At 62.6% G+C, this 49,843-nt stretch carries 44 protein-coding genes; 27 read left to right on the forward strand and 17 right to left on the reverse strand.

Going from position 1 to position 49,843, the window contains the following annotated elements:
- The 6 genes from MRY75_RS07090 to MRY75_RS07115 all read right to left on the reverse strand — a co-directional run.
- Window positions 1-141, reverse strand: a 141-nt coding sequence (locus MRY75_RS07090) for an acetyl-coenzyme A synthetase N-terminal domain-containing protein (protein WP_292306504.1), incomplete at its 3' end; no start/stop codon positions are given.
- A gap of 86 nt (window positions 142-227) precedes the next feature.
- Window positions 228-983 (reverse strand): ABC transporter ATP-binding protein, encoded by a 756-nt coding sequence (locus MRY75_RS07095; RefSeq protein WP_292306437.1) that lies wholly within the window; start codon window positions 981-983, stop codon window positions 228-230.
- 48 nt (window positions 984-1,031) lie between these two features.
- Window positions 1,032-1,787, reverse strand: a complete 756-nt coding sequence (locus MRY75_RS07100; RefSeq protein WP_292306439.1) for an ABC transporter ATP-binding protein — start codon at window positions 1,785-1,787, stop codon at window positions 1,032-1,034.
- 12 nt (window positions 1,788-1,799) lie between these two features.
- Entirely contained in the window at window positions 1,800-2,999 is a 1,200-nt protein-coding gene (locus tag MRY75_RS07105; RefSeq protein ID WP_292306441.1) for a branched-chain amino acid ABC transporter permease, read from the reverse strand.
- A gap of 3 nt (window positions 3,000-3,002) precedes the next feature.
- Window positions 3,003-4,034: a branched-chain amino acid ABC transporter permease gene (locus MRY75_RS07110; RefSeq protein WP_292306443.1), complete on the reverse strand. Its 1,032-nt coding sequence runs from the start codon at window positions 4,032-4,034 to the stop codon at window positions 3,003-3,005.
- 108 nt (window positions 4,035-4,142) lie between these two features.
- Window positions 4,143-5,486 (reverse strand): substrate-binding protein, encoded by a 1,344-nt coding sequence (locus MRY75_RS07115; RefSeq protein ID WP_292306445.1) that lies wholly within the window; start codon window positions 5,484-5,486, stop codon window positions 4,143-4,145.
- A 219-nt stretch (window positions 5,487-5,705) separates the two neighbouring features.
- Between MRY75_RS07115 and MRY75_RS07120 the strand changes: the two genes are divergently transcribed.
- The 5 genes from MRY75_RS07120 (at window position 5,706) to MRY75_RS07140 (ending at window position 11,539) form a co-directional block, all read left to right on the forward strand.
- Window positions 5,706-7,022, forward strand: coding sequence for a helix-turn-helix domain-containing protein (locus tag MRY75_RS07120; protein WP_292306447.1), 1,317 nt, complete (start codon window positions 5,706-5,708; stop codon window positions 7,020-7,022).
- Window positions 7,023-7,114: 92 nt separating this feature from the next.
- Window positions 7,115-7,483: a response regulator gene (locus MRY75_RS07125; protein WP_292306448.1), complete on the forward strand. Its 369-nt coding sequence runs from the start codon at window positions 7,115-7,117 to the stop codon at window positions 7,481-7,483.
- Entirely contained in the window at window positions 7,480-7,761 is a 282-nt protein-coding gene (locus MRY75_RS07130; protein WP_292306450.1) for a hypothetical protein, read from the forward strand. The genes MRY75_RS07125 and MRY75_RS07130 overlap by 4 nt, the downstream gene beginning before the upstream one ends.
- Complete coding sequence (locus MRY75_RS07135) at window positions 7,758-10,445, forward strand: sensor histidine kinase (RefSeq protein ID WP_292306451.1); 2,688 nt, start codon at window positions 7,758-7,760, stop codon at window positions 10,443-10,445. The genes MRY75_RS07130 and MRY75_RS07135 overlap by 4 nt, the downstream gene beginning before the upstream one ends.
- Before the next feature lie 83 nt (window positions 10,446-10,528).
- Window positions 10,529-11,539, forward strand: a complete 1,011-nt coding sequence (locus MRY75_RS07140; RefSeq protein ID WP_292306452.1) for a FliM/FliN family flagellar motor switch protein — start codon at window positions 10,529-10,531, stop codon at window positions 11,537-11,539.
- Window positions 11,540-11,544: 5 nt separating this feature from the next.
- On the opposite strand, the gene MRY75_RS07145 is transcribed toward MRY75_RS07140, so the two are convergent.
- From MRY75_RS07145 to choX, 7 genes are all read right to left on the reverse strand, one after another.
- Window positions 11,545-11,976, reverse strand: a complete 432-nt coding sequence (locus MRY75_RS07145; RefSeq protein WP_292306453.1) for a TIGR01244 family sulfur transferase — start codon at window positions 11,974-11,976, stop codon at window positions 11,545-11,547.
- A 9-nt stretch (window positions 11,977-11,985) separates the two neighbouring features.
- Window positions 11,986-12,420, reverse strand: a complete 435-nt coding sequence (locus tag MRY75_RS07150; protein ID WP_292306454.1) for a DUF6691 family protein — start codon at window positions 12,418-12,420, stop codon at window positions 11,986-11,988.
- Window positions 12,420-12,845 carry a YeeE/YedE thiosulfate transporter family protein gene (locus MRY75_RS07155; RefSeq protein ID WP_292306456.1) on the reverse strand — a complete coding sequence of 142 codons (426 nt, stop codon included), beginning with the start codon at window positions 12,843-12,845 and terminating at the stop codon, window positions 12,420-12,422. The genes MRY75_RS07150 and MRY75_RS07155 overlap by 1 nt, the downstream gene beginning before the upstream one ends.
- 4 nt (window positions 12,846-12,849) lie before the next feature.
- Entirely contained in the window at window positions 12,850-13,713 is an 864-nt protein-coding gene (locus MRY75_RS07160) for an MBL fold metallo-hydrolase (RefSeq protein WP_292306458.1), read from the reverse strand.
- Window positions 13,714-13,817: 104 nt separating this feature from the next.
- Window positions 13,818-14,870, reverse strand: coding sequence for a choline ABC transporter ATP-binding protein (gene choV, locus MRY75_RS07165; protein WP_292306459.1), 1,053 nt, complete (start codon window positions 14,868-14,870; stop codon window positions 13,818-13,820).
- Window positions 14,867-15,703: a choline ABC transporter permease subunit gene (choW, locus tag MRY75_RS07170; protein WP_292306461.1), complete on the reverse strand. Its 837-nt coding sequence runs from the start codon at window positions 15,701-15,703 to the stop codon at window positions 14,867-14,869. Before choW ends, choV begins: the two co-directional genes overlap by 4 nt.
- Window positions 15,704-15,757: 54 nt before the next feature.
- On the reverse strand, window positions 15,758-16,672 hold the full coding sequence (choX, locus tag MRY75_RS07175) for a choline ABC transporter substrate-binding protein (protein WP_292306506.1): 915 nt from the start codon (window positions 16,670-16,672) through the stop codon (window positions 15,758-15,760).
- 122 nt (window positions 16,673-16,794) lie between these two features.
- Between choX and betI the strand changes: the two genes are divergently transcribed.
- The 8 genes from betI to mnmH all read left to right on the forward strand — a co-directional run bounded on the left by betI (window position 16,795) and on the right by mnmH (window position 26,112).
- Window positions 16,795-17,376, forward strand: a complete 582-nt coding sequence (betI, locus tag MRY75_RS07180; protein ID WP_292306462.1) for a transcriptional regulator BetI — start codon at window positions 16,795-16,797, stop codon at window positions 17,374-17,376.
- A complete protein-coding gene (betB, locus tag MRY75_RS07185; protein WP_292306465.1) occupies window positions 17,373-18,830 on the forward strand; it encodes a betaine-aldehyde dehydrogenase in 1,458 nt (485 codons plus the stop codon). The genes betI and betB overlap by 4 nt, the downstream gene beginning before the upstream one ends.
- A 9-nt stretch (window positions 18,831-18,839) precedes the next feature.
- Complete coding sequence (betA, locus tag MRY75_RS07190; protein WP_292306466.1) at window positions 18,840-20,498, forward strand: choline dehydrogenase; 1,659 nt, start codon at window positions 18,840-18,842, stop codon at window positions 20,496-20,498.
- A gap of 292 nt (window positions 20,499-20,790) precedes the next feature.
- A complete protein-coding gene (locus MRY75_RS07195; protein WP_292306468.1) occupies window positions 20,791-21,414 on the forward strand; it encodes a paraquat-inducible protein A in 624 nt (207 codons plus the stop codon).
- Window positions 21,381-22,013, forward strand: a complete 633-nt coding sequence (locus MRY75_RS07200; RefSeq protein ID WP_292306469.1) for a paraquat-inducible protein A — start codon at window positions 21,381-21,383, stop codon at window positions 22,011-22,013. Before MRY75_RS07195 ends, MRY75_RS07200 begins: the two co-directional genes overlap by 34 nt.
- Before the next feature lie 20 nt (window positions 22,014-22,033).
- Window positions 22,034-24,463 carry an MlaD family protein gene (locus MRY75_RS07205; RefSeq protein ID WP_292306471.1) on the forward strand — a complete coding sequence of 810 codons (2,430 nt, stop codon included), beginning with the start codon at window positions 22,034-22,036 and terminating at the stop codon, window positions 24,461-24,463.
- A gap of 15 nt (window positions 24,464-24,478) precedes the next feature.
- Complete coding sequence (locus MRY75_RS07210; protein WP_292306473.1) at window positions 24,479-25,051, forward strand: membrane integrity-associated transporter subunit PqiC; 573 nt, start codon at window positions 24,479-24,481, stop codon at window positions 25,049-25,051.
- 5 nt (window positions 25,052-25,056) lie between these two features.
- Window positions 25,057-26,112, forward strand: coding sequence for a tRNA 2-selenouridine(34) synthase MnmH (mnmH, locus tag MRY75_RS07215; RefSeq protein WP_292306474.1), 1,056 nt, complete (start codon window positions 25,057-25,059; stop codon window positions 26,110-26,112).
- Here the strand turns inward: mnmH and selD are convergent.
- Complete coding sequence (gene selD / locus MRY75_RS07220; RefSeq protein ID WP_292306476.1) at window positions 26,094-28,262, reverse strand: selenide, water dikinase SelD; 2,169 nt, start codon at window positions 28,260-28,262, stop codon at window positions 26,094-26,096. The two genes, mnmH and selD, sit on opposite strands and share 19 nt — an antisense overlap.
- Window positions 28,263-28,691: 429 nt before the next feature.
- Window positions 28,692-30,098, reverse strand: coding sequence for a short-chain fatty acyl-CoA regulator family protein (locus MRY75_RS07225; protein ID WP_292306478.1), 1,407 nt, complete (start codon window positions 30,096-30,098; stop codon window positions 28,692-28,694).
- 166 nt (window positions 30,099-30,264) lie between these two features.
- Between MRY75_RS07225 and MRY75_RS07230 the strand changes: the two genes are divergently transcribed.
- The 5 genes from MRY75_RS07230 to MRY75_RS07250 all read left to right on the forward strand — a co-directional run bounded on the left by MRY75_RS07230 (window position 30,265) and on the right by MRY75_RS07250 (window position 36,086).
- Entirely contained in the window at window positions 30,265-31,254 is a 990-nt protein-coding gene (locus MRY75_RS07230; RefSeq protein WP_292306480.1) for a tripartite tricarboxylate transporter substrate binding protein, read from the forward strand.
- Between the two features lie 120 nt (window positions 31,255-31,374).
- Complete coding sequence (locus MRY75_RS07235; RefSeq protein ID WP_292306482.1) at window positions 31,375-31,863, forward strand: tripartite tricarboxylate transporter TctB family protein; 489 nt, start codon at window positions 31,375-31,377, stop codon at window positions 31,861-31,863.
- A 15-nt stretch (window positions 31,864-31,878) separates the two neighbouring features.
- Window positions 31,879-33,396: a tripartite tricarboxylate transporter permease gene (locus tag MRY75_RS07240; RefSeq protein WP_292306484.1), complete on the forward strand. Its 1,518-nt coding sequence runs from the start codon at window positions 31,879-31,881 to the stop codon at window positions 33,394-33,396.
- A 34-nt stretch (window positions 33,397-33,430) separates the two neighbouring features.
- A complete protein-coding gene (locus tag MRY75_RS07245) occupies window positions 33,431-34,960 on the forward strand; it encodes an acyl--CoA ligase (RefSeq protein ID WP_292306486.1) in 1,530 nt (509 codons plus the stop codon).
- Window positions 34,961-35,105: 145 nt separating this feature from the next.
- Window positions 35,106-36,086: a 2-dehydropantoate 2-reductase gene (locus tag MRY75_RS07250; RefSeq protein WP_292306487.1), complete on the forward strand. Its 981-nt coding sequence runs from the start codon at window positions 35,106-35,108 to the stop codon at window positions 36,084-36,086.
- Here the strand turns inward: MRY75_RS07250 and MRY75_RS07255 are convergent.
- Entirely contained in the window at window positions 36,077-36,418 is a 342-nt protein-coding gene (locus MRY75_RS07255; protein WP_292306489.1) for a RidA family protein, read from the reverse strand. The genes MRY75_RS07250 and MRY75_RS07255 overlap by 10 nt on opposite strands.
- A gap of 90 nt (window positions 36,419-36,508) precedes the next feature.
- Here MRY75_RS07255 and MRY75_RS07260 point away from each other — a divergent pair, with 90 nt between their 5' ends.
- From MRY75_RS07260 to MRY75_RS07295, 8 genes are all read left to right on the forward strand, one after another.
- Entirely contained in the window at window positions 36,509-38,290 is a 1,782-nt protein-coding gene (locus MRY75_RS07260) for an IlvD/Edd family dehydratase (protein WP_292306490.1), read from the forward strand.
- Between the two features lie 82 nt (window positions 38,291-38,372).
- Complete coding sequence (locus MRY75_RS07265; RefSeq protein WP_292306493.1) at window positions 38,373-39,104, forward strand: SDR family oxidoreductase; 732 nt, start codon at window positions 38,373-38,375, stop codon at window positions 39,102-39,104.
- A gap of 65 nt (window positions 39,105-39,169) precedes the next feature.
- Entirely contained in the window at window positions 39,170-40,204 is a 1,035-nt protein-coding gene (locus tag MRY75_RS07270) for a TRAP transporter substrate-binding protein (protein WP_292306494.1), read from the forward strand.
- 63 nt (window positions 40,205-40,267) lie between these two features.
- On the forward strand, window positions 40,268-40,852 hold the full coding sequence (locus MRY75_RS07275; protein ID WP_292306495.1) for a TRAP transporter small permease: 585 nt from the start codon (window positions 40,268-40,270) through the stop codon (window positions 40,850-40,852).
- Window positions 40,849-42,345, forward strand: coding sequence for a TRAP transporter large permease (locus MRY75_RS07280; RefSeq protein WP_292306497.1), 1,497 nt, complete (start codon window positions 40,849-40,851; stop codon window positions 42,343-42,345). The genes MRY75_RS07275 and MRY75_RS07280 overlap by 4 nt, the downstream gene beginning before the upstream one ends.
- 161 nt (window positions 42,346-42,506) lie before the next feature.
- Window positions 42,507-43,538 carry an efflux RND transporter periplasmic adaptor subunit gene (locus MRY75_RS07285; RefSeq protein WP_292306498.1) on the forward strand — a complete coding sequence of 344 codons (1,032 nt, stop codon included), beginning with the start codon at window positions 42,507-42,509 and terminating at the stop codon, window positions 43,536-43,538.
- A 10-nt stretch (window positions 43,539-43,548) separates the two neighbouring features.
- Window positions 43,549-46,593 carry an efflux RND transporter permease subunit gene (locus MRY75_RS07290; protein WP_292306499.1) on the forward strand — a complete coding sequence of 1,015 codons (3,045 nt, stop codon included), beginning with the start codon at window positions 43,549-43,551 and terminating at the stop codon, window positions 46,591-46,593.
- Window positions 46,594-46,738: 145 nt separating this feature from the next.
- Window positions 46,739-47,452 carry an FCD domain-containing protein gene (locus MRY75_RS07295; RefSeq protein WP_292306508.1) on the forward strand — a complete coding sequence of 238 codons (714 nt, stop codon included), beginning with the start codon at window positions 46,739-46,741 and terminating at the stop codon, window positions 47,450-47,452.
- Here MRY75_RS07295 and MRY75_RS07300 read toward each other — a convergent pair.
- On the reverse strand, window positions 47,439-48,134 hold the full coding sequence (locus MRY75_RS07300) for a DUF1028 domain-containing protein (protein ID WP_292306500.1): 696 nt from the start codon (window positions 48,132-48,134) through the stop codon (window positions 47,439-47,441). The genes MRY75_RS07295 and MRY75_RS07300 overlap by 14 nt on opposite strands.
- Window positions 48,135-48,236: 102 nt before the next feature.
- Between MRY75_RS07300 and MRY75_RS07305 the strand changes: the two genes are divergently transcribed.
- Complete coding sequence (locus MRY75_RS07305) at window positions 48,237-49,814, forward strand: ABC transporter substrate-binding protein (RefSeq protein ID WP_292306502.1); 1,578 nt, start codon at window positions 48,237-48,239, stop codon at window positions 49,812-49,814.
- Window positions 49,815-49,843 lie beyond the last annotated feature (29 nt).

Raw genomic sequence — 49,843 nt, forward strand, 5'->3', positions numbered from 1 at the left:
CCAGTCCAGACGCTGCGCCTGCTCCGCCCAGAACCCCTCGGGATCCGACACCGACCGCGCATACATCTCCTCATACCGCCCTGCATCAACATGGGCGTTTTCGACCATCTCCTTGGACGGGGGATAGGTTGTCTCAGTCATGGGTGTCCTCCTCTTTGGTCAAACAAAACCGCCCCCGCCGGGAAATGGCAAGGGCGGCAAAAGTCGCAGAGCATGGGCAATGCCCGTCAGATTGCGAGGTATTCCGCGCGCAGCTGGCTGTTTTCCAGAACTTCGGCCGCCGACCCGTCGAACACGATAGACCCCGTGTCGAGGATGATGGCCCGGTCGGCCAGTTGCAGGGCGCGCACGGCATTCTGTTCCACAAGGATGGTCGTCATCCCCTGTTCCTTGATCACTCGCAGGGTCTTTTCGATCTCGTCCACGATCACCGGCGCCAGACCTTCGTAGGGTTCGTCCAGCAGAAGCACCTTGATGTCCCGCGCCAGCGCACGGGCAATCGACAGCATCTGCTGTTCGCCGCCCGACAGGGTCACGCCTTCCTGGTTGCGACGTTCGCCAAGACGGGGGAACAGGTCGTACAGGCGTTCGATCGACCAGCCGATGGGCGGGGCGATCTGAGCCAGTTGCAGGTTTTCCTCGACCGTGAGGCCGGGAATGATGCGGCGGTCTTCAGGGACAAGGCCCAAACCCACCGATGCCGCCTCATAAGAGGTCATCTTGTGCAGCGGCTGGTGGTCCAGCCAGATCTCGCCGTGGTTCACCTGCGGGCTGTCCATCCGCGCGATGGAGCGCAGCGTTGTCGTCTTGCCGGCCCCGTTCCGCCCGAGAAGGGCGAGAATCTCGCCTTCGTGCACGTTGAACGAGATCCCCTGCACGATGTAGCTCTCGCCGTAATAGGAATGCATGTCCCAGACCGACAGAAAGGCGGGTGCCGTTTCGGCCTGGTTGGCGTTCTTCGAAAAATCTGGTCTGACGTTCATGTCTGTGTCCTCGCTGTGGGAGGGGCGGGCAGCGCCCGCCAAATGGGGTTACGCGGCTTCGCCGAGATAGGCTTCCTTGACCTTCGGATGGCCCTTGATGTTCTCGGGCGTGTCCTCGACCAGGGGCGTGCCCTGCGCCAGAACGGTGATCCGTTCGGCCAGAGAGAACACCACATGCATGTCATGCTCGATGATCGCGATGGTGATGTTGCGCTTTTCCTTGATCTCTTTGAGCAGGTCGATGGTGTTGTTGGTGTCGGCCCGCGCCATGCCCGCTGTCGGCTCGTCCAGCAGCAGAAGCTTGGGGTTCTGAACAAGGCACATCGCCATCTCGAGGCGGCGTTTGTCCCCGCGCGACATGGAGGCGGAATGCATGTTCCGCTTGTCGAGCATGTTCACCTCGTCCAGCATGTGTTCGGCCTGATCGCGCAGCTCGGCTTCGCTCATCACAGACCGGATGCCGTGCAGGGCGAAGGACCCATCCCGCTTGGCAAAGCAGGGGATGAGCATGTTTTCCATCACCGTCAGATCGCCGAAGATCTCGGGGGTCTGGAACACGCGGGAAATGCCCATCTGGTTGATTTCGAACGGAGTCCGGCCCAACACGCTCTGCCCGTCGAACATGACCGATCCGGTGTCCGGGATCAGCTTGCCGACAAGGCAGTTGAGCAGAGTGGACTTGCCTGCGCCGTTCGGGCCGATGATGGCGTGGCAGGTGTTTTCCGCCACGCTGAGGTTGACCTTGCCCAGGGCCTGAAGGCCACCGAACCGCTTGTTGACGTCTTTGACTTCGAGAATACCCATCTGTCCGTCTCCTTATTCCGCAGGCTCGGTGGTTGCGTTCTTGGGCTGGGACGCCTTCTTGCGGCCGAACAGCCCGGCGAGTTTCTGGCCACCTTGAACGAGGCCACCCGGCAGGAAGATCACGACGAGCATGAACACGATGCCCAGCGTGAGGTGCCAGCCCTTGCCGATGAACGGATAAATCATCGTGACCACGAGGTCTTCAAGCCCATCGGGCAGGAAGGCGAACCAGGTGTGCAGGATGTCGGCGTTGATCTTGGAAATGATGTTTTCCATGTACTTGATCAGACCAGCCCCCAGGACCGGGCCAATGAGCGTGCCCACGCCCCCGAGGATGGTCATGAGAACCACTTCGCCCGACGCCGTCCAGAACATGCGTTCGGCACCGGCAAGCGGGTCCATCGAGGCCATCAGACCTCCGGCCAGACCGGCATACATGCCCGAGATCACGAAGGCCGCCAGCGTGTAGGGACGCGGGTTCAGGCCGGTGTAGTTCAGGCGCTGCTGGTTCGACTTGATGGCCCGCAGCATCATCCCGAAAGGCGAACGGAAGATGCGGATCGACAGGTAGAACGCTGCCAGCATGATGATGGCGGCGAAGTAGTAGCCGACATTGAAGGTGAACACCCAATTGCCCAGCACCAGCTCGGTGCTGTCGCGCATTTCCAGACCAAAGAAGCCCGGTACGGGAATGTTGCCTTCGGCCGTGGTGGAGCTGCCGAAGATGCGCGGGTCGTCCAGGGCCAGCTGAAGGCCCGTTTCGCCGCCGGTGATCGGCGTCAGAACCGAATAGGCCAGCGCAAAGGACATCTGCGCAAAGGCAAGTGTCAGGATCGAGAAGTAGATGCCCGACCGACGCAGGCTCACATAGCCGATGATCAGCGCGAAGATGCCTGCGGTGATGACCGCAAGGATGATCGCCGGAAGCACGTTCATGCTGAGCAGCTTGAACATCCAGACGGCGGCGTAGGACCCCACTCCGAGGAAGGCGGCGTGACCGAAGCTGAGATAGCCGGTCAGGCCGAAGAGGATGTTGAAGCCGATGGCGAAGATCCCGAAGATCACGAAGCGCTGCATCAGGTCCGGATAGCCTGCGTTGAACTGCGCCATCGCCGAGCCTTCGGGGAAGGGGTTGAGCAGGAAGGGCGCGAAGGCCACCAGCACTGCCACGATCAGCAGGAGGGATGCGTCTTTTTTGTCCAGTCCGAACATGGATCAGTCCTCCATCACGCCCTTGCGACCCATCAGGCCACGCGGACGCGTCAACAGAATAATGATGGCGACAAGGTAGATGACCACCTGGTTGATGCCGGGAATGATGTCGATCACTTCGCGCATCGACGCAAAGCTTTCGAGGATGCCCAGCAGGAACCCGGCCAGAACGGCGCCGGGCAGGGAGCCCATGCCGCCGACCACCACCACGACGAAGCTCAGGACAAGAAAGTCCATGCCCATGTGGTAGTTGGGCGAGTTGATCGGGGTATACATCACACCGGCCAGACCTGCGACCGCAGCAGCCAGACCGAACATGATGGTGAACCGTTTGTCGATGTTGATGCCCAGCAGGCCCACGGTTTCACGGTCTGCCATACCGGCACGGACGACCATCCCGAAGGTGGTGAACTGCAGGAAGGCGAAGACGGCACCGATGATGATGGCGGCGAAGGCAAAGTATACAAGGCGCCAGTATGGGTAGATGATCTGGCCGGCCTCGAACCCGATCAGCGCACCGAAATCGAACGATCCGACAAAGGCCTCGGGGGCCGGTGTCGGGATCGGGTTGGCCCCATAGTAGTACTTGATGATTTCCTGAAGCACGATCGCCAAGCCGAAGGTCACGAGGATCTGGTCGGCATGCGGGCGCTTGTAGAAGTGCTTGATCAGGCCACGTTCCATGATCACGCCGATCAGGATCATCACCGGGATGGCGAAGAAGATCGACAGCGGAACGGCCCAGTCGATGATCGCATCACCGGTTGTCTGACCGAACACGTCGTACACATACGGCACCTCGACCTTGAGCGGATTGCCCAGAAAGTCGGTGCGTGTCTCGTCGATGACGGTATGGCTGAGTGTCAGCAGCTTGCTGAGGGTCACGGCGCAGAAGGCACCGATCATGAACAGCGCGCCGTGCGCGAAGTTCACAACGCCCAGCGTGCCGAAGATGAGTGTCAGGCCCAGCGCGATCAGCGCATAGGCCGAGCCCTTGTCGAGCCCGTTGAGAATTTGCAGGATTATGGCGTCCATTGCCCCACCCTTTGCGGTCAGAAGTGTGGAAGTACAGACAGCCCGTCACGCAACGGGCTGGAGAAGGGATGAGGCGGGCCCTTGCGGCCCACCTCGAAGAACAAGGGCTTATGCGCCGTTGTTGCAGGTCCCCAGCGCACCACCGGCGAACTGCGGGTGATCCGGAGCATATGTGACCTGATCGACGGGGGTGACTTCCACGACTTCGAGAAGGTCGAACTCGGAGGTCGGGTTTTCTTTCCCGCGCACAACCAGAACGTCCTTGAAGCACTGGTGGTCTTCGGCACGGTAGAGGGTCGGACCGTTGCCCAAACCATCGAACTCGAACCCTTCGAGCGCTTCTGCCACGGCGCAGGGCGCGAACGAGCCAGCCCGTTCCACGGCATCTGCGTAGAGCATCATCTGGCAGTACACGGTGTGCGCCGCCTGCGACGGCGGGAACCCGTACTTGGTGCCGAAGGACTGGACGAACGCCTTGGAGCCGTCATCCTGCAGCGACCAGTGCCAGTTCGTGGAGCCGAAGATGCCCTTCACGTTTGCGCCGGCACCCTTGGCCATCAGGCGCGAGTAGAGCGGAACGACGATTTCGAAGTTCTTGCCGTTGACGACACGGTCACGCAGGCCGAACTGCACCGCGTTGGTCAGCGAGTTCACCATGTTGCCGCCGTAGTGGTTCAGAACCAGAACGTCTGCATCGGACTGCAGAACCGGCGTGATGTAGGACGAGAAGTCGGTCTGCGTCAGCGGTGTCAGAACGGTGCCGACGGTTTCCCAGCCCATCGCCTCGGTCGAGGTGCGGACGGCTTCTTCGGTGGTGTAACCCCAGTTGTAGTCTGCGGTCAGGTGATAGGCCTTGCGGTCTGTGCCGTAGTTGGCGGCCAGCACCGGAGCGAGGGCTGCACCGGACATGTACGAGTTGAAGAAGTGACGGAAGCCGTTGGCCCGCTTGTCCTTGCCCGTGGTGTCGTTGGAGTGGGTCAGACCCGCCATGAAGATGACGCCTGCTTCCTGGCAGAGTGCCTGCACGGCCACGGCCACGCCCGAGGACGAGCCGCCTGTGATCATGATGGCGCCGTCTTTTTCGATCATCGACTTGGCCGATGCGCGCGCGGCGTCGGATTTCGTCTGGGTGTCGCCGGTGACGTACTCGACCTTCTTGCCGAGGATGCCGTTGCCCTGAAGCGCCTTCGACGAGAAGGTGTTCATCATGCCGCCATCGCCTTCACCGTTCAGGTGTTCGACAGCAAGCTCGTAGGCGCGCAGCTGATCGGCGCCTTCGTCTGCGTAAGGGCCGGACTGGGGGACGTTGAACCCCAGAGTAACGGTTGAACCCGTCGGTGCGTTCGTAAAGCCGCTTTCCTGTGCGCGCAGATAGGTGGGCAGAACAAGACCTGCGCCTGCGACAGCACCTGTCTTGAGCACGCCGCGACGTGTCAGGTTGCCTTTGGACATATAATCCTCCCAATGTCTTTAAGGGTTCGGCGGGGTTCCTCCATCCGCCAAGACCGCACATATGTGCAAAACGATTATCGGCTATGCGTGGAAAACATGGCAATAAGCGCTTTGCGTTAAACGTTTTTTCTGTCAAAAAATGAACAGTGCATTGCAGAAATATGTAAATTTCTTTTTTCTGCGGTGCGGAAACGGATTGATTCAGCACGGGAAATTTGCATGCCCCGCGACACTCTGACAGGCAGCCGGATCCGGGAGCGCCGCGTGATGGCGGGGCTCAAGCAGTCCGAACTGGCCAAACGTGCGGATATTTCGCCTTCCTACCTCAATCTGATCGAGCACAATCGTCGAAGAATCGGCGGGAAGTTGCTGGTCGATATCGCCCATGCTCTCGGGGTGGAACCGGCGTTGCTGACCGAAGGGGCGGAGACTACGCTTCTTGCCACCCTGCGCGAAGCGGCGAGCGCTGCCGACATGCAGGAAGCGGAATTCGTGCGAGTCGAGGAATTTGCCGGCCGCTTTCCCGGCTGGGCTGCCCTTCTGGCCGAAACCCAGAACAAGGTCGAAACGCTCCAGCGCAGCGTCGAGGCCCTGACCGACCGCCTGACCCATGATCCGCATCTTGCGGCATCCCTGCACGAGATGCTGTCCACCGTGACAGCAATCCGCTCGGCTGCGTCGATCCTCGCCGAACCGGGCGATATCGAACCGGAATGGCAGCGGCGCTTCAATCGCAACATCTATGAGGACAGCGCACGCCTCGCCGACACCAGCCGCAGTCTTGCACAATATCTTGAAGAGGCGGACTCGGAAGCCTCCGAGACCAATGCGCCGCAGGACGAATTGGATGGCGTGTTTCAGAAGTCGGGCTTTCACCTCCCGGCCCTTGAGATCGCGTCGGCCCGTGTCGAAGACGTTGCCGACGAGTTGGGGCAGGGACTGTCTCATGCGGCGCGCTGGCTTCTTCTTCGTGTTCTGGCGCGCTATCGCACCGATGCCGAGCGGATGCCTCTGGCCGGCTGCGCAGATGTTGTTGCCGCCTCGGGCAGCGATCCGTTTGCCCTGTCCGCACGCTTCGGCACCGACCTTGCGAGCGCGATGCGACGGCTTGCGCATCTGCCCGAAGAGATCCTGCCCGATCCCGTGGGCCTCGCCATCTGCGATGGGTCCGGTGTGACGACCTTTCGCAAGCCGCTTCCCGAATTTCCGCTGCCGCGTCTTGGGGCGGGATGTGCGTTCTGGCCGCTCTACCGCGCGCTGGCGCGGCCGATGATGGTGCATGTCGAGGTGATGGAACAATCCGCACGCGCTGCGGCGCGTCATCGCGCCTATGCCATCTCTCAGCCCACAGGGCCTGCCCGCCCGGGCGAAGACGTGCTCTTCGAAAGCCACATGCTGATCGTTCCCGAACCCAAACGGGACGGGTCCGAAAAGGTCCGCGAGGTGGGCCTCACCTGCCGGATTTGCCCGCACCCGTCCTGCGAGGCGCGACGTGAACCATCGATCATGGTGGCCTCGGCCCCGCGGAAGCTTTGACACATTGCACGCAACTCGTAATAGTTTATCCAAGCTGGCCTAAAATAACGGCAAAAGCCGATCGGCCAGATGCGGCACGGGGGAGGGCACGCATGTCCGGACAGGTTCTGTTGATTGAAGACGAACCCAATATCATCGAAGCGATCAGCTTCATCCTGTCTCGGGACGGATGGACGGTCAAAACACACTCGAACGGCGCCGATGCGGTCGAGATGGTCAAGGCCCGCAAGCCGGATGTCCTGATCCTCGACGTGATGCTGCCGGGCAAAAGCGGGTATGACATCCTGCGCGAGTTGCGCGAAGACCCCGAGATCAACGGTCTGCCCGTCCTGATGCTCACCGCGCGCGGCCAAAGCAAGGACCGCGAGATTGCAGAGCGTGCGGGCTGTGATGCCTTCATGACCAAACCTTTCTCGAATGCGGACGTGCTCGAAACCGTGAGAGCGCTTGCCGCAAAATGAGCGACCGTGCCGACAGGCCCGGTGCGCCAACCGTCTTTCATGAACGGCGTACCTATCGTCGCCGCCGTGTCATGGACGCGGCGCGGGTTGCCCCGATCCTTGCGCTGATCCTGTGGACGATCCCGCTGATCTGGCCGCAATCGGGTGAAGGCACCGTCAGCAGCGCCACCGCCCTCATCTACATCTTTCTTGTCTGGGCGGGGATCATCTTGCTGACAGGGGCCCTGTCCCATCTTCTGGCCGACGAGGTGGACGAGCCGCCGGATCCGGAGCCATGAGCACGCTCAATCTGCTGGTCGCGGTTTGTACGGCCTATGTGTGCTTTCTGTTCCTTGTGGCCTTCGTCGCTGATCGCCTTGCCATGCAGGGCAAGAAAGCCTGGCTGAGATCGCCGCTTATCTACACATTGTCCCTGTCAATCTATTGCACCGCTTGGACATTCTACGGGGCAGTCGGTTCGGCTGCTCGCAACGGGTTTGAATACCTGACCATCTATCTGGGTCCGACCATTGTGATGGTCAGCTGGTGGTGGCTTCTGCGCAAGCTGATCCGCATCGGGCGGACCCAGAAGATCACCTCAATCGCCGACCTGATCTCGTCGCGCTATGGCAAGTCCAGCCTGTTGGCCGCCGGTGTCACGATCCTCGCGGTGATCGGCACAACACCCTATATCGCGCTGCAGCTTCAGTCCGTAACCCTGTCCTTCTCGGTCTTCGCGGCGCAATCGGACGGACTGGCCGGTCAGGATCAGGCCCGCGTGGCCTTGTGGCTTTCGCTGGGACTGGCCCTTTTTACCGTCCTATTCGGCACCCGCAATCTCGACGCCAAAGAGCGGCATGACGGGGTCGTGATGGCCATCGCCGTCGAGGCAGTGGTCAAGCTGGTCGCCCTTCTGTCGGTGGGCATCTTCGTGGTCTGGGGTGTCTCGGGTGGCCTGACGGATGCACTGAACCAGATCGACGCATCCGAATTCGGCGAATGGCACACGGATCGAAGCCGCTGGGCCGGGTTGATCTTCCTGTCTGCGGCCGCCTTTCTCTGCCTGCCGCGCACATTCCAGGTGCTCGTGGTGGAAAATGACGACGAGAGCCATCTGCGCACCGCAAGCTGGGCTTTCCCGCTGTATCTCTGTCTCATCAGCCTTTTTGTCGTTCCCATCGCTGTTGTCGGGCTCGACATCATGCCGGAAGGATCGAACCCGGATCTCTTTGTTCTGACAGTCCCTCTGGCGCTGGGGGAAGACGGATTGGCGATGCTCTCCTTTCTCGGCGGGTTCAGCTCGGCCACGTCGATGGTGATCGTGGCTGCGATTGCCTTGTCCACGATGGTGTCCAACCACATCGTCATGCCGATCTGGCTGCAACTGCGTCCCAGCGGCGCCAGTGTCTCGGGCGATGTGCGGGCTGCTGTTCTGACGGCGCGGCGCATTTCGATCGTCGGGGTCGTGATGCTGGGCTATCTCTATTTCCGTCTCTCCAGCGGTGGCGAAGCGCTGGCGTCGATTGGCCTTGTGGCCTTCTGCGGTCTGGCGCAGGTCTTGCCGGCGATGCTGGGGGGCATGTTCTGGCGCGGCGCAACGCGCATGGGGGCCTTTGCCGGGCTGACCGCCGGATTCGCCATCTGGCTTTACACGCTGTATCTGCCGAGCTTTGGCGTGGGCACGATCCTGCCGGTGTCTATCGTCGAAAATGGCCTCTTCGGCATGGCGTGGCTCAAACCCGATGCGCTTTTCGGGATCTCCGGGATGGACCAGCTCATGCATGCCCTGCTCTGGAGCATGCTTCTGAACGTTGTCGCTTTTGTGGGGGTGTCGCTTGTGACGTTCCCGTCCCCGCTCGAACGGCTGCAGGCGGCGCAGTTCGTCAACATCTTCGAACACTCCACCAATGCACGCAGCTGGTCGGGCGGTACGGCGCAAACCGAGGATCTGATGGTCATGGCGCAACGCATTCTGGGAGCGGGCGAAGCGCAGGCGCTGTTCCTGCGCCATGCCCGTCGGCAGGGGGCACGCGGCAATCTGCCCGCACCGACGCCGGATTTCCTCGAAGCGCTTGAACGCGAACTGGGCAGTTCGGTGGGTGCCGCAACCGCGCATGCCATGGTGGGCCAGATCACCGGCGGTATGGCGATCTCTGTCGAGGACCTGATGGCTGTGGCGGACGAAACCGCGCAGATGCTTGAATATTCCGCGCGGCTCAAGGAACAGTCCGAGGAACTCAGCCGCACCGCGCTTGAATTGCGCAACGCGAACCAGAAGCTCACACGGCTGTCGATCCAGAAAGACGCCTTCCTCAGCCAGATCAGCCACGAATTGCGCACGCCGATGACGTCGATCCGCGCCTTTTCGGAAATCCTGCGTGACACGGACCAGATGAGTCCGGACGAACAGTCGCGTTATGCGTCCATCATCCATGACGAGGCGCAGCGGCTGACGCGGCTGCTGGACGACCTTCTGGATCTGAGCGTTGTCGAGAACGGGCAGGTCAACCTCAACCTGCGCGACGGCACTCTTCGGGACGCGCTGGACCGTGCGGTCTCAGCTGCCGCGATCGGGGATGACGGGGTACAGCTCATGATCGAGCGGGACACGTCGCGGGAAGACATCGTTCTGCACACCGATCTGGACCGCCTGAGCCAAGTGTTCATCAACCTGATCGCCAATGCACGCAAGTATTGCGATTCCAAGACCCCGCGTCTCGTGATCCGCGTCATGAAGGAAACCGACCGCGTGGTCATTGATTTTCAGGACAACGGGTCTGGCATCGCGCCCGACGCGGTCGACATGATCTTCGAGAAATTCGCGCGGGTCAGTGATCAGAAGGCAGGTGGCGCCGGGTTGGGCCTTGCCATCTGTCGCCAGGTGATGACGCGCCTGGGAGGCTCGGTCGACTACATCCCGGCCTTGCGCGGGGCGAATTTCCGTGTGGTTCTGCCCTATCGCACCGCGATGGCGGCGCAATGATCGCCGGGACACGGTTCTGGTAAACCCTTGGTAACGAATTCAGGCGATAACCGTGCACAAGAGCACGGGGGCGCTGCGTGAACATGGCCGAGGACAACATTGAAACGGTATTGCTGCGCAAGGCCCAGGCGCAGCGCCGGGCGCAGGGCGATGGCGCGTGGTCCTTGCCCAGGGCTTTGGGACGGGCGCTTTCCATCGCCGCCGACGCGCTTTGGGGGCTGACATTGGTGGCACGCACCTCCGGCGACGAAACCCTGTCCGTCCATCGCGCTAGTGCACGCCTCGACGCCGACGCTCTGCTTGTCGTGCTGGAGCATGACAGCGGTCCCTGCGCGCTTGTGGCGCTGGACCGCGAAATCGTGACCGGCTTGATCGACATGCAGACGCTGGGCCGCGTCACGCGTTTTCCCTCCGACGCGCGCGCCTATACGCCGACAGATGCGGCGATGGTCGCGCCGCTGTTGGACGCTGCCCTGCCGCGCTTTGCGTCGATTCTGGCCGCACAGCCTGACATGGCACACTTGCAGACCTATCGCTTCGGCGCGCTGGTCGAGGATGAGGCCGCTGCAGTCCTTGCGCTCGACGCGGAAACCTATCACCTCACCGAGTTCGAAGTCAGTCTGGCACAGGACATGCGCGCGGGTCACATCCTGTTCCTGTTTCCCGAACCGCTGCGCGCGACGGGTCAGGACAGGCCAAGCCAACCCGGCAAACACGAACACGTGCTCAAGCTGGCGCCGGTGCGCATGCAGGCGGTCCTGACTCGGATCCATCTTTCGCTGGATCGGGCTCGGGCGCTGCGTCCCGGTGACGTGCTCACGATTGCGCCACGCGCTGCCACCTCAGCGACGCTTGTCCTGTCCGGAGGGCATGTGGTGGCGCGCGGCAGATTGGGGCAGATGAACGGATTTCGCGCAATCCGCATCGGCGCGGCCGAGAGCACCTTGCACAAACCCGATCCAGGTCCTGCGCCCGAGGCGTCAACGGTGCTGGTGCCTGTTACGGCACCGGCTGCAGTGTCAATGACTTCCGAAGAGTGGGAGGTCGCGCTGACCGATCTGGCCACCGATGCTCCGCCCGCCAGCGATCCGTGACGTGATCAGCGCTGTGCTTCTGCAATCGCCTCAAGGGTGGGGCGAAGACCCGACAGGTCATATCCCGCCCGCGCCACCGTATGAAGAATCTTATCGGCGCTCTGTTCGCCAGCCTGGCTCAGCGCCCAAAGGATCGAACACCGCGTGCCCGAGGCGCAATAGGCCAGAACCGGACCGTCGGAGGATGCAACCAGATCAGCCTGCTGCGCAACGCGGTCCGGGGTCATCGTCTGATGCGTGATCGGCAACACTTCAAAGCGCAGACCGGCTGCCTCCATCGCGATCCGCATCGTATCTGATTGATGCGATGGCGGAACTTCGGCATCCGGGCGGTTGCAGATCACGGTCGTGATGCCCGCCGCCTTGATGGCGGCGGCGTCTTCTGGGTCGATCTGCGGGGACACGTTGTAACGGTCCGTGATGGGGCGAATATCCATGACCGAGATTTACTGCGCCGTCGCGGGCCTGTCCAGCCAAGACCGCAGGCTGGGCATCGCGCTCATCCCGGCAACCATGGCACCCAGGAACACCAGCCCTTCGATCCCGCCATAGCTCAGCGAAGCGATTGCCGGACCGGGGCAGAGACCGACCAGCCCCCAGCCCATGCCGAACAGGACCGATCCCATCACAAGGTTGCGGCCCAGCTTGGGGTCGGGGCGCGGCGGCATGGCATCGCCGGTCAACGCAAAGCGCCGCTTTTCGGCCACGCGCCATGCGATCGCCATCGGGATAATCGCGCCCCCCATGACAAAGGCCAGCGTCGGATCCCAATTGCCGAAGATATCGAGCCAGCCCTGCACCTTGCGGGTGTCGGTCATCCCCGAAACGAAAAGGCCGGCACCGAACAGGCTTCCGGCGAGAAAGGCAAAGAGGTTGCGCATCAGATGACCCCCAACAGATGGCGGAAAAGGACGACGGTCAGACCGCCGGCAAGAATGTAGAACACGGTGGCCACGATCCCGCGCAGCGACAGCCGGGAGATGCCACAGACCCCGTGTCCCGAGGTGCAGCCATTGGCAAGACGCGTTCCGACGCCCACCAGAAGGCCTGCCGCGATCAAGAGGGCGAAGTTGCTTGTGGCGTGGGTGTCCTTCGGCCCTATCGCCATCAAGAGCAGGAAGGGCACAAGTGCCAACCCCGCGAGGAAGCTGACACGCTCCCACAGGGTGCTGCGTCCGCTGCCATCGACAAGCCCGCCGATGATGCCGCTCGCACCCATGATGCGCCCATTGGCGAGCAGATAGACCGCGCCGCCTGTGCCGATCAGCATGCCGCCGACCAGCCCGTAAATCCAATCCGGGTTCATTTCTTTACAATCCGTTCACAGGAACCTTGAGGAAGACCTTGCCGTCCTTGTCCGCAGGCGGCATTTGCCCGGCGCGCATGTTCACCTGCAGCGACGGGATGATCAGTTTCGGCATGGCCAGTGTCGCGTCCCGCGCATCGCGCATCTCGACAAAGCGTTCTTTGGTGGCATCGCCACCGACATGCACGTTCTTGGCCCTCTGTTCGCCCACCGTGGTTTCCCACGCGTAGGTGTCGCGGCCCGGGGCCTTGTAGTCGTGGCCCACGAAAATGCGGGTTTCGTCCGGCAGGGCGAGGATTTTCTGCACCGAGTCGTAAAGCTGTTCGGAAGAGCCGCCCGGAAAGTCGCAGCGCGCTGTGCCGAAATCCGGCATGAAAAGCGTATCACCAACAAAGGCCGCGTCCCCGACCACATATGTCAGGCAGGCGGGTGTATGGCCCGGCGTATGCAGCACGTCGGCGCGCATCTGCCCGATGTGAAAGCTGTCACCCTCGACGAACAACTTGTCGAACTGGCTGCCGTCGCGCTGGAACTCGGTGCCTTCGTTGAACACCTTGCCGAACGTGTCCTGCACGACCTGAATGCGGTCCCCGATCCCGATCTTGCCGCCAAGCGCCTGCTGCAGATAGGGCGCGGCACTCAGGTGATCGGCATGCACATGGGTTTCCAGAAGCCATTGCACGTCAAGGTCGTTTTCCTTGACGAAGGCGATGACGGCATCGGCAGATTTGGTGTCCGTGCGACCCGAGGAATAATCGAAGTCAAGTACACTGTCGACAATCGCGCAGGCGCTGCCCTGCGGGTCCTGCACCACGTAGGAAATGGTGTTGGTGGCGTCGTCGAAAAAACCTGTGACTTTGGGTGTCATGTCTGATCCCTCCTTGCGTGAACAACATATAAAGAAAATTGAATACGTTGCAAGAGGGCTGTCGAAAAAAGTGCATGGCGCGCGCAGCTTTTGCCGGTGTCGGCCTATTTTGCGCTCGAGGCTCCCGCTCCGGTCGGATCCGACAGATAAGCAAGCACATCATTCTTTCCGATTACGCCGATCGGCGTCATGCCTTCCGTCACCGTCAGGTCCGTTTCGCAGCTGACGAGCGTCGTCATCACCTCTTGCACCCGCGCATCGGCATCAACCGTCGGGGCCTGTGGTTCCGGCGTGCCCACGCGCATCACATCGCAGGCGCGCAGCACGCCCAACGGGTTCATATGTTTGACGAAATCGGCCACATATTCATTCGACGGGTTTCGGAAGATCTCTTGAGGCGTCCCGCATTGCACAATGCGCCCACCTTCCATGATGGCGATCCGGTTTCCGATCTTGAACGCTTCGTCCAGATCGTGGCTGACAAAGATGATCGTGCGTTTCAGCCGTTGCTGCAACTCCAGCAACTCGTCCTGCAACTTGGTGCGGATCAGCGGATCAAGTGCCGAGAACGGTTCGTCCATCAGCAGGATCGGCGCGTCCGTTGCAAAGGCGCGGGCCAGACCGACGCGCTGCTGCATCCCGCCGGACAGTTCCGCCACCTTGCGGTCCGCCCAGTCGGTCAGACCCACCAGCGCCAGCTGCTTGTCCACCTGCGCATTGCGTTCGGCCTTCGCTTGGCCGCCCAGTTCGAGTCCAAGCCCCACGTTTTCACGCACACTGCGCCAGGGAAGAAGCCCGAACTGCTGAAACACCATGGCCACATGTCGGAGCCGGATCGTCCGCAGCGTCTCGGCACTGGCATGTGTCACATCGACAAGCCTTTCGCCGTCATGCACCCGAACGCATCCGCGCACGACCGGGTTGAGCCCGTTGACCGCCCGCAACAAGGTGGATTTGCCCGATCCCGAGAGCCCCATCAGTACGAGGATCTCGCCCTCTGCCACGCTGAGCGAACAATCATGCACGCCCAGAACCTGGCCGGTTTCGCGCTGGATCTGCCCGCGATCCTGCCCGGCATCCATCAGCGGAAGGGCAGCCTGTGGTTTGTCCCCGAACACGATGGACACATTGTCGAATTCTACGCGCGATCTGTTCATTTCCTGCGCTCCATCCGCAGCATCCGATCGAGGATGATTGCCACCACGACAATCACGAAGCCACTTTCGAACCCGCGCGCGGTATTGACCTGGTTCAGGGCGCGCACGACCGGAACCCCCAAACCATCCGCACCGACCAGTGCCGCGATCACCACCATCGACAGCGACAGCATGATGGTCTGGTTCAAGCCGGCCATGATCTGTGGCAAGGCCGATGGCAGTTCGACCTTCCACAAGAGCTGGGATTTCGTCGCGCCAAATGCCTCGGCCGCCTCGATCAGGGGCAGGGGGGTGGAGCTTACCCCCAGATGGGTCAGCCGGATCGGTGCGGGCAGCACGAATATCACCGTCGCGATCAGGCCAGGCACCATGCCGATGCCGAAAAACACAATGGCCGGAATAAGATAGACGAATGTGGGAAGCGTCTGCATGAGGTCCAGAACAGGGCGCATCCAGGCATAAAGCCGGGGGCGGTGGGCCACTGCGATGCCGATGGGCACACCCACACCCATGCACACAACACACGCCGAAAGGACAAGCGTCAGGCTTTCGGTCGTTTCCTCCCAATAGCCCTGGTTGATGATGAACAGGAACCCAAGCGCCACGAACAGCGCCACCTTCCAGCTGCGCTGCAGATACCATGTGAGCGCCACGAAGAGCGCGACGATCACCAGCGGATGCGGCGACTGCAGCAACCACAGAAAGCCGTCGATCATCGCTTCGAGCGCATCTGACAGCGCGTCGAAGAAGAATGCGCCATTGCGTTCCAGCCAGTCGAAGGCCGTCCCGGCGACTTGCCCCACCGGGATCTTGTTCTCGGTCAACCAGTCCATCGCAGGTCCCTATCGGTCATGAAAGAAGGGCGGCCCGAAGCCGCCCCGCCGTGTTTACTGAAGCGCGGCCTTCACCGCAGCAACGGCATCGCCACCATCCTTGGTCGTCACGCCATCGAGCCACCCGAGATAGGCGTCGGGATTTGCCTGCAGCCAGGCGGTCGCCGCGTCGCGCGCCTCGGCCCCGTCATTCAGGATCGCGCCCATGATCTCGTTTTCCATGGCCAGCGTGAACTCGAGATTGGTCAGCAGCTTGCCGACATTCGGGCACGCCTCGACATAGCCTGCGGTCGTGTTTGTATACACGGTCGCACCACCAAGGTTCGGGCCGAACCAGTCATCGCCGCCTTCGAGATATGTCATCTCGAAATTCGCGTTCATCGGGTGCGGTTCCCAGCCGAGGAACACAACCGGTTCACCGCGGTCATCGGCACGGGCCACCTGTGCCAGCATCCCCTGTTCCGAGCTTTCGACAACCTCGAACCCTTCAAGGTCAAAGGCATTGGCCGCGATCATGTCCATGATCAGGCGGTTGCCGTCATTGCCCGGCTCGATCCCGTAGATTTCCCCGTCCAGTGCATCGCGCTGTGCGGCGATGGCCGCAAAACTGGTGATCCCCAGATCGGCACCGGCCTTGTTCGTGGCCAGCGTATATTTCGCGCCTTCAAGGTTGGCGCGCACGGTGTCGACCGTGCCTGCGTCGCGGTAGGGCGCGATGTCCGCTTCCATCGTGGGCATCCAGTTGCCAAGGAAAACATCTACATCGCCTTCGGCCAGCGCCGTATAGGTCACGGGGACGGACAGGACCTTGATGTCGGTCTCGTATCCCAGCGCGTCCAGCACAACCGTGGTCGCAGCGGTCGTCGCGGTGATGTCGGTCCAGCCCACATCCGAAAAGGTGACGGTGTCGCAATCGGCAGACACGGCACCGGCGGCACAGATTGCCAGCACGGAAAGTGAAGATTTCATCATGATCAAAGTCTCCCTGACAGAGGTTGGTTTTTTGTTGATTGACGAGTCAATTAAAAACGCCATACGCTCCCGGACGTCAAACCCTAATTGTTTCGAGGTCGAACGTGCCGAAGCTCGGGATGGAGCCTATACGCCGCGAGGCGCTGGTAAAAGCGACGATTGCCGAGATCGGGCAGGCGGGGTCTCTTGACGTGACGGTTGCGCAGATTGCGCGGCGCGCCGGGATGTCATCGGCCCTGGCGCATCATTATTTCGGTGGCAAGGACCAGATCTTTCTTGCTGCCATGCGCCATACGCTCAGTCTCTACGCCGCAGAGGTGCGCGGCGCGTTGGCGATGGCCGATGGTCCCCGCGCGCGGACCGAGGCCATCATTCGCGCGGGCTTCACCCGATCGAACTTCCGGCGCGAAGTTGTTGCCGCCTGGCTCAATTTCTATGTTCTGGCGCAGTCTGACGATCAGGCGCGCCGCCTTCTGGCCGTTTACCAGAAACGTCTCCATTCAAACCTTGTCTACAACCTGCGCCCCCTCATCGGCGCCACATCGGACGGCGTCGCGTTGCGGCTCGCAGGCCTGATCGACGGTTTGTACCTGCGTGAAGCGCTGGGCAGGGGCGTGCCATCTGGTGAAGACGCCACACGACAGGTTTTGACGTTGCTCGATCACGAAATCTCACACGCGCAGGAAACGCCGACATCATGAGTTACGACACCCAGCCCAAAGCCAGCCATTTCATTGATGGTGAATATGTCGAAGACACGAGCGGCACGCCAATTCCGGTGATCTACCCGGCGACCGGCGCGCAGATTGCCACCGTCTATGCAGCCACGTCCGCGATTGTCGACCGCGCCCTTGCCGCCGCGCACCGCGCGCAAAAGACCTGGGCGGCGCTGTCCGGAACCGAGAGAGGACGCATCCTGCGCCGGGCTGCCGATCTGATGCGCGCGCGCAACCACGATCTTTCTGTTCTCGAGACCTTCGATACCGGGAAACCCTATCAGGAAACCATTGCGGTGGACGCCACCAGCGGTGCTGACGCGCTGGAATATTTCGGTGGCCTGGCGGGCAGCCTGACAGGTGAGCACATCCAGTTGGGCGAAAACTGGGTGTATACCCGTCGTGAACCATTGGGTGTTTGCGTCGGCATCGGTGCGTGGAACTACCCCACGCAGATCGCATGCTGGAAAGGCGCGCCTGCATTGGCTTGCGGGAACGCGATGGTGTTCAAACCATCTGAAACGACACCGCTTTGTGCGTTGAAAGTGGCCGAGATCCTGCACGAGGTAGGGCTGCCGGCGGGCGCCTACAACGTGATTCAAGGGCTTGGTGACGTCGGTGCATCCCTTGTCACTGACCCGCGTGTCGCAAAGGTTTCCCTCACCGGGTCGGTGCCCACGGGCAAGAAGGTCTACGCCGCTGCTGCCGCTCAGATGAAGCATGTGACCATGGAACTGGGGGGCAAATCACCGCTTCTGATCTTCGACGATGCCGATGTCGAAAACGCGGTCGGCGGGGCGATCCTGGGCAATTTCTATTCCTCCGGTCAGGTCTGTTCGAACGGGACACGGGTATTTGTGCAGAAAGGCATTAAGGAAGCGTTTCTGACTCGCCTTTCGGAACGACTGTCGACCGCCGTGATCGGAGATCCGCTCGACGAGGCGACGAACTTCGGGCCGATGGTGTCCGAAAAGCAAATGAACATTGTCCTCGACTACATTGAAAAGGGGCAGAAAGAAGGGGCTCGGCTTGTCACGGGCGGCGCGCGGCTCGATCGCGAGGGTTTCTACCTGCAACCGACTGTTTTTGCGGACGTTACCGACGGGATGACCATCGCGCGCGAGGAGATTTTTGGCCCGGTGATGGCCGTGCTTGATTTCGAGACGGAAGAAGAGGCAATAACCCGCGCGAATGCCACGGAGTTCGGCCTGTCGGCAGGTGTCTTCACCAAAGACCTGTCGCGCGGGCATCGAGTGATCGCGCAGCTCGAAGCCGGCAGTTGTTTCATCAATTCCTATAACGATGCGCCTGTCGAAGCGCCCTTTGGCGGCACGAAGATGTCCGGCGTTGGCCGCGAGAACTCCAAGGCCGCGATCAACCACTATAGCGAGCTCAAGTCCGTTTTCGTCCGCATGGGTGATGTCGAGGCTCCTTACTAAGGCACTGAAATGAAATCCGAATATGTGATCGTCGGCGCAGGCTCAGCAGGCTGTGCCCTGGCTTACCGCTTGTCCGAAGCTGGGAAGTCCGTGACCGTCATCGAACATGGTGGTACGGATGCGGGGCCGTTCATCCAGATGCCCGGCGCACTCAGCTATCCGATGAACATGAAGCGCTATGACTGGGGCTTTCGGACAGAGCCGGAACCCCATCTTGGCGGGCGGCGATTGGCCTGCCCGCGTGGCAAGGTCATCGGCGGATCATCTTCGATCAACGGAATGATCTATGTGCGCGGGCACGCACGGGACTATGATCACTGGCGCGATCAGGGTGCGGCCGGTTGGGGATACTCAGATGTTTTGCCGTATTTTCATCGGCTTGAGAGCTGGAATTCGGGTGGACACGGTGGTGATCCCGAATGGCGCGGCAAGAATGGTCCTTTGCATGTCACCCGTGGCGCCCGTACCAATCCCCTGACGCGGGCCTTTGTCGAGGCCGGTGCACAGGCCGGGTATGGGGTGACGGGCGACTACAATGGTCACCGGCAAGAGGGCGTTGGCCCGTTTGACATGACCGTCTGGCAGGGCGAACGCTGGTCGGCTGCGAAGGCCTATCTTCGGCCTGCCTTGAAGCGCGAGAATTGCAACCTTGTCAGAGGGTTCGCGCGGAAAGTTGTCATCCGCGACGAGCGCGCCAGAGGCGTGGAAATCGAACAGGGTGGCAGGGTCCGCGTGATCGAGGCCGAGGCCGAGGTTATTGTCGCAGCGTCGGCCATCAACTCCCCGAAATTATTGATGCTTTCCGGGATTGGCCCCGCTGATCACCTTAAAAGCATGGGTATCGAAATCGTGGCGGACAGGCCCGGTGTCGGGAAGAACCTGCAGGACCATCTTGAGGTCTATGTTCAGGCGGCGGCGAAGCAGAAGGTCAGCCTTTACACATATTGGAACCTTCTCGGCAAAGCCTATGTGGGCGCGCGTTGGCTTCTTACGAAATCCGGTCCCGGGGCGTCCAACCAGTTTGAAAGTGCAGGATTTATTCGGTCGCGCGCCGGGGTGGACTATCCGGATTTGCAGATCCATTTCCTGCCCATTGCGGTGCGCTACGACGGGCAGGCGTCGGCCGAAGGTCACGGCTTCCAGGCGCATGTGGGGCCGATGCGCTCTCCGTCGCGCGGCGAGATTACGTTGCGGTCCGCCGATCCGAAAGAGGATCCCAGGATTTTCTTCAATTATATGAGCCATGTAGAGGATTGGGTCGATTTCCGTCAGGGGATCCGGCTGGTTCGTGACATCTTTGGGCAGGACGCGTTCAAGCCCTATCTCAAACACGAGATCCAGCCGGGGGATGCCGCGCAGAGCGATGAGGCTCTTGATGATTTCATCAGAGAGCACGCCGAAAGCGCATATCATCCCTGCGGCACCTGCAAGATGGGGTCGCGTGACGATCCAATGGCTGTGGTCGACCCGGAAACGCGGGTAATTGGCGTTCAAAATCTGAGGGTTGCGGACAGTTCCATCTTTCCGCGCATCACCAATGGGAACCTCAATGCGCCGTCGATTCTCGTTGGCGAAAAGGCGTCCGACCACATTCTCGGGAAGGCGCCTTTGCCTGCGGACAACAGGGAGCCGTGGATCCATCCGGAGTGGCGCACGAAACAGCGCTGAACCGTACAGATCACCGCGTCGAACCGTCCGGTTGCATACAGGGTTGGAACGATGGCTTTCGTTCGATAAATAAGATCGATTGTGATGATTGGTTCTGATTTCTGTATGCATCCAAGTCTCTGTCTTAACGTTTTCCCGACATTCGACGCGCCGCAGCATCCCAACCTCGGCCCCGTGCTAAAACTGATCGCACGCTCATTAACTGATCACGGAGGTGGGAACCAAAGCCGTGATGCGGCGTTGAAGGGGCATCCTTCTGTTACCTTTCCTTGGGATGGCGTATCACAGCCGCATGACCGACTCGCTTTCAGACCTGATCGCCTGCCCGAAATGCGATGCCCTGCACCGCGTGCCGCAGGTGGAAACGGGTGCACAGGCGCGATGCGTGCGGTGTGGCACGGTTCTGATGGCGCCGCGCGAAGGGGCGATGACGCGCATCGTGATGCTGTCGCTGACCGCGCTGATCCTGATGATCGCTGCGGTGTTCTTTCCGTTCCTGGAACTCAGTACCCATGGGTTGGGAAGAAAAAGTTCGGTTTTCGACGCGGTGCTGGCCTTTTCGGACGGGCTCATGCTGCCCTTGTCCTTTGCGGTCGCCGCTCTGATCGTGGTGCTGCCGATCGCGCGGTTCCTCGCGCTGATTTATGTCTTCGCGCCCATGGCGCTGGGCTGGGCCCCGGCGCGCCATGCGCGGGCGGTATTCAAGATTGCCGAGCATATCCGTCCCTGGGCGATGGCGGAGGTGTTCATCATCGGTGTGGCCGTGGCTCTGGTGAAAGTGGCAGGGCTGGCGCAAGTGACGCTGGGTCCGGCCTTCTGGGCCTTCGTGGGCCTCGTGATCATCACGGTTCTTAAAGATAACTTCATGTGTCGGGTGACGGTATGGCAAACGCTGAACGCGCGCAGCCCGTCCTGACGGCGCGCGCCGCCGGGCTGGTGGGCTGTGCGGAATGCGGGCATGTGCATCCGCTGGGCACGGAAACCTGCGATGTCTGCGGCTCGCAGCTGGTCAGCCGCGACATGGCGAGCCTGCAGCGGGTCTGGGCGTGGCTGTTTGCCGGAATGGTCGTCTATATCCCGGCCAATGTGTACCCGATGTTGCGCACCACCACCTTTGGCAACACGCAGGAAAGCACCATCGTGGGCGGCGTCTTCGAGTTGATGGACCACGGGTCCTACGGCGTGGCGATGATCGTGTTCTTTGCATCGGTCATCATTCCGGTGAGCAAATTCATCGCCATCGCCTATCTCGCGCTTCGGGTGCAGCGTGGACAACCGGGCACGGCGAGCCATTTTCACCTTTACGAAGTGGTCGAATTCATCGGCCGCTGGTCGATGATCGACGTGTTTGTCGTGGCCATCCTGTCGGCGCTGGTGCAGCTGAATTTCGTGGCTTCGATCCATCCCGGAATCGCCGCGGTCAGTTTTGCGCTTTCGGTTGCATTCACCATGATTTCGGCCAATAGCTTCGACCCCAGACTGATCTGGGACGCGCCAGAAGGAAAACAGGTTTGAGCGATCCGACCCCCGCAGACATGACCGTCTCCCCGCCTCGCAAGTCATTGTGGCGGAACCTGTCTTTTGTCTGGCTGGTGCCGCTTCTGGCGCTGGGCGTGTCACTGGGCATCGCGTGGCAGAGCTTTGCCGATCGCGGCACGCTGATCGAGATCGCATTCGGCAATGCCTCGGGCGTTGTGGCCGGCGAAACCACGCTGCGCTATCGCGATGTGGTCGTGGGCACGGTCGAGGACGTCCGTTTCACCACCGATCTGGGTCAGGTGCTTGTCTACGTGCGCGTGGACAACGAGGTGGCGCCGTTCATCGACGACGAGGCAGCGTTCTGGGTGGTGCGGCCCGAGGTGTCGGCGCGGGGGATCAGCGGACTGTCGACAGTGCTGTCGGGCGTTTATATCGAGGGCGCGTGGGACACGACACTGGGTCCGGTCACGCAGCAGTTCCGGGGATCGGATACGCCGCCATTGAACCAGCCGGGGCGTCCGGGGCGGCGCATCACACTGGCGACGGATGATGGCACGACGATCTCGAACGGGTCGCCCGTGCTGTATCGCGGGGTCGAAGTCGGACGGTTGGAAACGCCGCGCCTGTCGGCGGACGGGCGCACGGTGCTGGTGGATGCGTTCATCGACGCGCCCCATGACGCGCGGCTGACCCAGGCGACACGGTTCTGGGACACTTCCGGGTTTGAGCTGTCCTTCGGCACATCGGGCTTTTCGGTGGATTTCGACAGTCTTGCTTCGCTTGTGACAGGCGGTGTGGCTTTCGACGATGTGTACGAAAATGGCGAGCCGCTGCCGCCGGGATATGTTTTCACGCTGTACGAGGCCGAAGAGGACGCGCGGCGCAACACGCTGGTGCGGGGCCCCGCGCGTGGCGTTCCCTTTGCGATCCAGTTTGCGGAATCGGTAAACGGGCTCGAAGCGGGGGACGATGTCACCTACCAGGGGCTCGAGGTCGGGGTGGTGACGGAGCTGCGTTCGCGGGTGATCGAAACGGCGTTCGGGCCGGAGCTGTCTCTGCTGGTCAACATCTCGATCGACCCGCAGCGTATGGGCTTGCCCGCGGGAACCAGCGATGAGGAAACCGTCGATTTCTTCCGCTTTGCGGTGGAGACGGGCATGCGGGCACGGCTTGCGACGGAGAGCCTTCTGTCGAGTGATCTGCGGATCGAGCTAGTGGTGCTGGATGACGCGCCGGCGGCGCGTCTGCGCGAGGTGGACGGAGAGCCGCCACGCCTTCCCAGCATCGAGTCGAACCTGTCGGATTTCACCGCAACCGCCGAAGGCGTGCTGGAGCGGATCAACGCGCTGCCCATCGAGGAGGTGATGCAGCAGGCCATCCGGACGATGGAGTCGTTCGAGCAGCTGGCGCGGAACGAGGATTTGCAGCGCGTGCCGGGATCGGCGGTGGCGCTGCTTGACGATACGCGGGCGCTTGTGGGCAATGAAGCGATCCAGGCGATCCCGGCCCAGATCGAGGCGGCGGTGAACGACCTGACGGCGCTTGTGGCCGAAGTGCGTGAGGGGGGCGCGGTGGCGTCGCTCAACAGTGCGCTGGCGAGCCTGGACGAGGCGATGGTCGGCATCAACGCGGCTTCGCAATCGGCACCGGCGCTTGCGGAAAACCTGGCGCGACTGACCGAAAAGGACATTCCCGCCGTGCTGGCCGAATTGCAGGGCGTGGCGCAGACCGCGCAGGAGCTGAAGCTTGACGAGCTGGTGGCCAGCGCGACGGCCACGCTGAACCGGGTCGATGCGCTGATCGCGCAAGAGGCGGTGCAGGGCATTCCCGCGGCTGTGACGGCGGCCATAGACGATGTGCGCGGCGTGGTGGCGGATGTGCGGGCCGAAGGGGCGGTGCAGGCGCTGGGATCGAGCCTGCGCAATCTCGACCGGGCGATGGCGGACCTTAGTGTGGCGTCACAGGACGCACCTGCGCTGACCGCCAACCTGCGCGAGATCACGGAAACCGACATTCCCGACCTGCTGACCGAGATCGAATCCGTGGCAACGATGGCCAAGGACCTCGAGTTGCAGGGGCTGGTGGACAGCGCGACCAGCACGCTCAACCGCGTTGATGCGCTGGTCGGGTCGCAGGACACGCTCGAATTGCCGGGCACGTTGAACGATGCTCTGACCGAGCTGCGGCTCGCCCTGGCCGAACTGCGCGAGGGTGGCGTGGTCGAGAACCTGAACGCGACGCTGCAATCGGCGTCGGATGCGGCCGGATCGGTGGCCGAGTCGGTGGAGGACCTGCCGCAGCTGACGGCCCGGCTGGAACGGCTGGTGGCCGAGACCGAGGCGGTGGTGCAGTCTTATGGCGCGCGGTCGGATTTCAACACGCAGACGCTGTCGACGCTGCGCGAGGTGCAGAACGCGGCGCGGGCGATTTCCGATCTCGCGCGCGAGATTGAACGCAGCCCGAATTCGCTGATTTTCGGGCGCTGAGGAAGGACGGACAGGATGACCCCACTGATGATGCGCAAACTGGTATTCGTGATCGCGCTGCCTTTGGCGGCCTGCGGATCGGCGGACAGCGCGCGCTATCTGATCGACGCGCCGCAGGCGACGGCCGCCGGTGCGCGCGTGTCCGTGCAAAGCATCGAGCTGCGCGATGTGTCCCTGCCCAGCCATGCCTCCGGGACGTCGATTCTTGTCCGGGGCGAAGACGGCGCGCTGCGGCCGCTGGGGGATGCGGAGTGGGCCGACGATCCGCAGCGCGCGGTGACGGGCACGTTGGCGCAGTTGCTGGATGACCGCAGCACCGCGACGGTTGCGGCCGAACCCTGGCCCTTGCTGGATGGGCCCTCGGCCCGGCTCGATGTACGTATCGACAGGATGCTGGCCAGCGCCACGGGTGTGTTCGAGATCACCGGACAGGCGGCCGTGAGCGCCGTGGACGGACGCCCGCGCGAACGCGTTGAACGCTTTGCCATCGCGGTGCCGGTCACCGAGATCACGGCCGCCGCGGTGACAGACGCGCAGGGCCGGGCGCTCGTGGCCCTGTCGGACGAATTGATCGGGCTTTTGCGTTAGGTGCCATGGCGCTGATCCCTGCGACGCTGCCCGATCTGCTGGATCACGGTTTTGACACCGTGATCGACGTGCGCAGCCCTGCCGAATTCGCCGAGGACCATGTTCCGGGCGCGATCAACCTGCCGGTTCTCGACAACGAGGAGCGCGCGCGGGTGGGGACGATCTACAAGCAGGTGAGCCCGTTCGATGCGCGCAAGATCGGTGCTGCCTTGGTGTTCCGCAATGCTGCTAACCATATAGAAAGGTCTTTGTCGCATCATGACGGAGCGTGGCGTCCCCTGGTCTATTGCTGGCGCGGTGGGCAAAGATCCGGGTCGTTCGCGTGGCTGTTGAAGGAAATCGGCTGGCGGTCGGATGTGGTTCAGGGCGGGTACAAGACCTATCGTCGGCTTGTCGCGGACATGCTGCACCATCAGCCGTTGCCGTTCCGCTTCGTTCAGTTGGGCGGCTATACGGGCACGGCCAAGACAGAGCTTTTGCCGCTGCTGGCGGCACGTGGCATACAGGTGATCGATCTGGAAGGTCTGGCCAACCATCGGGGATCGCTTCTGGGGTCGATGGGTGAACAGCCATCGCAAAAGGCGTTCGAAAGCGCGCTTGCGGGAGTGCTGTGCCGCCTTGATCCGGCGCGGCCCGTGCTGGTCGAGGCGGAGAGCAGCAAGATCGGGCAGATTCTCGTGCCGCCCTCGCTCTGGGACGGGATGAAGGTGGCGCCGTGGATCGAGCTTCTGGCCCCGCTCGAGGCGCGGACAGACTATCTACTGAGGGCCTATGACGACATTCTGTCCGACCGCGAAACATTGCAGGCGCGTTTGGCGCCGCTCAGGGCGCATCGGGGCGAGGCGCTTGTGGCGGAGTGGACCCGGCTGAGCGCTGCGGGGGACAAACGGGCGCTTACGCGGTCGTTGATGGAAGACCATTACGACCTCGCCTACGCGAAGTCGATGAAGGCGATGGCCCCTCAGGTGATGGCACGGATCACGGCAGAGGGGCTGAAGCCGTCAGATTTGGAACAGGTCGCAGGAGAGGTTGCAGCGGCGCTTCAGGCGATGGAGATCTGACCAATCGGTCCGCGATGAAGATGGCCGATGATCGCGCTGCCCGGATGCCCGTTCCGGCGCAGCGTGTCGATCAAGTCCTGGGCCTGCCGTGCTGGGACCGCCGCCAGCAGCCCGCCGCCGGTTTGCGGATCAAAAAGCAGCCGTGTCTGCGGCGTATCCGGGATGTCCGGAAATCCCGCGCGATTGGCGGGGTAGAGCGAGGAATGCTCGCCGCGCTCTGACAGTGCGAGTGCCCCCGGCAGAAGCGGGATCGCCTCCAGCGCCAGGGTCGCCGCAAGCCCGGAGGCTGTGCAGAGGTTCTGGCAATGCCCGGCAAGGCCGAACCCGGTAAGATCGGTCATGGCCTGGGCCTTGCTGCCCAGGACCTGCGCTGCGGTTTTCTGGCCCTGCTGCATGGCCTCCAGCGCTGCAGCAACATCTTCGCCGCGCACCTTGCCGGACATCAGCGCGGCCATGATCACGCCGGTGCCGACCGGTTTGGTCAGGATCAGCGCAGCACCGTCCTTCGCGCCGGACAGGGTGATGGGATCGCGGTCAGAGAGCCCCGTGATGGCCAGACCGATGGTCAGCTCGTCGCCCATAGTGCTGTGCCCACCCACAATGTCTGCGCCCGCATCCTGCAGGATGGTTTGCGCCGCGCCGAGGACCTCGGTCAGGGTGCGTTCGGCCAGTTCTTCGGACAGACGCGGCAGGGTGATCGACAGGGTCGCGGCCTGCGGGCTCGCTCCCATGGCCCAGATGTCCCCCAGCGCGTGATGCGTGGCGATCCGCGCCATGACGGCCGGGTCGGGCCAGAAACTGCGCAGGTGATCTGTTGTGAAGACCTGCCGCATCCCGCCCGTGTGCAACAGCGCCGCATCGTCGCCGGGCAGAGGCGTGATGTCTGTGCGCTGCATGGGGTTCAGGGTGGCAAGCGACCGGGACAGCGCATCGCGGCCCAGTTTCGCACCGCACCCGCCACAGAGCGGTTTCGGGCCCATCGCCTTTTGCACGCCCTTGGCACGAGGATACGGCAGGGGCGGTACGGGCATTCTTGGCAGATCATCGAACTGCTCCATGAACCTGCGGTCGATCCGGTCCTTCCAGGTCCAGACCCAGGGGCCGGTAAAGGTCAGTCCGAACCTGTCGCCCAAGGCGGCTTTTTTTCCCAGCGAAATAAGCTTCAGGTAATCTTTTTGTGGGACATACGACTTCAGCGGCCCGCCAGACAGGGAGGAGATCAGGTTATGATATAGAACGGGGGCTTGCCGCACGGCGTAGACGCCTGCCTTGGGCCGGGGGGCGTGGGACATGTGCGCGCAATCGCCGACAGCAAAGATGCGGGGATCGCTCGTTTGCAGGCGGTCGTTGACGCTGAGAAACCCGTCTTTGGTGGCGAGCCCGCTGGCTTCCAGCCACGGGTAGGGACGTGCGCCCGCAGCACCTGTGATGAAATCGGCCTCGATCAGGGTGCCGTCCTGCAGGTGCACGGCATTGTCTGCCAGATGCGTGATCGACGCCTCTTCATGCAGAGTGACGCCCAGGTCATGAAGGGCGCCGCGCAGAGCCGATGCGCTTTTGGCCGGCAGGGCGGACAGCGCTTTGGACGCATCGATCAGATGGATCGTCGCGGCGCGGCTACGCTGTGCCAGAGCATGGGCCATCGCCATGGCGAGCTCGGCCCCAGCCACGCCGCCCCCGATAATGGCGACGCGCGCTGGGCCGGTCTCATTGCGGAACGCGTCCCATCGGGCGGCGAACGGCCCGAGCGGTTTGGCGGGGATCGCAGTCTCTGCAAAGCCCTGCAGGTCCGGCATATCGGAGGTGATGCCGACATCCACGGAGGCGACATCGAACCCCACTGGCGGGTGGTTGTCGATGTGAAGCGTGGCGCTGGCCGGGTCGATCGCGGTCACGGACCCCATGATGAGCCGGGCGTTGGCGACTTGGGCGAGGCGAACGAGGTCTATGTCGAGCTGCTCGCGGCTGTAATGCCCTGCGACGAAACCGGGCAGCATCCCGGAATAGGGCGCTGTCGGGCCCGGATTGATCAGCGTGACGCGTGCTCCGGGCAACGGTTTCATGGCCCATTTGCGCAGCACCAATGCATGGGTGTGCCCACCTCCGACGAGAACGAGGTCCTGTGTGAGCGGCAGAGGTGGTTGCTGCATGGGCGTGTCCTTTGATCCTTTCGGTCGGCTTAGCATGGGCCACGCCGCAGTCCCATGCGACGGGCGGTCAGTCTTGCGTGTCCATTCCAGATGTGCGGGCACGGGTGGCGGGTGGTCCGGACCGGCAGGGCGCGTGGATCGGGCGATTGGGGCGCAGCAGGCAGAAATTTCTTCAATGCAGAAGTGAGTCGTTACGGTTTGCGTCCTAGTCCGAGGTCCGCGGCTGCAATGTGTCCCGCCTTGCTTCCGGTCGGGCTGGTCCTTTGGCAGGCGTGCAGAACCGTAGCAATTTGCCCATGGTTACGTGGGCGCAGACAGAGAGGAGTTATGCCAAGACAGCGGTCATCTCTTGCGGGTGGTCAGTGCCACAACCGCCAGTCCCTCCGGTTTCGGATTGGGCGATGGGTCGCCATCATGCTGCTCGTCCGATCAGCTTTCGTAACGGGTCTGACCGCGGCGATAGGCGTCTACCGGCAAGGTTACGTGCAGGGGCTGATGCGCGCGTTGCGGACAGGCGGTGCGCGGGCAGACATGACAGCTGGTCCCGATCTGGGCAAACAGGGTCCGGTCCTCCATGTTGAAGCGCTGCGCGTACCCGATCCGATGCGCCTGGTCGATGTCACAGCCGATGGCAACCACAAGTCGGCGATCCTGATAGCGCTGGCCGACATTCGGCCGGTCCGATGTCCGCGAGACAGTGAAGAACCGCCCGCCATCGGGCATTTCGACGAATTGCGGAAGCAGTTGGCCGGGAACCTGAAAGGCACCGTGGATGTCCCAGACCGGACAGGCACCGCCTTCTTCGGCCAGCGTGATCGTGGTGGCATTGAACCGTTTCGACACGTTGCCAGCCCGGTCGACACGCAGGAAAAAGAACGGGATGCCGCGCTGCCCATCGCGCTGCAGCGTCGTCAGCCGCTGACACACCATTTCGAAACTGACACCGAAGCCCGAGATAATCCGGTCGATATCGTACCGCGTGGCCTCGGCGATTGTCAGGAATTCGGTGTAGGGCATGAGAAGCGACGCGGCGAAATAATTCGTCAGTTCCACGGTCAGCCGCGCGCGGCCCGCATCGGACGTTATGCCAGAGGCTGCGACATAGCTCTGCACGGTGTCACGGGCTTCGAGCAGGCCGATCACATGGGCGAGCTGAAACACCCGATTGGGATGATCCAGCGCCTCGGACAGGTGCACGATGCCGTCCGTTTCTCGGAAATGGCGCAGTGCACCGGGCATGTCCGAGAGTTTCTGCACGGTGCAGGTGACAGTGTGTTCAAGTCGCAGGTGACGCTTGAGCAAGGCATACATGTCGTCATGCGACCCACCCAGCCTTGCGCGCAGGTCTTCGGCCTGTCGTTCCAATGGGTCGAAATGATTCTCGTGTGCGCGGAACACGTCGTGGATCGCGGTCTCGGGTGTCTTGAACCGCAGGTCGCTGCCGCCAGTCTGCCCGGCGAGCCTGCGGAACTGGTCGGCCATCGACCGGTGTGCCTGATGCAGGTGCAGAAACCGTTCGACCAATGTCGGGGCATGATCGAGCGCCGCGCGCAATTCCGTCAGGTCAGGTGGGTCATCGCCAAAGATCGGATCGCGCACCGCAGCCCGCAGGTCGGCAAGACGGGTTGCTTCGGTATTGGTGACAAGGCTGCGCATGTCCACGCCATAGGCTTCGGTCAGCGCGACAAGAACCTGCACCGACAGGCTGCGCTGGTTGTTTTCCAACAGGTTGACATAGGCGGCGGAAATGCCCAGCCGCTGGGCCATTTCGGCCTGCGTGTGCTTCATCTGGCGGCGCAACTGCCGCAATTGTGGGCCAACAAAGGTCTTGCTCATGTTTACAACCTTACAAAAACAAAACTTGTTGTGGCAAGAATTAACATCACGACCGCATTAAGGGTGAAATTATATTTCGTCACGATATCTATCCTCTCAAGTCCGATAGAGGAGAGGTTGCAATCGCGGCTGACGGGAGCGGACTTTTTGATCGGGAGGATATTACATGATCTACAAAATGACACGTCGTGCGGCACTGGCAGGTGTTGCGTCCATCGCGATGATCGCAGCGGGAGCCACGTCGGCGCTGGCAGAAGGCTGGAAGCCGCAGAAACCCATCGAAATGGTGATCATGGCCGGTCAGGGTGGTGGCGCAGACCGTCTGGCGCGTCTGTTCCAGTCGATCATCCAGAAGGAAGGGTTGGCGTCCATGCCGATCCTGCCGGTCAACAAGGGTGGTGGCTCGGGCGCCGAAGCGTTGCGGTATCTCAAGGACAACGAGGGCGACGCGCACAAGATCATGGCGACGCTGAACAGCTATTTCACCACGCCTCTGCGCACGGATATCGGGGTCGATATCGAGGAGTTTACGCCGATTGCGCGCATGGCGGTCGACACTTTCGTGCTGTGGGTGAACGCGGACAGCGACATTCAGACCCTCGACGACTATGTGGCGGCGGTGAAAGCGGCTGGCGGATCATGGAAGATGGGTGGCACCGGAACCGGTCAGGAAGACAGCCTGCTCACAGCGATGCTGGAAAAGGAATTCGGCATTGAAGTGACTTATGTTCCCTTCGACGGCGGCGGCGACGTGGCCAAGAATCTGGTCGGGGGCCATATCGACAGCACCGTCAACAACCCCTCCGAACAGATGGGTTTCTGGAAGGCGGGCAAATCGCGTCCGATCGCGGCCTTCACCACCGAGCGCATCGAAGCCTTCCCGGATGTGCCGACCGCACGCGAACTTGGGCACGACATCGTCTACACGATGCAGCGCTCGTTCGTGGCACCCAAAGGCATGCCGGCTGAGGCGGTGGCCTACTACACCGAGATGTTCCGCCAGCTGAGCGAAACCGAGGAATGGAAGAAATACACAGCCGATGAGGCGCTGGATCCCGACTTCCTGTCCGGCGATGCGCTGCAGGCTTACTTCCTCGAGGAGCGCGAGAAGCATGCGGCCATTCTGGCCGACATGGAAGCTGACAGCTCGTCCTGAGCCAAGACGATCGATCGCCAGATTTCTGGCGTCGGGCCGGGGTGATCTCCACCCCGGCCTGTTTTGACGACCGGGCAGGGGTGCCCGGACCAGACCAACCAGACGACCGGGGAGAACAGGATGCTTGTCGCAGACAGAGTCATCGCCATCGCCATCATGGCACTATCCGCCTATTTCATGTGGCACGCCACCGCCTTGCCTATCGGGTGGAACGGAATGACCGGCGGGCCAGGGGGTGGGGCTTTCCCGTTCTGGCTTTCGCTGCTCATGCTTCTGTCTGCTGCGGGCGTTCTTGTGCGCAGCCTGACGCAGGCGCCGTCCTCGCAGCATTTCTTCGACAGCCACATGCTGCGCAACGTGATCATGGTGGTGCTGTCTCTCTTCGTGACCATTGCGCTGATCCCTGTGGTGGGCGCCTATGTGGCGCTGCCGTTGTTCCTCTTCTGGTACCTGCGGATCTATGGCGGACACGGATGGGTGCTCACCGGCATCCTGACCTTCGCGACGCCGGTCTTCGTGTTCTTCTTTTTCGAGGTGACGCTGAAGATCCTGTTGCCCAAAGGGGTGACTGAGCCGCTTTTCTTCCCGCTTTACGCAATGTTCTTCTGATCGGGGGCCGGAACCATGGATACGCTTGCACTTCTCGCGGACGGCTTTGCCACGTCCCTGTCGCCGCTCAATATCATGATCGTCCTCCTGGGCGTGACAGCGGGGCTTTTCATCGGCGCGATGCCGGGGCTGGGTTCGGTGAACGGGGTGGCCATCGTGCTGCCGCTGACCTTTATCGTGCCGCCGAGTTCGGCGATCATTCTTCTCTGTGCCATCTATTATGGCGCGATGTATGGCGGGGCGATTTCGTCGATCCTGTTGGGGATACCCGGCGCGTCAACGGCGGTGGCCACGACATTCGACGGGCGGCCCATGGCGCAACAGGGCAAGGCGGGTCTGGCGCTGATCGCCGCTGCGGTGGCGTCTTTCGTCGGGGGCACGATCTCGGTTCTGCTCTTCACGCTGTTCGCGGTGCCTCTGGCGGATCTGGCGCTGGCCTTCGGTCCGGCTGAGGAGTTCGCGCTGGTGCTTCTGGCGTTCACCACATTCGTGGGGCTGGGCGGAGACGACAAGTTGAAGACGATCATCATGATCTGTCTCGGGCTGGTGCTGAGCACGGTTGGTCTCGATCTGATCTCGGGTCAGCCGCGCCTGATCTTCGGCGATTTGCCGGGCTTTTATGCCGGGATCAGCTTTCTCGTGCTGGCGATCGGGGTCTACGGGATCGGCGAGATTCTCTATACCATCGAAACCTCGCGCACCGCGCCGCAGGTGACCCCGGCAAAGATTTCGCTGCGTGATTTGGGCGATGGCATCCGGACCATGAACCGGATGTGGCGCACCATGAGCCTTGGGTCGTTCCTTGGGTTTTTTGTGGGCATGCTGCCCGCGGCAGGGGCCACGCCGGCTGCCCTGATGGCGTATGGCATTGCGCGGTCCACGTCGAAGAATCCCAAGAGCTTTGGCAAGGGCAATATCGAAGGTGTGGCCGCACCGGAGACGGCGAACAATGCCGCCTCGACCGGGTCGCTGCTGCCGATGCTGACGCTGGGCATTCCCGGATCGCCGACCACCGCGCTGTTGCTGGGTGGGATGGTGATGTGGGGTCTGATGCCGGGGCCGATGCTGTTCATCGAGCAGCCGGATTTCGTCTGGGGCCTGATCTCGTCGCTCTACACGGCGAACTTTGCCGCCGTGGCGATCAATATCGCGCTGATCCCGCTGTTTGTCTGGGCGCTGCGGATGCCGTTTACCGTGCTCTGTGCGCTGGTGATCGTGCTCTGCATCGTGGGCGGGTTCGCTCCGAGCCAGAAGATGCACGATGTCTGGCTGATCGCGGGCTTCGGTGTGGCGGGCTATCTGCTGCGCAAGGCGGATTACCCGCTGGCGCCGCTGGTTCTGGCGCTTGTGCTGGGCCCGTTGATGGAGAAAAGCTTCCGTCAGACGCTGATTTCCGAGCAGGGCAACATCCTGGCATTTGTCGAAAGACCGCTGTCGGGGACATTTATTGCCATCGCCGTGCTTTTCTTTGTGCTCCCACTTGTTAAGTATCTGCGCAAGGGTGGCGCCCGGAGCATCGCTCCGGCGGAATGAACTGACTACAACTGACTGAAGAAGGGACAGGGCAATGGCAACAAACGTCAAGGCACTGCTGGAGGGACACGCGTCGAATGCAAAGGCATTGGGCGCACCGGGACGGGACTGGCTCAGCTATGGCGGGCTGCGGGATTTGTCGGCAGACGTGAGCGCATCCTTGCGCGGCTTCGGGATCGGGCCAAGCGACCGGGTGGCGATCGTGCTGCCCAACGGGCCGGAAATGGCGGCGGCCTTCGTGACCATCGCGCAGGCGGCGACAACCGCGCCTTTGAACCCGGCCTACCGCGAGGATGAATACGCGTTCTACCTCGAAGACCTGGGTGCCAAGGCGATTGTGCTGGCCGATGGCTATGACGGACCGGCCCTTGCTGCGGCGAAGACGCTGGGTCTGATGGTGCTGCGGACCGTTGTGGCCGAGGGCGCGCCTGCCGGGCAGTTCACCCTGTCCGCGGATGGCGCAACCGGGGCGGCGGTGCCTGCGAGTGATCCGGCGGACGGCGATGTGGCTTTGATCCTGCACACATCCGGCACCACGTCGCGACCGAAGATCGTGCCGCTGTTGCAGTCGAACGTGGCGGCGTCGGCGCATAACATCGCGGCGTCCTTGAACCTGACGTCTGACGACCGATGCCTGAACGTGATGCCTCTGTTCCACATTCATGGGTTGATTGCGGCGGTGTCGGCATCTTTGTCGGTGGGGGCGTCGATCTGGTGCGCGCCGGGCTTTGACGCGCTGCGCTTCTTTGGCTGGATGCGCGATGCGACGCCCACATGGTACACCGCCGTGCCGACCATGCATCAGGCCATCCTGACCCGCGCGGGACGCAATGCGGATGTGATCGCAGAGGTGCCGTTGCGCTTCCTGCGCTCGTCTTCGGCGTCCTTGCCCGCTCAGGTGATGGAGCAACTCCGCGAGACCTTCAACGCGCCGGTGATCGAGGCATATGGCATGACCGAAGCCGCGCATCAGATGTGCTGCAACCCGTTCGACCGGCAGAAGCCCGGTGCGGTGGGTGTGGCCGCTGGTCCCGAAGTGCGCGTGGCGCATGAGACCGAGAACCGGTTGATCGACGGGACAGGCGAGGTGGTGATCTCTGGTCCGAACGTGACACCCGGCTACGAGAGCAACCCCGACGCCAACGCCAAGAACTTCTTCGAAGCGGATGGCAAGCGCTGGTTCCGCACCGGCGATCAGGGGGCGTTCGATGCGGATGGGTTCCTGCATCTCACCGGGCGATTGAAGGAAATCATCAATCGCGGCGGCGAGAAGGTCTCGCCGCTCGAGGTGGATGGCGTGCTTCTGGACCACCCGGCGATTGCGCAGGTGGTGACCTTTGCCCTGCCGCACCCCAAGCTGGGTGAGGAAGTGGCAGCGGCTGTTGTGCTGAAGGATGGCACCGAGACGACCGAGCGCGAGATCCGGGATTTCGCGGCCAGCCGCATGGCGGATTTCAAGGTGCCGCGCAAGGTGATCATTCTGGACGAGATCCCGAAAGGGGCCACCGGCAAGATGCAGCGGATCGGTCTGGCGGAAAAGCTGGGGCTGGTCGAGCCTGCGTGAGAGGCGGCCGGGCAGATGCCCGGCCTGCGCCTTTGATCGGCGGTCGTGTCGGATGGATCGTGAGGGAGCCTCCGGCGGGAGTTTATTTGGCAAGATGAAGGAGGAGCGGTTCGCAGACCATCGGCGGATCGTTTTGGGGTGAGCGATGAAGATTTGCGTATTCGGAGCGGGCGCCATCGGCGGCTATATGGGTGTGAAGCTGGCGCAGGCCGGGGCGGATGTGAGCCTTGTGGCGCGCGGGCCGCATCTGGCGGCGATGCAGGCCAACGGGCTGAAGCTGATCGAAGAGGGCGGGGAAGAGACCGTTGTGTCCGTGACCGCCTCGGACAATCCGGCGGATCTGGGGGTTCAGGATTACATCATCGTGACCCTGAAGGCGCATTCGGTGCCTCCGATCGTCGAGAAGATGCAGCCGCTCATCGGGCCGAACACGACGATCGTGTCGGGTGTGAACGGGGTGCCGTGGTGGTATTTCCACAAGATCGGCGGAGAACATGAAGGCACACGTTTGGAGAGCGTGGACCCGGGCAATGCGCAATGGGACGGGTTCGGGCCGGACCGGGTGCTGGGCTGTGTCGTCTATCCGGCGGCGGAGGTGATCGAGCCCGGCGTGGTCAAGCATATCGAGGGGAACCGGTTCTCTTTGGGTGAGCCGGACGGGTCGAAGTCGGAGCGCGCCACGGCGCTGTCGCAGGCGCTGTCTTCGGCGGGGCTCAAGGCGCCGGTGCGGCCCCGGTTGCGGGATGAGATCTGGGTGAAGCTTTGGGGCAACCTGTCTTTCAACCCGATCTCGGCTTTGACCCATGCGACGCTCGACGTACTTTGCACCGATCCGGGTACGCGGGCGGTGGCCAAGGGCATGATGCTCGAGGCGCAGGAGATTGCTGAGGCGCTGGGGGTGAAGTTCCCGATTGATGTGGAACGGCGCATTGATGGCGGGGCGGCTGTCGGCGCGCACCGGACGTCGATGCTGCAGGATCTGGATCAGGGCCGTCCGATGGAGATCGACGCGCTGGTCGGATCGGTGCAGGAGCTGGGCCGCGTGGTGGGTGTGCCAACACCGACAATCGACACGGTGCTGGCGCTGGTGCAGCTTCGGGCGCGGACCGCCGGGCTTTATTCGTAAGCGGCGGTCACGATCACTTCGACCTTGAGCTCGGGGCGGGCCAGCTTGGCCTCCCCGCAGGCGCGTGCGGGGGCGTGGCCTTCGGGCACCCAGGCATCCCAGACGGCGTTCATTTCGGCGAAATCGGCCATGTCGGACAGCCAGATGATCGCCTGCAGCATCTGTTCGCGCGAGGATCCGGCCTGTTTCAGCAGCGCATCGACGCGGGCGAGGCAGTCCTGCGTCTGTTCGGTCACGGTGTCGCCTGCGCCCACCTGACCGCAGAGGTAGACGGTGCCGTTGTGTTTGACGATCTTGCTCATCCGCGTGCCGATCTCCTGGCGTTCGATCATGGGGTATCTCCTGTTCAATGTTTGCGCTGACACTTGCTGTTGGCGCGCGGATTGTCCAGAACGACTGGGACAGATGAGGGGAGAGATCAGATGTCCGACACGCGCGCGCGCAAACGGTTCCGGTCGCAGGAATGGTTCGACAATCCCAACAATCCGGGCATGACCGCGCTCTATCTGGAGCGCTATCAGAACCAGTCCTTCACCCAAGGGGAATTGCAGGCGGAAAAGCCGATCATCGGCATCGCCAATACCGGGTCGGATCTCGCGCCCTGCAACAAGATCCATGTGTTCCTGATGGACCGGATCAAGGCGGGGATTCGCGATGGCGGGGGTATTCCGATGGAGTTTCCTGTGCATCCAATTCAGGAGACCGGCAAGCGCCCGACGGCGGCGCTGGACCGGAACCTGGCGTATCTGAGCCTTGTTGAGGTGCTGCATGGCTATCCCATCGACGGGGTGGTGCTGACCACGGGCTGTGACAAGACCACGCCGGCGCAGCTCATGGGGGCGGCGACGGTGGACATTCCGGCGATTGCGCTCAATGGCGGGCCGATGCTGGATGGCTGGTACAAGGGCAAGCGCGCAGGGTCGGGCACGACGATCTGGGAAGGGCGGCGTCTGATGGCGCGGGGCGAGATCGGCTATGAGGAGTTCATGGAACTGGCCTGTGCCTCGTCGCCATCCTTGGGGCATTGCAACACGATGGGGACGGCCTCGACGATGAACGCGATGGCCGAGGCGCTGGGCATGTCCTTGCCCGGCAATTCGGCGATCCCGGCGCCGTTCCGCGAGCGGATGGCGATGGCCTATGAGACGGGCAAGCGCTGTGTGCAGATGGTGCTCGACGATCTGAAACCTTCGGACATCCTGACGCGCGAGGCGTTCGAAAATGCGATTGTGGTCAATGCCGCCATTGGCGGGTCGACCAACGCCCCGCCCCATCTGCAGGCGATCGCGCGCCATGCGGGGGTTGAGCTGGACGTGACCGATTGGGAGAAGATCGGCTTCGACGTTCCCTTGATGGTGAACATGCAGCCGGCGGGCGAATATCTGGGCGAGAGCTTCTACCGCGCGGGTGGGGTGCCTGCGGTGATGGGGGAATTGCGCAAAGCCGGGCGGTTGCATGAGGGGGTGATGACCGCCTCGGGGCAGCGGGTGGGCGATGTGCTGGCGTCTTGGGAAAGTCTGGACCGGGACGTGATCACGACCTATGACGCGCCGCTACGCGACAAGGCGGGGTTCAAGGTGCTTTCGGGGAACCTGTTTGACAGCGCCCTGATGAAGACCAGCGTGATTTCCGCCGATTTCCGCAAGCGGTTCCTGTCGACACCCGGCGCGGAAGGTGTGTTCGAGGCGCGGGCGATCGTGTTCGAGGGGCCTGAGGATTACCACGACCGGATCAATGATCCCGCGCTGGCGATTGACGAGGAATGCATCCTCTTCATCCGCAACGTGGGCTGTGTCGGCTATCCCGGATCGGCTGAGGTGGTGAACATGCAGCCGCCGGATGCGCTGGTGAAGGCGGGGATCAATCACCTGCCGACGGTGGGGGATGGGCGCCAGTCGGGGACGTCGGAAAGCCCGTCGATCCTGAACGCCTCGCCCGAGGCGGTTGTGGGGGGCGGATTGGCCTATTTGCAGACCGGGGACCGGGTGCGGCTGGATCTGAACGCGTCGACCCTGAACGCCTTGGTGGATGACGCCGAATGGGCGGCGCGCAAGGCGGCGTGGCAGGCACCGGAGATCGTCAGCCAGACGCCGTGGCAGGAGATCTATCGTCGCCATGTCGGGCAATTGGCGGATGGTGGATGCCTTGAGTTGGCGACGGCGTATCAGCGGATTGCCAAGGATTTGCCGCGGGACAATCACTGATCGGGTAGGGGGCGCTGCCCCCGTCCGCCTTTGGCGGACTCCCCCCGGAGTTTATTTGGCAAGATGAAGCATGGGAGGGGGCATGGGACAGACGATCATCATCACGGGGGCTGGCAGCGGGATTGGCCGCGCCTGTGCCGAGGCGTTTCTGGGCGCGGGTTGGCGCGTCGGGCTGATCGGGCGACGGGCGGCACCGCTCGAAGAGATTGCGGCGGGGTCGGAGGCGGCGCTGGCGCTGCCCTGCGATGTGACCGACGCGGCGGCGGTGGAGGCGGCCTTTGCGCAGGTTGTGGAGCGTTGGGGGCGGCTTGATGCGCTGTTCAACAATGCAGGCACCGGCGTGTTCGGGGCGACCATTGACGAGATTCCGCTGAAGGATTGGCAGCGCTGCATCGATGTGAACCTGACGGGCAGCTTCCTTTGTGCGCGGGCGGCTTTTGCGCAGATGCGGCGGCAGGACCCGCAGGGCGGGCGGATCATCAACAACGGGTCGATCTCGGCCCATGTGCCGCGCTGGGGATCGGTGCCCTACACGGCGTCAAAACATGCGATCACAGGACTTACGCGGACGCTGTCTCTGGATGGGCGGGCGTTCAACATCGCCTGCGGGCAGATCGACATCGGCAATGCGGAGACCGAGATCGTGCACGGGTTGCGGGCACAGGCGATCGACGCGGGCAAACCGGTGGAGCCGGTGATGGATGTGTCACATGTGGCGTCGTCGGTTCTGCACATGGCCAGCCTGCCGCTCGATGCCAATGTGCAGTTCATGACGGTGATGGCGACGACCATGCCCTATATCGGGCGCGGCTAGATTTCCCTTGGATTCGGGCAGAGCTTCGTGCGTTTATGCCGTCAGACAATTGGGAGGAGATTACCATGATCAAGCGCGCATTTCTCAGGCTCGCTGGAACCACGGCCCTGGCGCTGACGCTGGGCACAGGCGCCTTTGCGCAGGAGGTGACGCTGCGGATGCACCAGTTCCTGCCGGCGCAGGCCAATGTGCCGAAGAACGTGCTGGTGCCCTGGGCGGAGCGGGTGATGGACGCGTCCGGTGGCCGGATCGAGATCCAGCATTTCCCGTCGATGCAGCTGGGGGGCACGCCGCCGCAGCTGATCGATCAGGCGATTGATGGCGTGGCCGACATCATCTGGACGGTGGCGGGGTATACGCCGGGCCGCTTCCCGCGCGCCGAGGTGTTCGAACTGCCCTTCACCATGACCGATGCGGGCGACATGTCGGCCGCCTATTGGGAATTGGCCGAAGAGCAGATGATGGATCAGGACTTTGCCGATTTCAAAGTGCTGGGGGTCTGGGTGCATGGCCCCGGCGTGATCCATTCCGCCGATCCGATCACCACGCCCGGTGATCTGAATGGCGTAAAGCTGCGTGCGCCGACCCGGGTGACGAACAAGCTGTTCACCAATCTGGGGGCAACCACCGTGGGCATGCCGGTGCCAGCCATCCCCGAGGCGCTGTCCAAGGGGGTTGTGGATGCGACCGTGATCCCGTGGGAAGTGACGGGCGCCTTGAAGGTGGCGGAACTGGTCGAGAACCACACCGAGTTCGAGGGGCCGGCGATCTATACCACCACCTTCATCTTTGCGATGAACAAGGCCAAGTACGAGAGCCTGCCAGATGATCTCAAGGCGGCCATCGATTCCCAATCGGGGGCCGAGTTCAGCCGCATGGCCGGAGCGCAGATGCAGGCGGATGACACGCCGTCGCGGGAGGCGGCGCTCGATATGGGCAACAATCTGATCACGATTTCCGAAGCGGATGCCGGTCCGTGGCGCGAAGCTGCCGCTTCCACGACAGCCGAGTGGATTTCCGAGATGGATGAGAAGGGCATTGACGGAAATGCTCTGATCGCGCGGGCGAAAGAGCTTTTGGACAAGCACAACACGCAGTAAAGCGTGCGGCGTCGCCCGGGCAGGGACTTGGGCGGCGCGCAGAACGGCGAGGGGCGGTGCGGCATGAAGACGGCGATTGAGCGCCTCGCTCGGGGCATGGCGATCCTTGGCGGTGTGGTCCTTGTGGCGCTGGTGCTGCTGACCTGCGTGTCGGTGCTGGGCCGCGGGCTGAATTCCATGGGACATTCGGGATGGCTCACGGCGCTGTCGCAGGGCTTTGCCGATGGGCTGATCGCCAGCGGGGTCGGGCCGGTGACGGGCGATTTCGAACTGGTCGAGGCGGGGATCGCATTCTCGATCTTTGCGTTCCTGCCGATCTGCCAGCTGTATGCAGGCCATGCGACGGTGGATGTGTTCACGTCACGGCTGTCGGGCAAGGCCAATGCGTGGCTGATCGCGTTCTGGGACGTGGTTCTGACGCTGGTGATCTGGCTGATCACATGGCGTCTGTTCGCCGGGCTTCTCGACAAGCTCGGCAATGGCGAGACCTCGTTTCTGCTGCAATTCCCGGTCTGGTGGGCCTATGCGGCCAGTTTCGTGGCCGCTTTGGTGGCCTCGGTGACGGCGCTTTACTGTTCGGTCGGCCGCGTGACCTATGCCGCAACGGGCCGGTCGGTTCTTCCGGCATCAGGAGCGGATGCGGCATGAGCATGCTGGAGCTTGGCATCTGGTCCTTTCCGGTCCTGCTTGCGCTGATTTTCCTGCGCGCGCCCATTGGGCTTGCGATGATGCTCTGCGGGATCGGCGGGTTGTGGCTGGCGCTTGGCAGTCCGGACGTGGTGCTGGCACGGCTCAAGTCCGAGACCTATTCGACCTTTTCCAGCTATTCGCTGTCGATCATTCCGATCTTCCTGCTGATGGGCCAGTTTGCGACCCTTTCGGGCATGTCGCAGGCTTTGTTCAAGGCGGCGGAATCGTGGCTGGGGCATCGCAAGGGCGGGGTGGCGATGGCGTCGGTCGGAGCCTGTGCGGGCTTTGGCGCGATCTGTGGATCGTCGCTGGCCACCGCGGCGACGATGAGCCGGGTGGCCTTGCCGGAGTTGCGGCGCAACGGCTATTCGGGCGGGTTTTCCACGGCAACGCTGGCGGCAGGGGGCACGCTGGGCATCCTGATCCCGCCCTCGGTGATCCTTGTGATCTATGCGATCCTGACGGAACAGAACATCGCCAAGCTGTTTCTGGCGGCGTTCATTCCCGGCGTTCTGGCCGCCATCGGCTACATGATCACCATTTCAATCTATGTGCGGCGGTACCCCGAAGCGGCGGGGCATCGCGACCCGGTCCCCTATGGCGAACGGGTGCGGGCGCTGATCGATGTCTGGCCAGTGCTGCTTGTCTTCGGGCTGGTGGTCGGCGGCATTTACCTGGGGTGGTTCACACCAACGGAAGGCGCGGCTGTGGGCGCGGCGGGCACCGGGTTGATCGCGCTCGTGTCGGGCAATCTGACATGGGAGGTGTTCAAGCAGAGCATCATCCAGACGGCGGTCAGCACCGCGATGATCTTTTTCATCGTGCTGGGGGCGGCGTTCTACAACGGGTTTCTGGCGCTGACGCAAGTGCCGCAGGAATTGTCGAACTGGGTGGTCGAGATGGGCCTCAGCCCGTTCATGGTGCTGTCGCTGATCCTGCTCTTCTACCTTGTGTTCGGCTGCCTGATGGACAGCCTGTCGATGATCCTGCTGACCATCCCGATCTTTTTCCCGGTCATTTCCGTCATGGATTTCGGCTTTGTCGATCTGGCGGTGATGCAGGCCGATGCGGCGCGCGAGGTGCTCGCGGCGGGTATCCCGGAAGGGATGACGCAGGAAATGCTGGCCTCGATCCAGTCGGCGATGGCGGCTGGGATGGAACTGACGCGCGAGCAGATGCAGGCGCTGGACATTCGTGTGACCCAAGGCATGGCGAACCGGATCGAGGCCGAATGGGTGGCGATCTGGTTCGGCATCCTCGTGCTGATCGTGGTCGAGGTGGGGCTGATCACGCCGCCGGTGGGGATGAACCTGTTCATCATCAATTCGATGGATCGGAACACGCCGATGATGGAGACCTACAAGGCGGTGATCTGGTTCGTTGCGTCCGATCTGGTGAGGGTGATCCTGCTGGTGTTGTTCCCAGCGATTACGCTGTTCTGGCTCTATTGACCCGGTTTCTGTGCGCATGTGCACAGGGCGTTTTCTTCACAGATGGAAATTGGCTCTGGAAAACTGAACTAATCAGTTTAGTTAGTGCGGAAGATTTGCGGGAACGTCACAGGACATAGATCGTTCCCGTGTTAGCCTCGCGCAACATTCGGAGTTCTGTCATGGGCCGCCTGATTACCGTTCTTTTCCTCGTTCTCAGCCCGGTCGCGGCGCTGGCCCAAGACATGAGACTGGCCAAGATCATCGAGGTCCAATCGGGCGACAGTGCCGTGACGCGTCAGTTTTTTGGTCATGTCGTGGCCAAGGAAACGGTGGATCTCGCGTTTCAGGTTGGCGGGCAGATCGTCAATCTGCCGGTGATCGAAGGCGCACGCATCGCCAAGGGCACGCAGGTGGCGCAGCTTGATCTGGAGCCGTTCGAACTGGCGCTGGATCAGGCCCGGGTGCAGAGGGATCAGGCGGAGCGGACCTTGGAACGGCTGCAGAAGCTGGAAGGCAGCACGGTCAGCCAGGTGTCGGTGGACGATGCGCAAACCTCTTTGCAGTTGGCCGAGATCGCGGTGCGCAATGCCCGGCGCGAATTGGACAATGCCACGCTGCACGCGCCCTTTGACGCGCTGGTGGCCTCGCGCAACGTGGCGAATTTCGCGACCATCTCGCCGGGCACGCCGATTGCGCGACTGCACGACATGTCGGACCTGCGGATCGAAATCGACGTACCCGAAGTGCTGTTCCAGCGCGCCGGGACCGACCCCGATATCGAGTTGTGGGCGCAGTTTCCGACAAACGACACACGATACCCGGTCACGCCGCGCGAATTCAACGCGGAAACCTCGCAGGTGGGGCAAACATACCAGATCACCCTGGGCATGGCGCCGCCCGAGGATCAGACGATCCTGCCGGGCTCTTCGGTCACGGTCTATGCGACGCTGAACGGCGGGGCGCAGGACATCGTGATCCCGGCCTCTGCGGTGAGCACGACCAATGATGGCAGCCCGACCGTGATGGTCTTTACTCCAACGGGCGCGGACGAGGGCACGGTTGCCCGCCGTACCGTGTCGGTGGAGCCGACGATCCGGGGCGATGTGCGTGTGACCGACGGGCTGGAGCCGGGCGAAGAGATCGTGGCGAGCGGGGCAAGCCAGCTGGCGGATGGTGATCGCGTCAAGCGTTTTGCCGGCTTCTCGAACTGAGTGGCGCGCCATGAATATCGCAAAAGCGTCCATCGACCGTCCCATCGTCACATGGCTGATCATGCTTGCGGCCCTGATCGGAGGGATCTGGGGATTCTTCACGCTGGGGCGGCTGGAGGACCCGGCCTTTACCATCAAGACCGCCGTGGTGATCACGGAATATCCCGGAGCCAGCGCAGCGCAGGTCGCGCGCGAGGTGACGGAGCCTCTGGAATCCGAGATCCAGAAGATGTCAGAGGTCAAGGAAGTGCGATCGGTCAACCAGCCGGGCCTGTCGCGCATCAGCGTGGACATGAAGGACACCTATGACGGCGAGGAACTGCCCGAGATCTGGACCAAGCTGCGCAATCGGGTGAATGCGGCGCGCCTGCCGTCGGGAACGGGCCGGCCCTTTGTGAATGATGGGTTCGGGGATGTCTTCGGCATGTATTATGCCGTCACTGCTCCCGGCTTTACCGATGCCGAGATTTACGAGCTGTCCACCTTCCTGCGCCGTGAATTGCTTACGGTGGATGGTGTGGCCGATGTCACCCTGTCTGGCGTTCCGAACGAGGTGGTCTATGTTGAGCCGAACCTCGTTCTGAGCACCAATCTCAACATTCCGCCAGCCGCCATACAGGGGGCGCTGGCCACGGCCAACTCGGTGGTGGATGGTGGGTCGATCCAGACTGTGGACGGGCGCACCCTGATCCAGGGGCCGGATGGGTATGACACGGTCCAGGAAATCGCCGGTCTGACCGTTGGCGTCGGGGGAGAGGTGCTCAACCTCTTTGACTTTGCCGAGGTGCGCCGTGCGCGCGAGGACACGCCGGAGCTGATCATCCGGCACAACGGGGTCGAGGCGTTCACGCTGGGCATTGCCGGGATCGGCTCCGAAAACATCGTCGATGTGGGGCATCGCGCCGATGCAAAGCTGGCAGAACTTGCACCGCAGATCCCGTTGGGGGTCGAGTTGCACCCGATCTACCAGCAGCATGTCGTCGTCGAAGACGCCTCGAACGCGTTTCTGATCAACCTTGCCATGTCGGTGAGCATCGTGGTGATCGTGCTGGCGCTGTTCATGGGATGGCGTGCGGCGGTGGTTGTCGGGGTGACGCTGCTGCTCACGGTGGTCGGGACGCTGTTTTTCATGGCGATCTTTTCCATCGAGATGGAACGCATTTCCCTGGGCGCGCTAATCATTGCCATGGGCATGCTGGTGGACAATGCCATCGTGGTGGCCGAGGGCATGCAGATCGCCATGCGGCGCGGCAAGGACTCGCGCGCGGCGGCGGACGAGGCGGCGAGCAAGACGCAGATTCCCCTGTTGGGCGCGACGGTGATCGGGATCATGGCCTTTGCCGGAATTGGCCTCAGCCCCGACGCAACCGGGGAATTCCTGTTCTCTTTGTTTGCCGTGATCGGCATTTCGCTGCTGTTGTCCTGGGTGCTGGCACTGACGGCGACGCCCTTGCTCGGGCACTACTTTTTCAAGCGCGGTGCCGAAGGGGCCGAAGACGACGCCTATGGCGGGGTGCTTTTCCGGATGTACGGGGCCACGCTGCGTGGTGCGCTGAAGGCATGGTGGCTGGTGATCATCGGGCTGGTTGGCATCACGGTCGTGTGCTTCATGCTGTTCGGTCAGATCAAGCAGCAGTTTTTTCCCGACAGCAACACACCTCTGTTCTTCGTGCACTACAAGCTGGAGCAGGGCGCGTCGATCCACGAGACCTCGCGCGATCTGACGGTGTTCGAAGACTGGCTGGCCGGGCAGGACGACGTGGTCGCGGCCACCGCCTTTGTCGGACGGGGGGCGGACCGCTTCATGCTGACCTATCAGGCTGAGGACCCGAACCCGAGCTATGGCCATATCATTGTTCGGACGGAAACCATCGACCAGATCGCGCCGCTGATTGCCGAACTCGAGACCTTTGCAGCCCAGACCCTGCCGCAGGGCGAGTTCCGCGCCAAGCGGCTGGCCTTCGGTCCTGGTGGCGGTGATCCGATTCAGGTGCGGTTCTCGGGGCCGGATGCCACGGTGCTGCGCGATCTGGCGGACGAGGCGATGGCGCGTTTTGTTGCAGCGTCTGACAACATCGTCGCCCCACGCATCGACTGGCGCGAGCAGGAACTCGTGCTCAAGCCGGTCTACGCCACCGACCGAGCGCAGGAGGCGGGGATCACCCGCGACGACATCACCGCGATCCTGCGGTTCGCCACGACGGGGCTCGAGTCCGCGGTCTATCGCGAAGGCGACCGTCAGATTCCCATCGTGTTGCGCGCCGATCCCGAGGCGGACCTCGCCCTGACCGATCACGTGGTCTATTCGGAGAACGCGCGGGCCTTCCTGCCGCTCGAGCAGGTGACGGACGGGCTGACCTTCGAAGCGCAGAACACGCTGCTGATGCGGCGGGACCGGTTGCTGACCATCACCGTGGGTGCGGATATCGTCAAAGGGTTGACGGCAGCGCAGGTGCAGACCGAAGTGACGGACACCATCGAAGCAATGGAGCTGCCGCCCGGCTACAAGATGGAATGGGGTGGCGAGCTGGAAAGCTCGTCTGATGCGCAGGCGAGCCTTGGGCGGCAGCTGCCGATGAGCCTGATCATCATGGTGGTGATCTCGGTCCTGCTGTTCAATGCGCTGCGTCAGCCGCTGATCATCTGGCTTCTCGTGCCGATGTCGGTCAACGGGGTCAGTCTGGCACTGCTGGGCACCGGGTTCCCGTTCACCTTCACCGCGCTGTTGGGCCTGCTGTCGCTGTCGGGGATGCTGATCAAGAACGGGATCGTTCTGGTGGAAGAGATCGACATCGTGCGCGCGGAAAAGCCGGATCAGGACTTGAAGGCTTCCATCGTCGAGGCGTCGACCTCGCGTCTGCGGCCCGTGGTGCTGGCTGCGGCGACGACCATCCTCGGCATGCTGCCGCTGATCTGGGATGCCTTCTTCCGGTCGATGGCGGTGACGATCATGGGCGGGTTGGCCTTTGCGTCGGTCCTGACGCTCGTGGCGGCACCGGTGTTCTACTATGCGTTCTTCAAGCGGAGTGACGGAAAGGCGACGGCGGCGGCTTAGGTTAGGGCGGGGCTTGTATCGATCATGATAAATTGATTGCATGGCACGGCTGGCGGGACTGGCCCCGCCCGCGCCATGCGAGACCATCATGACTCCGGAAAAGATCACCGATCCCGCCCCGAAACCGCCCCGCAGGTCACGCCCGGTGCGCGTCGCCGAGGCGATCAAGGACTGGGTGGTGGAGCAGGGTCTCACCCCGGGCGACAGGCTGCCCGGCGAGGCCGAACTGATCGACCGTTTCCAGATGTCCAAGGGCACGATCCGCGAGGCGATGCGCATTCTGCAGGCGCAGGGGCTGGTGGAGACCAAGACCGGCCCCGGTGGCGGCAGTTTCGTCGGAAAGGTGTCGCGGGATCGGGCGCATGCGTTGCTGGCGAATTACTTCTATTTCCAAAACATCACGATTGCGGACATCTACGCGGTCCGTCAGGCGTTGGAACCTGCCATGGCCGCATCGCTTGCGGGCAGGCTGACCGACGCGCAATTGGCTGAACTCGAAGCGATCATGGAACACTACGCCGCCCCCGCCAAGGATGCGCGCGAGGAGCGGTTGCAGCACGTCGCCTCGCTTCGGTTTCATGCGCGGCTGTCGGATTTCGGGGAGAACGCGCTTCTGAGCTTCTTCATCGGGTTCATGGCGCAGATTCTGACCGATCTGACGGTCTACAAGCGGCTCTACGCCGCTCCAAACCATGATCTGTGGAAGCGGGGTCGGGATCACCAACTCGATCTGATCGCGGCGCTGCGCTCGGGCGATGCCGACAGTGCGCGCCGGATCATGGCGAGCCATATGGAAATGGCGGCAGCGCTGATGGAGGATCAGCAGGCCGAAGTGCTTAAGCGCTTCATTGCGGAGTGATCGGGTCCTGCGTTGCCTCGAAGGGCACGGCGCGATGCGGATCCTCCAGCGTGGGAACATGGCGCACCCAATCGCCATAGAGTCCGGTCCGGGCGCGGGTGTGAAGCGCGCGAAGATCCCGGAGCGGCGTTTCCGAATAATCGACGCGCAGGGTCAGCGGGGGCCGGGACCGGCTGACCACCAGAAGCGCGGCCGAGAGCAGGCCACGGCTGTCGCCGCCGGCCTCTGACGCGGCATCGAGCGCGGCCAGAAGGCGCAGGTCCAGCGGACCATCGGCGGTTTCGAACCCCGACAGACACGCATCCAGAACGTCCGGCGCCGCGAGAAGATTGCCGGTGACGACCACGTTGGGTGCGATGCGGGCCTCGGCCACGGGGATGCTGTTGTCGCCGGTAAAGTGTCCTGTGCCGCCCGTCGGATCGAGCGCGGCCAGCTGCCGTTCAGCGCGACCCGGATCGGCAGAGGTGACGGTGGCGACCGCATCGGCGGCGCTGCTGCCATCCCGCATCAGGGTCAGAACGTCTGTGCCCCACATGGTGCTGGGCAGCGACCCCTGGGAGGCCGACATCCCCGATTCGGCATCCCCGCGCAGCACCCATCCGCCCACACACAGGCTGCCGGTGGTGGCCGCGCCGCCATAAGCGCCCGTTTTTTCATCGAAAGCCAGAATGGACAGGGTCATGAGCGGCTCCGTTGTCAGTGGACTTGAATTTATCATGAAAATTTGGCCTGATGCAATTTATCATGATAAATAAAAATGGATCTTCAGGAGAGGAACTCACCCATGTCGCTTTTCAATGTCACTCGCCGCAGCCTTCTGGCCGCGGGCACCGCACTGGCGTTGACCCTGGGCGGGGTCGCGCCGGCCATGGCCCAGACACCCCCGGGCGTGCTGATCGTCGGGCAGATCGCAGAGCCGAAGGCGCTTGATCCGGCCGCGGTGACGGCGGTCAACGATTTCCGCATCCTGATGAACGTCTATGACGGGCTGGTGCGCTACAAGGACGGCACTCTGGAGGTCGAACCCGCGCTGGCGACCGATTGGGAGATCAGCGAGGACGGCACGGTCTATACTTTCACCCTGCGCGAGGGCGTGACCTTCCATGATGGCAGCCCGTTCAACGCCGAGGCGGTGAAGTTCAATTTCGACCGGATGCTGGACGAAAACCACCCGTATCACGACACCGGCCCGTTCCCGCTCGCCTTCTTCTTCTCGGCGGTCGAGACTGTCGAGGCCGTTGATGATCTGACAGTGCGGTTCACGCTGAACGGGCCTTACGCGCCGTTCCTGTCGAACCTCGCCTATCCGACGGGTCTGATCGTCTCGCCCGCTGCCGTCGAAGAGCACGGTGCGGAGTTCGGCCGCAACCCGTCGGGCACCGGACCCTTCACCTTTGTCGAATGGCGGTCGAACGAAGCGGTCGTGGTCGAGTCCAACCCCGACTACTGGGACGGCGCGCCCGAATTGCAGGCTGTGGTGTTCCGTCCGATCACCGACGCCAACACCCGCACGGCGGAAATGCTGGCGGGCGGGATTGACCTGATGGTCGAGGTGCCGCCGGTGGCCCTGTCGGAATTCCAGGGCGATGCCTACACGGTCCACGAGCAGGCCGGACCGCATGTCTGGTTCCTGATCCTGAACGCCAAGGAGGGGCCGTTTGCCGACAAGCGCGTGCGTCAGGCGGCGAATTACGCAGTCAACAAGACGGCCCTTGTGCAAGAGGTGCTGGAGGGCACGGCCGAGGTTGCCGCAGGCCCGACGCCGCCCGCCTTTGCCTGGGCCTATAACGAGGATCTGGAGCCTTATCCCTACGATCCTGACCGCGCCCGCGAGCTGATTGCCGAGGCCGGGGCGGACGGTGCCGAGCTGACCTTCTTCGTGACCGAAGGCGGGTCGGGCATGCTGGACCCCGTCGCGATGGGCACGGCGATCCAGGCGGATCTGGAAGCGGTCGGCTTTGACGTGAGCATCGAGACCTATGAATGGAACACGTTCCTGGGCGAAGTGAACCCGGGGTTGGAGGGCAAGGCGGACATGGCCGAGATGGCGTGGATGACCAATGATCCCGACACGCTGCCTTTCCTTGCCTTGCGCACCGCCGCATGGCCGGATCAGGGGGGCTTCAACTCGGGCTACTATTCGAACCCCGAGGTGGACGAACTGCTCGAGGCGGCGCGGGTTGCGACCGATCAGGACGAGCGCGCGCGGCTTTACAAGGAGATGCAGGCCATCGTGCAGGAGGATGCGCCCTGGGTCTTCGTCGCGAACTGGAAACAGAACGCGGTGACGAACGAGCGGGTCGAGAATTTCTCGTTGCAGCCGTCCTTCTTTCTGCTGCTCGATGACGTCGTGAAGAACTGAGTTTCGAACGGGCTTCGCCCGTCCGACAC

Origin of the sequence: Marivita sp. (assembly GCF_022763305.1) — a bacterium.
Taxonomy (GTDB): Bacteria; Pseudomonadota; Alphaproteobacteria; order Rhodobacterales; family Rhodobacteraceae; genus Marivita.

Coding starts and splice junctions, on each gene's coding strand:
- MRY75_RS07095 (WP_292306437.1), bottom strand. CDS start 983: ATGAACGTCAGACCAGATTTTTCGAAGAACGCCAACCAGGCCGAAACG.
- MRY75_RS07125 (WP_292306448.1), top strand. CDS start 7,115: ATGTCCGGACAGGTTCTGTTGATTGAAGACGAACCCAATATCATCGAA.
- choV (WP_292306459.1), bottom strand. CDS start 14,870: ATGAACAGATCGCGCGTAGAATTCGACAATGTGTCCATCGTGTTCGGG.
- MRY75_RS07265 (WP_292306493.1), top strand. CDS start 38,373: ATGGGACAGACGATCATCATCACGGGGGCTGGCAGCGGGATTGGCCGC.
- MRY75_RS07255 (WP_292306489.1), bottom strand. CDS start 36,418: ATGATCGAACGCCAGGAGATCGGCACGCGGATGAGCAAGATCGTCAAA.
- selD (WP_292306476.1), bottom strand. CDS start 28,262: ATGCAGCAACCACCTCTGCCGCTCACACAGGACCTCGTTCTCGTCGGA.
- MRY75_RS07285 (WP_292306498.1), top strand. CDS start 42,507: ATGGGCCGCCTGATTACCGTTCTTTTCCTCGTTCTCAGCCCGGTCGCG.
- MRY75_RS07145 (WP_292306453.1), bottom strand. CDS start 11,976: ATGGATATTCGCCCCATCACGGACCGTTACAACGTGTCCCCGCAGATC.
- MRY75_RS07205 (WP_292306471.1), top strand. CDS start 22,034: ATGACCGTCTCCCCGCCTCGCAAGTCATTGTGGCGGAACCTGTCTTTT.
- MRY75_RS07155 (WP_292306456.1), bottom strand. CDS start 12,845: ATGAACCCGGATTGGATTTACGGGCTGGTCGGCGGCATGCTGATCGGC.
- MRY75_RS07305 (WP_292306502.1), top strand. CDS start 48,237: ATGTCGCTTTTCAATGTCACTCGCCGCAGCCTTCTGGCCGCGGGCACC.
- MRY75_RS07105 (WP_292306441.1), bottom strand. CDS start 2,999: ATGTTCGGACTGGACAAAAAAGACGCATCCCTCCTGCTGATCGTGGCA.
- MRY75_RS07290 (WP_292306499.1), top strand. CDS start 43,549: ATGAATATCGCAAAAGCGTCCATCGACCGTCCCATCGTCACATGGCTG.
- MRY75_RS07130 (WP_292306450.1), top strand. CDS start 7,480: ATGAGCGACCGTGCCGACAGGCCCGGTGCGCCAACCGTCTTTCATGAA.
- MRY75_RS07200 (WP_292306469.1), top strand. CDS start 21,381: ATGGCAAACGCTGAACGCGCGCAGCCCGTCCTGACGGCGCGCGCCGCC.
- MRY75_RS07280 (WP_292306497.1), top strand. CDS start 40,849: ATGAGCATGCTGGAGCTTGGCATCTGGTCCTTTCCGGTCCTGCTTGCG.
- MRY75_RS07100 (WP_292306439.1), bottom strand. CDS start 1,787: ATGGGTATTCTCGAAGTCAAAGACGTCAACAAGCGGTTCGGTGGCCTT.
- MRY75_RS07260 (WP_292306490.1), top strand. CDS start 36,509: ATGTCCGACACGCGCGCGCGCAAACGGTTCCGGTCGCAGGAATGGTTC.
- MRY75_RS07210 (WP_292306473.1), top strand. CDS start 24,479: ATGACCCCACTGATGATGCGCAAACTGGTATTCGTGATCGCGCTGCCT.
- MRY75_RS07300 (WP_292306500.1), bottom strand. CDS start 48,134: ATGACCCTGTCCATTCTGGCTTTCGATGAAAAAACGGGCGCTTATGGC.
- MRY75_RS07230 (WP_292306480.1), top strand. CDS start 30,265: ATGATCTACAAAATGACACGTCGTGCGGCACTGGCAGGTGTTGCGTCC.
- betB (WP_292306465.1), top strand. CDS start 17,373: ATGAGTTACGACACCCAGCCCAAAGCCAGCCATTTCATTGATGGTGAA.
- MRY75_RS07120 (WP_292306447.1), top strand. CDS start 5,706: ATGCCCCGCGACACTCTGACAGGCAGCCGGATCCGGGAGCGCCGCGTG.
- MRY75_RS07235 (WP_292306482.1), top strand. CDS start 31,375: ATGCTTGTCGCAGACAGAGTCATCGCCATCGCCATCATGGCACTATCC.
- betA (WP_292306466.1), top strand. CDS start 18,840: ATGAAATCCGAATATGTGATCGTCGGCGCAGGCTCAGCAGGCTGTGCC.
- MRY75_RS07140 (WP_292306452.1), top strand. CDS start 10,529: ATGGCCGAGGACAACATTGAAACGGTATTGCTGCGCAAGGCCCAGGCG.
- MRY75_RS07195 (WP_292306468.1), top strand. CDS start 20,791: ATGACCGACTCGCTTTCAGACCTGATCGCCTGCCCGAAATGCGATGCC.
- mnmH (WP_292306474.1), top strand. CDS start 25,057: ATGGCGCTGATCCCTGCGACGCTGCCCGATCTGCTGGATCACGGTTTT.
- betI (WP_292306462.1), top strand. CDS start 16,795: ATGGAGCCTATACGCCGCGAGGCGCTGGTAAAAGCGACGATTGCCGAG.
- MRY75_RS07110 (WP_292306443.1), bottom strand. CDS start 4,034: ATGGACGCCATAATCCTGCAAATTCTCAACGGGCTCGACAAGGGCTCG.
- MRY75_RS07250 (WP_292306487.1), top strand. CDS start 35,106: ATGAAGATTTGCGTATTCGGAGCGGGCGCCATCGGCGGCTATATGGGT.
- MRY75_RS07270 (WP_292306494.1), top strand. CDS start 39,170: ATGATCAAGCGCGCATTTCTCAGGCTCGCTGGAACCACGGCCCTGGCG.
- MRY75_RS07135 (WP_292306451.1), top strand. CDS start 7,758: ATGAGCACGCTCAATCTGCTGGTCGCGGTTTGTACGGCCTATGTGTGC.
- MRY75_RS07240 (WP_292306484.1), top strand. CDS start 31,879: ATGGATACGCTTGCACTTCTCGCGGACGGCTTTGCCACGTCCCTGTCG.
- choW (WP_292306461.1), bottom strand. CDS start 15,703: ATGGACTGGTTGACCGAGAACAAGATCCCGGTGGGGCAAGTCGCCGGG.
- MRY75_RS07245 (WP_292306486.1), top strand. CDS start 33,431: ATGGCAACAAACGTCAAGGCACTGCTGGAGGGACACGCGTCGAATGCA.
- MRY75_RS07275 (WP_292306495.1), top strand. CDS start 40,268: ATGAAGACGGCGATTGAGCGCCTCGCTCGGGGCATGGCGATCCTTGGC.
- MRY75_RS07115 (WP_292306445.1), bottom strand. CDS start 5,486: ATGTCCAAAGGCAACCTGACACGTCGCGGCGTGCTCAAGACAGGTGCT.
- MRY75_RS07160 (WP_292306458.1), bottom strand. CDS start 13,713: ATGACACCCAAAGTCACAGGTTTTTTCGACGACGCCACCAACACCATT.
- choX (WP_292306506.1), bottom strand. CDS start 16,672: ATGAAATCTTCACTTTCCGTGCTGGCAATCTGTGCCGCCGGTGCCGTG.
- MRY75_RS07225 (WP_292306478.1), bottom strand. CDS start 30,098: ATGAGCAAGACCTTTGTTGGCCCACAATTGCGGCAGTTGCGCCGCCAG.
- MRY75_RS07150 (WP_292306454.1), bottom strand. CDS start 12,420: ATGCGCAACCTCTTTGCCTTTCTCGCCGGAAGCCTGTTCGGTGCCGGC.